The organism is Qipengyuania sp. (assembly GCF_043423005.1).
Taxonomy (GTDB): domain Bacteria; phylum Pseudomonadota; class Alphaproteobacteria; order Sphingomonadales; family Sphingomonadaceae; genus Qipengyuania.
Genome location: NZ_JBHWMI010000020.1, coordinates 1 through 43,445, shown reverse-complemented (window position 1 = coordinate 43,445; position 43,445 = coordinate 1). Strand labels below are relative to the sequence as shown.

At 65.5% G+C, this 43,445-nt stretch carries 38 protein-coding genes and 1 tRNA gene; 23 read left to right on the top strand and 16 right to left on the bottom strand.

All coding sequences use genetic code 11. The features are described from left to right. Positions 1-168 precede the first annotated feature (168 nt). Complete coding sequence (locus ACHFFA_RS03745; RefSeq protein ID WP_394269501.1) at positions 169-546, bottom strand: hypothetical protein; 378 nt, start codon at positions 544-546, stop codon at positions 169-171. A gap of 140 nt (positions 547-686) precedes the next feature. Next, positions 687-1,856, bottom strand: coding sequence for a tyrosine-type recombinase/integrase (locus tag ACHFFA_RS03740; protein WP_394269500.1), 1,170 nt, complete (start codon positions 1,854-1,856; stop codon positions 687-689). A 75-nt stretch (positions 1,857-1,931) separates the two neighbouring features. On the opposite strand from ACHFFA_RS03740, the gene ACHFFA_RS03735 reads away from it, so the two are divergent. From ACHFFA_RS03735 to ACHFFA_RS03725, 3 genes are all read left to right on the top strand, one after another. Next, positions 1,932-2,029, top strand: a tRNA-Val gene (locus tag ACHFFA_RS03735). A 197-nt stretch (positions 2,030-2,226) separates the two neighbouring features. Further along, positions 2,227-4,290: a putative bifunctional diguanylate cyclase/phosphodiesterase gene (locus ACHFFA_RS03730; protein WP_394269499.1), complete on the top strand. Its 2,064-nt coding sequence runs from the start codon at positions 2,227-2,229 to the stop codon at positions 4,288-4,290. A gap of 8 nt (positions 4,291-4,298) precedes the next feature. After that, a complete protein-coding gene (locus tag ACHFFA_RS03725; protein WP_394269498.1) occupies positions 4,299-4,775 on the top strand; it encodes a BLUF domain-containing protein in 477 nt (158 codons plus the stop codon). Between the two features lie 71 nt (positions 4,776-4,846). Here the strand turns inward: ACHFFA_RS03725 and ACHFFA_RS03720 are convergent, their stop codons facing one another. Both ACHFFA_RS03720 and ACHFFA_RS03715 read right to left on the bottom strand, forming a co-directional pair. Then, entirely contained in the window at positions 4,847-5,059 is a 213-nt protein-coding gene (locus ACHFFA_RS03720; protein WP_394269497.1) for a hypothetical protein, read from the bottom strand. 64 nt (positions 5,060-5,123) lie between these two features. Further along, positions 5,124-6,419 (bottom strand): sulfotransferase family protein, encoded by a 1,296-nt coding sequence (locus tag ACHFFA_RS03715; RefSeq protein ID WP_394269496.1) that lies wholly within the window; start codon positions 6,417-6,419, stop codon positions 5,124-5,126. Between the two features lie 129 nt (positions 6,420-6,548). Here ACHFFA_RS03715 and serS point away from each other — a divergent pair, with 129 nt between their 5' ends. From serS to eda, 10 genes are all read left to right on the top strand, one after another. Then, positions 6,549-7,961, top strand: coding sequence for a serine--tRNA ligase (gene serS, locus ACHFFA_RS03710; protein WP_394269495.1), 1,413 nt, complete (start codon positions 6,549-6,551; stop codon positions 7,959-7,961). Further along, the gene (surE, locus tag ACHFFA_RS03705) at positions 7,958-8,719 is read left to right on the top strand and encodes a 5'/3'-nucleotidase SurE (protein ID WP_394269494.1); all 762 of its coding nucleotides are present in this window, start codon (positions 7,958-7,960) and stop codon (positions 8,717-8,719) included. Before serS ends, surE begins: the two co-directional genes overlap by 4 nt. Before the next feature lie 72 nt (positions 8,720-8,791). Further along, entirely contained in the window at positions 8,792-9,829 is a 1,038-nt protein-coding gene (locus ACHFFA_RS03700; protein ID WP_394269502.1) for a potassium channel family protein, read from the top strand. A gap of 64 nt (positions 9,830-9,893) precedes the next feature. Beyond that, positions 9,894-11,309: a 30S ribosomal protein S12 methylthiotransferase RimO gene (rimO, locus tag ACHFFA_RS03695; RefSeq protein ID WP_394269493.1), complete on the top strand. Its 1,416-nt coding sequence runs from the start codon at positions 9,894-9,896 to the stop codon at positions 11,307-11,309. A 199-nt stretch (positions 11,310-11,508) separates the two neighbouring features. Further along, on the top strand, positions 11,509-13,788 hold the full coding sequence (locus tag ACHFFA_RS03690) for an EAL domain-containing protein (protein WP_394269492.1): 2,280 nt from the start codon (positions 11,509-11,511) through the stop codon (positions 13,786-13,788). A gap of 220 nt (positions 13,789-14,008) precedes the next feature. Beyond that, positions 14,009-14,842, top strand: a complete 834-nt coding sequence (locus ACHFFA_RS03685) for a transglutaminase family protein (protein WP_394269491.1) — start codon at positions 14,009-14,011, stop codon at positions 14,840-14,842. Positions 14,843-14,923: 81 nt separating this feature from the next. Further along, the gene (gene zwf, locus ACHFFA_RS03680; RefSeq protein ID WP_394269490.1) at positions 14,924-16,375 is read left to right on the top strand and encodes a glucose-6-phosphate dehydrogenase; all 1,452 of its coding nucleotides are present in this window, start codon (positions 14,924-14,926) and stop codon (positions 16,373-16,375) included. Then, positions 16,368-18,182, top strand: coding sequence for a phosphogluconate dehydratase (edd, locus tag ACHFFA_RS03675; protein ID WP_394269489.1), 1,815 nt, complete (start codon positions 16,368-16,370; stop codon positions 18,180-18,182). Before zwf ends, edd begins: the two co-directional genes overlap by 8 nt. Beyond that, positions 18,179-19,162, top strand: coding sequence for a glucokinase (locus ACHFFA_RS03670; protein WP_394269488.1), 984 nt, complete (start codon positions 18,179-18,181; stop codon positions 19,160-19,162). The genes edd and ACHFFA_RS03670 overlap by 4 nt, the downstream gene beginning before the upstream one ends. Further along, complete coding sequence (eda, locus tag ACHFFA_RS03665; RefSeq protein ID WP_394269487.1) at positions 19,159-19,770, top strand: bifunctional 4-hydroxy-2-oxoglutarate aldolase/2-dehydro-3-deoxy-phosphogluconate aldolase; 612 nt, start codon at positions 19,159-19,161, stop codon at positions 19,768-19,770. Before ACHFFA_RS03670 ends, eda begins: the two co-directional genes overlap by 4 nt. Position 19,771: 1 nt before the next feature. Here the strand turns inward: eda and tilS are convergent, their stop codons facing one another. The 5 genes from tilS to ACHFFA_RS03640 all read right to left on the bottom strand — a co-directional run bounded on the left by tilS (position 19,772) and on the right by ACHFFA_RS03640 (position 25,356). Beyond that, complete coding sequence (gene tilS / locus ACHFFA_RS03660) at positions 19,772-20,752, bottom strand: tRNA lysidine(34) synthetase TilS (protein ID WP_394269486.1); 981 nt, start codon at positions 20,750-20,752, stop codon at positions 19,772-19,774. Between the two features lies 1 nt (position 20,753). Further along, positions 20,754-21,719 carry a tol-pal system YbgF family protein gene (locus ACHFFA_RS03655; protein WP_394269485.1) on the bottom strand — a complete coding sequence of 322 codons (966 nt, stop codon included), beginning with the start codon at positions 21,717-21,719 and terminating at the stop codon, positions 20,754-20,756. Positions 21,720-21,815: 96 nt separating this feature from the next. After that, positions 21,816-22,700, bottom strand: a complete 885-nt coding sequence (locus tag ACHFFA_RS03650; protein WP_394269484.1) for a helix-turn-helix domain-containing protein — start codon at positions 22,698-22,700, stop codon at positions 21,816-21,818. 134 nt (positions 22,701-22,834) lie between these two features. Continuing rightward, positions 22,835-25,105: a phosphoenolpyruvate--protein phosphotransferase gene (ptsP, locus tag ACHFFA_RS03645; RefSeq protein WP_394269483.1), complete on the bottom strand. Its 2,271-nt coding sequence runs from the start codon at positions 25,103-25,105 to the stop codon at positions 22,835-22,837. A gap of 95 nt (positions 25,106-25,200) precedes the next feature. After that, positions 25,201-25,356 (bottom strand): YdcH family protein, encoded by a 156-nt coding sequence (locus tag ACHFFA_RS03640; RefSeq protein WP_394269482.1) that lies wholly within the window; start codon positions 25,354-25,356, stop codon positions 25,201-25,203. 153 nt (positions 25,357-25,509) lie between these two features. Between ACHFFA_RS03640 and ACHFFA_RS03635 the strand changes: the two genes are divergently transcribed. Continuing rightward, the gene (locus ACHFFA_RS03635) at positions 25,510-25,719 is read left to right on the top strand and encodes a YdcH family protein (protein ID WP_394269481.1); all 210 of its coding nucleotides are present in this window, start codon (positions 25,510-25,512) and stop codon (positions 25,717-25,719) included. 95 nt (positions 25,720-25,814) lie between these two features. Then, on the top strand, positions 25,815-26,288 hold the full coding sequence (locus ACHFFA_RS03630; protein ID WP_394269480.1) for a DUF1465 family protein: 474 nt from the start codon (positions 25,815-25,817) through the stop codon (positions 26,286-26,288). Here the strand turns inward: ACHFFA_RS03630 and ACHFFA_RS03625 are convergent. After that, positions 26,261-27,724, bottom strand: a complete 1,464-nt coding sequence (locus ACHFFA_RS03625; protein ID WP_394269479.1) for a glycerol kinase — start codon at positions 27,722-27,724, stop codon at positions 26,261-26,263. The two genes, ACHFFA_RS03630 and ACHFFA_RS03625, sit on opposite strands and share 28 nt — an antisense overlap. A gap of 77 nt (positions 27,725-27,801) precedes the next feature. Between ACHFFA_RS03625 and ACHFFA_RS03620 the strand changes: the two genes are divergently transcribed. Next, a complete protein-coding gene (locus ACHFFA_RS03620) occupies positions 27,802-28,674 on the top strand; it encodes an MBL fold metallo-hydrolase (RefSeq protein WP_394269478.1) in 873 nt (290 codons plus the stop codon). Then, on the top strand, positions 28,659-29,345 hold the full coding sequence (locus tag ACHFFA_RS03615) for a DUF4230 domain-containing protein (protein ID WP_394269477.1): 687 nt from the start codon (positions 28,659-28,661) through the stop codon (positions 29,343-29,345). The genes ACHFFA_RS03620 and ACHFFA_RS03615 overlap by 16 nt, the downstream gene beginning before the upstream one ends. Before the next feature lie 111 nt (positions 29,346-29,456). On the opposite strand, the gene ACHFFA_RS03610 is transcribed toward ACHFFA_RS03615, so the two are convergent. Beyond that, positions 29,457-31,028 carry a M10 family metallopeptidase gene (locus ACHFFA_RS03610; protein WP_394269476.1) on the bottom strand — a complete coding sequence of 524 codons (1,572 nt, stop codon included), beginning with the start codon at positions 31,026-31,028 and terminating at the stop codon, positions 29,457-29,459. A gap of 424 nt (positions 31,029-31,452) precedes the next feature. On the opposite strand from ACHFFA_RS03610, the gene nadA reads away from it, so the two are divergent. Both nadA and ACHFFA_RS03600 read left to right on the top strand, forming a co-directional pair. Then, complete coding sequence (gene nadA / locus ACHFFA_RS03605) at positions 31,453-32,439, top strand: quinolinate synthase NadA (RefSeq protein WP_394269475.1); 987 nt, start codon at positions 31,453-31,455, stop codon at positions 32,437-32,439. 20 nt (positions 32,440-32,459) lie between these two features. After that, the gene (locus ACHFFA_RS03600) at positions 32,460-34,607 is read left to right on the top strand and encodes a prolyl oligopeptidase family protein (RefSeq protein ID WP_394269474.1); all 2,148 of its coding nucleotides are present in this window, start codon (positions 32,460-32,462) and stop codon (positions 34,605-34,607) included. On the opposite strand, the gene ACHFFA_RS03595 is transcribed toward ACHFFA_RS03600, so the two are convergent. Continuing rightward, positions 34,601-35,506 (bottom strand): DMT family transporter, encoded by a 906-nt coding sequence (locus ACHFFA_RS03595; RefSeq protein WP_394269473.1) that lies wholly within the window; start codon positions 35,504-35,506, stop codon positions 34,601-34,603. The two genes, ACHFFA_RS03600 and ACHFFA_RS03595, sit on opposite strands and share 7 nt — an antisense overlap. A gap of 53 nt (positions 35,507-35,559) precedes the next feature. Between ACHFFA_RS03595 and ACHFFA_RS03590 the strand changes: the two genes are divergently transcribed. After that, positions 35,560-36,681, top strand: a complete 1,122-nt coding sequence (locus ACHFFA_RS03590; RefSeq protein ID WP_394269472.1) for an alkene reductase — start codon at positions 35,560-35,562, stop codon at positions 36,679-36,681. 35 nt (positions 36,682-36,716) lie between these two features. Here the strand turns inward: ACHFFA_RS03590 and ACHFFA_RS03585 are convergent, their stop codons facing one another. Both ACHFFA_RS03585 and lipB read right to left on the bottom strand, forming a co-directional pair. Further along, positions 36,717-37,076, bottom strand: a complete 360-nt coding sequence (locus ACHFFA_RS03585; RefSeq protein ID WP_394269471.1) for a hypothetical protein — start codon at positions 37,074-37,076, stop codon at positions 36,717-36,719. After that, entirely contained in the window at positions 37,073-37,747 is a 675-nt protein-coding gene (gene lipB / locus ACHFFA_RS03580; RefSeq protein ID WP_394269470.1) for a lipoyl(octanoyl) transferase LipB, read from the bottom strand. Before lipB ends, ACHFFA_RS03585 begins: the two co-directional genes overlap by 4 nt. A 44-nt stretch (positions 37,748-37,791) precedes the next feature. On the opposite strand from lipB, the gene ACHFFA_RS03575 reads away from it, so the two are divergent. Next, a complete protein-coding gene (locus tag ACHFFA_RS03575; protein WP_394269469.1) occupies positions 37,792-38,637 on the top strand; it encodes a hypothetical protein in 846 nt (281 codons plus the stop codon). A gap of 3 nt (positions 38,638-38,640) precedes the next feature. Here the strand turns inward: ACHFFA_RS03575 and ACHFFA_RS03570 are convergent, their stop codons facing one another. After that, positions 38,641-39,258 (bottom strand): class I SAM-dependent methyltransferase, encoded by a 618-nt coding sequence (locus ACHFFA_RS03570; RefSeq protein ID WP_394269468.1) that lies wholly within the window; start codon positions 39,256-39,258, stop codon positions 38,641-38,643. Between the two features lie 112 nt (positions 39,259-39,370). On the opposite strand from ACHFFA_RS03570, the gene ACHFFA_RS03565 reads away from it, so the two are divergent. Beyond that, positions 39,371-40,798, top strand: coding sequence for an MFS transporter (locus ACHFFA_RS03565; RefSeq protein WP_394269467.1), 1,428 nt, complete (start codon positions 39,371-39,373; stop codon positions 40,796-40,798). Here ACHFFA_RS03565 and ACHFFA_RS03560 read toward each other — a convergent pair. Further along, positions 40,795-41,139 carry an arsenate reductase family protein gene (locus tag ACHFFA_RS03560; protein ID WP_394269466.1) on the bottom strand — a complete coding sequence of 115 codons (345 nt, stop codon included), beginning with the start codon at positions 41,137-41,139 and terminating at the stop codon, positions 40,795-40,797. The two genes, ACHFFA_RS03565 and ACHFFA_RS03560, sit on opposite strands and share 4 nt — an antisense overlap. 141 nt (positions 41,140-41,280) lie before the next feature. Between ACHFFA_RS03560 and ACHFFA_RS03555 the strand changes: the two genes are divergently transcribed. Further along, on the top strand, positions 41,281-43,404 hold the full coding sequence (locus ACHFFA_RS03555) for a TonB-dependent receptor (RefSeq protein WP_394269465.1): 2,124 nt from the start codon (positions 41,281-41,283) through the stop codon (positions 43,402-43,404). The last annotated feature ends 41 nt before the right edge of the window (positions 43,405-43,445 follow it).

The window sequence follows — 43,445 nt, the reverse complement described above, 5'->3', positions numbered from 1 at the left end:
GGTGAAGCAGGCTGAGAGCCCGGTTGCCCTGATCCGCGTCCAGCATGAGCAACTCGATATCGAGTAGCTTGCAGATCGTGATCATGAGCTGGCTGGTCCACGTCTTGCCGTCCCCTCCGCCTTGCGCGAGGTTGGCGATGGCGATCCGCTTTTTGTGTTGCGCGGTGGTCATGCCCCTTCTCCCTTGAACCGGGTGGAGAAACGAGGATCAGCGAGGGGTGAGGTGAACTGTCTGGCTCTTACAGCGACCGCTGACGTGACCTCCGCATCATCGCCCGTTCCGTTCGCTGCGATGACAGTGGTGTCCATCGATTTCGATGGCGAAGGCACAGAGCTGGTTACTGATGGCGAATTCGCTTTGCTCTTGTTCAGGCGCAGGTCGCGCAAGACCTGGTTGAAGTGAGCCTGACTCGTTTCGCTGATCTGCTTCGCAGCCATCATCTCCTGTCGGATCGTGGCTTGCGATTTCCCGGCCTTGAGCTCGGCCTCGATGTATTTCGTCTGGCGCTGGATTGCAGCGGCCACGCTTCCCGTTCTGTATTTCATTGGTCGTAGTCCATTCGCGCTGAACCGGCGCGGCGGACCATCGCAAATGCGAAGGCATTGGAGCTTTTAGGATCGAGTGGTCGGAAACGACAAATGGGTGCTGAAACCGCACTGAGGCGGCCAAGGAGAGCAATGCATTTTCACAGTGCTAGACTAGCCAAAGCCTCATCGGCATCACCGCGCACCAAATGCCCATAGTGGCGCTCGATCATCCCGACGCTGGTTCCTGACAATTGCGCAACTGTTAAGATCGGCAACCGCGCCCTGATGAGGTCGGTAATCACACTGTGACGAATCGTATATGCTGAAGCAGCTGACGGCAGTCCACTTACGCGGACCGCGCTTTTGATTGGATGCTTCCAGGAATCCTTCGTCCAATGCAAACCACCAACGCGGGAGAAGATGGCTGCGGTAGGCAATTTGCCCTTCGTCTGCTCGGCAAGGAAGTCCGCTATCACTTCCGGAAGTGAAATCTGCCGCGGGTTGCCATTCTTGTCTCGACCGATGGTGAGTGTTCGGGTTCTTTTTTCGAAATCGCGAACGGTCAGACTGGCGAGCGCACCTGGGCGCAGTGGCAGGAGACAAAGGCCGTGCATAAAGGGCCGCGCTTCTTCATCACCTGCTTCGACCCACCTTTTCCGCTCAGCACGGTCGAGATAAAGCTCGCGCCTCCTATCCGCACCTTTGAATGGCTTCAAAGCCTCCTGCCACGCGGCATCGGTATTTGGCGCACCAAGTTTCAAAACCTGTCCCAACGCTGCCCTCAATGGCACCATATCCCGATTCACAGTGGACCGTTCTCGTTCCTTGGTTCGCACCTCCCCGATCTTGTTACGAGAAATTTTCGCCGGGGCTTGCTCTAGGCGCTTGCGCCAAGCGCGGAGGTGATGGCGCCGTAGGTTGTCCAGCTTGATGTTGGCCAGCGGATCTGAATATACGTGTCGCCGAAAAACGCCCTCGGCGATCGCTCCCGGTCGATCGATAAGATAAGACCGGCACGCATCCGCGACCGTCAATAATTCGACTGAGCGGATCCCCCCACTTTCCACCGCCTCGGCCCAACACTCTGCATCCCGTTTTGCATGAGTGAATACATCATGCCCCGACAAAGTGCCGTAATCACCCAGTCGCTTGCGGCGATACTTCCCAGACGCAGGATCGAACGCGCGGGCAAACCAAGTTCCCCGCTTGCCCTTTTTAGAAGGTCGGTATCCGACATAGCAGCCTTGGCGAAGTCGATGCCAATGAGGCTCGTCGCCAGGCTTACCCTTCAGCCTGTCCCTTTCGGCGATGCGACTCAAATCTGACACAGCCAGGTGTTAGCGAAATTTCCATGAAAAAAACATGAAAAACGTCGGCGACCACTAGCGAACGACCACGAAGTAAAAACAGTTGCTTAGGAGTCCATGACTGTTCGCATGAGTTCGTTTACCCTCCCTTCACACGGGTGGGGTCGCAAGTTCAATCCTTGCCGCGCCCACCATCTTTTCCGGCGGTCCCGATTGCGCATCGGCTGGCGTGCGCCGGGCCTCGCGACGACCGATCCGGGTGTCGGCCGGTCATTCAAAATTCGCTCCGTTTCGGGACTAGGTATCTTCCCCGTTTCGTTCGGAGAGGTTTGTTAACGCGCGTCTGCTTTGGGTCTTCGCCGGGTGCCATCCGCACCTGCACGGAGAAACGATGCGCGTACTGGCCTGCCTGACGAACGAGCATGACTGGCGCATCCTGCTGTTGGCTGTCGTCATGTGCGTCTTCGGTTCGCACGTGTCGGTCACCCTCTTCCGGCGCGCTCTCGACGAAGCGGGCACGACGCGGGCACACTGGACCTTCCTGTGCGCCGTTATCGCCGGGGCATCGACCTGGGCGACCCATTTCATCGCCATGCTCGGCTATCAGGCGCCGGTGAAGATCGGCTTCGATGCGACCCTGACCATCGCCTCTGTCATCGTGGCCGTGGTCCTGCTGATCCCCTCGCTGCTGATCGCCTGCCTGCCCGAGCGGCGAACCGCGATCGTTGCCGGCGGGGGGATGATCGGCCTTTCGGTTGCGGCGATGCATTATCTCGGGATGAGCGCCTATCAGGCCGAAGGCGTCATTCGCTGGCTGCCGGAGTACGTCGTTTCATCGGTAGTCGCCAGCTGCGCGATCGGCATGCTGTTCGTGGCGCGCATGCGCTCGGCCCCGCGCACCCGCTGGCGTGTCCCGCTGGCGACTGCGCTGCTCGTAACCACCATCGTCACGCTTCACTTCGTCGGCATGGCCGGCTTCGTCCTGACGCCGTTACCGGGGCTCGATCCGGCGGCCAATGCCGAGGTCTTCCAGGCGATGGCCAGCGCAATCCTGCTGGTCGGCATGCTGGTGGTGGGAGCGGGCGTTTCGACCCACATGATCGAGCGGCGGACCTATGCCAACTCGCGCGAGGAGCTGGAACGCATCGCCATGCACGATGCGCTGACCACGCTGGCCAACCGCCACAGCTTTACCGCCGCCCTCGAAGCGGAATGCGAAAGCCACCGGGCGGGCGGGCCGGCCTTTGCCGTGCTGATGATCGATCTCGATCGCTTCAAGCCGATCAACGATACCCTCGGTCATCCGACCGGCGACGTGGTGCTGCGCAAGATGTCTGCCCGGCTTTGCCATGCGGCCCGGGCGGACGATCTCGTCGCCCGCATCGGCGGTGACGAGTTCGCCATCATCGTGCGGCGGGTATCCTCCGCACTCGATGCTGTCGCGGTCGCACAGCGCGTCGTCGAGATCCTCGATCGGCCGGTCCTCGTTAACGGCAATGTGGTGGAAATCGGCGGCAGCGTCGGCGTCGCGCTGGCCCCCGATCACGGCAGCACCTCGCGCAAGCTGGTACAGCATGCCGATGTCGCGCTGTACACCGCCAAGGGGGAGGGGCGGAACCGTTACTGCCTGTTCGAGCCGCACATGCAGGAAGCGATGCAGGAGCGACGCCAGCTCGAACACGATTTGCGCCGGGCCTGCGTGCGCGAGGACTTCGAGGTCCATTACCAGCCGGTGTTCGATTCCGCATCGCGCGAAGTTACCGGCGCCGAAGCGCTGCTGCGCTGGACGTGCGAACGGCGCGGACCGGTTTCGCCAGCGGAGTTCATCCCGGTCGCCGAAGAGCTGGGCTTGATCAATCGGATCGGCGCGGCGGTCCTGAAGCAGGCCTGCCGCGATGCCGCCGCCTGGGATGGCAGCCTCGATATCTCGGTCAACATCTCGCCGGTCCAGCTGCTCGACCCGCGGCTGGTGCAGACGGTGATGCAGGCGCTGGCCGATTCCGGCCTTCCGGTCGAACGGCTGGAACTCGAGATCACCGAGACCGCCCTGATCAACAATGACGAGGTCGCGCTGCGCTCGCTTACCCGGCTGCGCAATCTCGGCGTGCGGATTTCGCTCGACGATTTCGGCACCGGCTATTCCTCGCTCAGCTATCTTCACCGGTTCCCGTTCTCGCGGCTCAAGATCGATCGCTCCTTCGTCGAACGTCTGCCGGACGATTCCGACAGCCAGTCGATCATCAAGGCGATCACCCAGCTCGGCGGCAGCATGGGGCTGACGATCACGGCAGAGGGGATCGAGAACGAGGAACAGATGGATTTCGTCGTCGGGCACGGGTGCGGAACCTTGCAAGGCTTCCTGCTCGGGCGACCGGTGCCGGGCGATCAGTTCCAGGACATTCTCGCCCGCGACGGGAAGGGCGCAGCCCCCCTCCCCGGCCAGGCAGCGGCATAGGCGCTCCGATGCATAGACTACTCTATACCAGCGAAGCCCGTCCGGTGGGCAGCGGCGATGCGGCGCAGGACGAGGTCCAGGCCCTGTGCCGGCGCTTTGCCGACGCCAACGCCGCGGTCGGTCTCAGCGGCGCGCTCATCTACATTGACCGCCAGTTCATCCAGGTGCTCGAGGGAACGCTCGACGTGCTCGAGGACCTGTTCGAGCGCATCTGCTGCGATTTTCGCCATGCCAATGTTCGCCTGATCGACCTCATGCCGATCGAAGAGCGCCTGTTCAAGGATTGGGGCATGGCGTGCCTTTCGGCCGGTGAAAGTTCACCGATCAACCTGCGCGACGAATTGAGCGAGGTGAATTTCCTCGTCGGCGTGAATGGGCGCGAGGCGGTCGACCAGATCCGCTCGCTCCTCAATCGTTATGGGGGCGGCGCCTCCTTCACCCAAGCCTCCGGGAGCGAACGCCTGGCCGAAGCCTTCGCCGCATAGAGGGCCCGTGATACAAAAAAGCCGCCCCGCAGGGCGGCTTCTTAATTGCGATTGCCCTTGCCGCCGAACGATCAGCGGCGTGTTGCCGGTGTCGAAGAACCCTTGTCGGTGAACTTCTTGGCAAGGTAACCGCCGGCACCCAGCGCAAGCATCGCCGGCAGGCTCATCCGGCGCAGCACGGTGGCCGCGATCACGCCCAGCGCTGCACCACTGGCCCCGCCGATGCCGCTGGTCTGCTTGGCGATCTTGTCGCCGACGAATGCACCGATAACCTTGCCGATCATGCTGTAAATCTCCTTTGATCCTGAAACGGGCCGGCGCCGCGGGGGTTCCGCATGCGCTCCATTCTCACGCCCTGGCGCGGAGCCCGCCCGGCGCGGGGGCTGCGATGTGCACGCCGAACGCGGAAATGTAGTCGGCGAAACGTTCGTGCACCTCCTCGCGGGGCAGACCGAAAGCCTCGAGACTGTATTCATGCGGTGTGTGCTTGAGCGCCGCCGAACGTTGCATGTATCGCGCCATCGCAGGCATGGCCGGTGCAGGGTCGAGCCCGAGGAACGCGTAAATCCTTCGCATCGTCGCCCCCCAGTCCCGCTCCACCTCTTCGTAATGCACGTCGATCATGCGGCTTTCCGGTATCGCCTGCCGCGCGGCGCGCATCCGGTCGATCATCAGCCCGCTCTTGCGCAGCCATTCGCGGCCGATTGCGTCCGGGTGAACATCGTCGCTGTAGATGCTGGTCTGGTTCCAGGCGAGCGAGGCCGCGCTGCCGACGATGCGTTCGGGATCGCGATGGGTGAAGATCAGCCGCGCGTCGGGGAACACCTCCAAGAGCGCCGGCAGGTCCAGCATGTGCTGCGGGGTCTTGAGTATCCACGGGCGCAGCGAGCTTTCCTGCTGCGACCAGCCGACGAGACGCAGCAGATTGGCCATGTGACGATAGGCCGGCACCGCCGACCGGTTTTCGCACCAGCGCGCATAGGTCGGCACTTGCCACTGGGTTTCGAACTTCATCCCGTAGAGGCTGGCGGCGATCAGTCCCAGTTCCTCCTCCGGTTCGTAGGGGCCGGTGGGATGGATCGACAGAGTGCGCGGGTTCGCCAGCCGCGCAACACGCATGATCCGCCGCGCCAGCACCGGGCGGAAATCCTGCGCACCGCCGGCCAGCACTTCGGTGAATTCGGGACGCGGGACGGGGCTGATGGTTTCGAAACTGCGCAGATGGGCAAACCTGCGGTCGCTGGCCAGAAGCCGGTGCAGCCGGGTCGTGCCCGAACGCATCGGCCCCACGATCACCACCGGGTTGCGTAGCGGACGGGCAAGGATTTCGGGATGCCTGGTGAACCACATCTGCGCCAGCAGCCGATCCCGCAGGAGGTGGTGCAGCGTGGCGGCCGCGGCAACCTCGCCCGCCGGATTGAGCCGCGCCTCCTCGCGCGCGCTGCGCAAAAGAACGGCCATCGGCTGCTCGAACCAGGTGTCGCCGAAATCCTCGAGCCCGGTTTCCCGGCGCGCATGGGCCAGCAACTCGTCCGCCTCGAGCGACACCGGCTCCAGCAAGCCGAGCCGGCGCGCGCCCGCCACCGCATGATTGAGAGCGCCGATGAAGCGGGTGCGGGGAAGCGGGCGTCCGGTTCGTGCCACTGTGTTATTCCTTCCCTGAACCTCTGGCGTGCTCGCTGCGCCTTATCGGGCATAACCGCGCCAGCGGATGAACGTGCCCGGCGGTTTCCCCACTGGCCAAGTGCGGGACGAGACGCCATAGCGCCGCCCATGCACGACATCGCCTTCATCCGCCGCAATCCGCAGGCGTTCGACGACGCCATGGCGCGCCGCGGCCTTGCCCCCGCGGCTGATCAAATCCTTGCTCTCGACACCGCCCGGCGCGAGGCGACGACGCGGGTGCAGGAGGCGCAATCGCGCCGCAACGAGGCGTCGAAGGCCATCGGCCAGGCGATGGCCAAGGGCGACAGCGAGGGCGCCGAGGCGCTGAAGGCGGAGGTAGCCCAGCTGAAGGCCGCGATGCCCGAATGGGAAACGGCCGAACGCGACAGCACCCGGCAACTCGAGACGCTGCTTGCCGGCCTGCCCAACATTCCCGCCGACGATGTGCCGCAAGGCGAGGACGAGAGTGGCAATGTCGAGGTCGCCAGCTGGGGCGCCCCCCGCGAGTTTGCCTTCACCCCCCGCGAACACGCCGATCTCGGCCCGCCGCTCGGCATGGAGTTCGAGACCGGCGCGGCAATGTCGGGCGCGCGCTTCACCTTCCTTCGCGGCGGCATGGCCCGCCTCCACCGAGCGCTCGCCCAGTTCATGCTGGATCAGCAGACCGGGGCACGGGGCTACACCGAGTGCAATCCGCCATTACTCGTACAGGACCACGCCGTTTATGGCACAGGGCAGCTTCCCAAATTTGCTGATGACCTCTTCAAAATTGGAAGAAGTAAAGGCCAAAAAGAAATCATCGAATTTCTGGAGGCAACGCTGAACGATTCCGAATTTATGGAGCTCGTTTTAATCAAATCACCTGATTTTGGAAAGAATGCGCAAGAACTTCTGACAATAGAGTCAACTGATCGCTGGCTCATCCCCACCGCCGAGGTCAGCCTGACCAATTCGGTGCGCGAGCAGATCCTCGACGCAGGCTCCCTGCCCCTGCGCCTCACCGCGCATACGCCCTGCTTTCGCTCCGAGGCAGGGGCGGCGGGGCGCGATACGCGCGGCCTTATCCGCCAGCACCAGTTCGAGAAGGTCGAACTGGTCAGCATCTGCGCGCCCGAGCAATGGCAGGCCGAGCACGATCACATGGTCGCCAGCGCGCAGGCCATCCTCGAGGCGCTGGAGCTGCCCTATCGCACGATGCTGCTCTGCGCCGGCGACATGGGGGCGACCGCGAAGAAGACCTTCGATCTGGAAGTCTGGCTGCCGGGTCAGGGCGCATACCGCGAAATCAGCTCGATCAGCTGGTGCGGCGATTATCAGGCGCGGCGCATGGATGCGCGCTATCGGCCCGAGGGCGAGAAGAAGACCCGATTCGTCCATACGCTCAACGGGTCGGGGCTGGCGGTCGGGCGGACGCTGGTGGCGGTGGTCGAGAACTACCAGAACGAGGACGGTAGCGTCACCGTGCCCGCGGTGCTCGCCCCATACATGGGCGGGGTAACGCGACTGGAGCCGGCGCAATGAAGATTCTCCTCACCAATGACGACGGCATTCGGGCGCCCGGCCTGGCCGTGCTCGAAGAGATCGCGCGGCAATTCTCCGATGACATCTGGATCTGCGCGCCCGACGAGGAGCAATCGGGCATGGGTCATGCGCTGACCCTGACCCGCCCGGTGCGGCTGAGGCGGCACGACGAGCGGCGTTTCTCGGTGACCGGAACGCCGACCGACGCGGTCACCATGGGGCTGCGCCGCGTGATCGACGGCCCGCCCGACCTTATCCTTTCGGGCGTCAACCGCGGGGCGAACCTTGCTGACGACATCACCTATTCGGGCACCGTATCCGCGGCGATCGAAGGTGCCCTCGCAGGGGTCCGCTCGATCGCGCTGAGCCAGGTCTATGCGCGGGAGGGTGCAGGCGATGCCTCGTCCTTCGCCGCGGCACGCGAATGGGGCGCCAGGGTGCTGCAACCGCTGCTCGATACGCCCTTGCCGAAACGCACGTTGATCAACGTGAACTTCCCTCCGCTTCCCGCCGATCGGGTTCGCGGCATTCGCGCGACCCGGCAGGGTTTCCACGACTATTCACGCGGTACCGTCGTCGAGGGGCGCGATCCGCGCGGCTTCACCTATTACTGGTTCGGGCTGGAACAGATCGAACATACGCTCGATCACGGCACCGATCTCGAGGCGGTCGACGAAGGCTTCATTTCCGTTACCCCGCTTCAGCTCGATCTGACGCATCATTCCTCGCTCGGGACGCTGGGCGAACGCTATAGCTGACGCGGCCGGGCTTGACTGCGGCCCGGCACTCGCACAGCACCGGCGGGCATGAGCGATCGGCACGCCCCGACCATGACGCAGCGGCAAGCCGCGCTGCGCCGTACCCGTGCGCTGCACCCGCTCAAACGCGCTGTCGCCATTCCCGTCTGGGGCGACATCGGCATCCGGCTGGGACTGGCGTTCTCGCTGATCTTTCTCGTGATCATGATCCACTGGTGGGATCGCGAAGGCCTGGTCGACAACCACGACGGCGTGGTGAGCTTCCTCGACGTCGTCTATTTCACGATGATCTCCATCACGACCACCGGCTTCGGCGACATTGCCCCGATATCCGACCGGTCACGACTGGTCGAAGCCGTCATCGTGACGCCGGTTCGCTTTGCGGTCCTCTTCATCTTCGTGGGCACCGCCTACAATTTCCTCATCAAGCGTTCGTGGGAGAAATGGCGCATGTCCCGTATCCAGCAGCAGCTTTCGGACCACATCGTCGTGCTCGGCTACGGAATTTCCGGGTCCGAAGCGGTGGCCGAACTGATCGAGCGGGGCGTCGATGCCAGCACCATCGTGGTGATCGATCCGAGCGAGGAGCGGTTGCTCGATGCAGAGGCGCTGGGCTGCAACATCATGGTTGCCGATGCCACCCGTGACGAAACGCTCGAAGCGGTGCGGATCGCTTCGGCGTCGAACATCCTGATATCGGCGGGACGCGACGATACCACCATCCTGATTACCCTCACCGCGCGTTCGCTGGCCCCCACTGTGCCGATCAGCGTGGTGGTCCGCGCCGAGGACAACGAATCCCTCGCCCGGCAGGCCGGGGCAAACAACGTGATCAATCCGGTGCGCTTTACCGGGCTGCTCCTCGCCGGGTCCGCCAAGGGCGAACACATCGCCGATTATCTCGCCGATCTCGCCTCGGTTTCGGGCCGGGTGCAGCTGATCGAGCGACCGGTGAAGCCGAGTGAGATCGGCAAATCCATCGATCAGCTGGACAGCGGCGGGCGGGGTCTGCGCGTCTATCGCGACGGCCGCGCCCTTGGTTTCTGGGACGAGGAATGCTGCACCTTGCAGGAAGGCGACACGGTGGTCGAGATCGTCCGCACCGAGTAACCGGGGCCGCTCCACCGGCAATGCTGGCAAATTGCCGCGTGAGGGTGTAAGGGCGCGCGCAATCATGTCCTACCCTGTTTCCGCGATCCCCGACCAGAAAAAGGTCGGCATGGTCTCCCTCGGCTGTCCCAAGGCGCTGGTCGATTCCGAACGCATCCTCACGCGGCTGCGGGCCGATGGCTATGCGATGAGCCCGGATTACGCCGGCGCCGACGTGGTGCTGGTCAACACCTGCGGTTTTCTCGATTCGGCGAAAGAGGAAAGCCTCGAGGCGATCGGCGAAGCGATGGCGGAAAACGGCCGCGTGATCGTCACCGGTTGCATGGGCGACGAGGCGGCGGCCATTCGCGCCCGCTTCCCGCAGGTGCTCGCGGTCACCGGGGCGCAGCAATACGAGGAGGTGGTGAGCGCGGTACACGAAGCCGCTCCGCCGTCGCAGGGGCCTTACGTCGATCTCGTGCCCGGCCCCGCGTCCGCGCGAAGGCGGGACGAAGAGGCCGACGATTACGTCAAGCTTACTCCGCGGCACTACAGCTACCTCAAGATTTCGGAAGGCTGCAACCACTCCTGCGCTTTCTGCATCATTCCGCAGCTGCGCGGCAAACTGGTCAGCCGCCGGATCGATGCGGTGCTGCGCGAGGCGGAGAAACTGGTTGCTGCCGGCACGCGCGAGCTGCTGGTCATCAGCCAGGATACCAGCGCCTACGGCGTCGACATCCGGCACGAGGAACGCCTGTGGAAGGGCGCGCCGGTGCGGGCGCACATGACCGACCTTGCCCGCGAACTCGGCCAGCTGCGCACTCCCGAGGGGCGGGCACCCTGGGTTCGCCTGCATTACGTCTACCCCTACCCCCATGTCGATGCGGTCATCCCCCTGATGGCCGAAGGGCTGCTGACCCCCTATCTCGACATTCCCTTCCAGCACGCCAGCCCGGCCGTGCTTCGTGCGATGCGCCGCCCGGCGAACGAGGCGCGCGTGCTCGAACGCCTGCGCAATTGGCGCGCGATCTGTCCCGACATCGCCATCCGCTCGAGCTTCGTCGTCGGCTTTCCCGGCGAGACCGAGGATGACTTCCGCTATCTGCTCGATTGGCTCGAGGAAGCGCAGCTCGACCGGGTGGGCGCGTTTCGCTTCGAGCCGGTCGAAGGCGCGCGGGCCAACAGCCTGCCCGATCCGGTGCCGGAAGCGGTCAAGGAAGAACGCTATGCCCGCCTGATGGAAGTGACCGAGCGGATCAGTGCCGCCCGGCTTGCCGCCAAGGTCGGTCGCACGCTCCCCGTGATCATCGACGAAGTCGGACTGCCGGACGAAGATGGCGATATCGGCGCGACGGGGCGCAGCCAAGCCGATGCGCCGGAGATCGACGGGCAGGTGTTCTTGCGTGATGCACCGCACGGGGTGATGCCGGGCGATATCGTCGACGCGGTCGTGGAGGAAGCCGACGCGCATGACCTGTACGCCCGTTTTGCGGCAGTTTGACCGGCGAGCCAGCTTCCACTCGGGTGGATCTCTTAACCATTACCTGACGCGCAAACCGGGCGCTTGCGCGGCTGGCGGAGACAGATTTCGCACGGTCTCAAGCTTTTCTTAATCTTGATCGCGGAAACCCGTGGTCGCAATGAAGAGACCCGCCCCTCCGGCGTCGCCATCCGCAGCCCCCGCCCCGTCGCGGTTCGGCATGCCGCGCGCCGCCTTCCAGCGGGTCAAGAACGCCCTGATCGCCACGGGCATCGCGATGCTGATGGCCTTGGTCGTGATGCTGGACCCGGTGGATCAGTACAGCTGGCTCGTGCAGACAGATCTGGTTTCCAGCGAACCATCCGGCGACATCGTCTTTGTCGGTGTCGAGGCGGCCGAGCATTTCCGTTCGGCGGAGGCGCAGCGTACGGAACTTGTCCGGACGTTCGACGCACTCAATGATGCCCAGGCAGCAAGGGTTTACGTCGATTTCGTTTTCGACGAACGCTCCAGCAGTGTGGCCGACGAAAAGCTTGCCACCTCTCTCGCTCGACTTGGTTCGCGTGCCGTGCTGGTAAACCAATTGAAGCGAGGTCCGGACGGAAACTTCCGTGTGTTGAGCACTCGCGAGGATATCGCCGGCAGAACGCGGTTTGTTTATCATCGGCAGGCTGTCAATTATCTTGGCCTGGCTTGGGATGACCTGACTGCGCATCGCGTCGACGGCAGGTTGGAACCCTCGTTCTCGGCAGACCTGGCCGGACGGGCGAGCCTTACGCAGCATCAATTTCCAATCCAGTACTCGACGCCCTTGCATCGTATCCCGACGATCTCCTCAAGATCTTTGGTCGAAGAACCGACGGATCGAATGAACGATACGATCCGCGGCAAATTTATCGTCGTAGGAACGATTCCCCGCTCGAAGTCAGCCTCGGTCCGCATTCCCGGACATTTGAGCGTATCGCCCAGCTATATTCCCCTCTTCGCGGCCGAAACTCTCAAATCCGGCCGCACGCTGCATATTCCTCCGCTAATCTCATTGATGACCTTCTCTCTTTTGTTGGTCGGCACGGCATACTTCCATCGCAAGAGAGGGCGACACCTTACTTATTCGATGCTGGTCACCGCGATACCCGGCCTCTTCCTTTTCGCGGCCTTGGCGGGAATACGTATCGAACTTTCGTACTGCGCCGCCCTGCTTGGTATTTACGGCGCGCTGTCCTGGTGGACCCGCTGGAAAAACCGGGTCGAGACGACCGATGCCGATACGGGGCTGCCGCGGTTCAAGGTCCTCGAGCAGGATCTGGCGGCAGAAAAGGGCTACATTGTCGTCGCCAAACTGCATGGTTACGAGCGGGTGCTGAAGACCCTGTCCCGCGAAGCACAGGCCAAATACGTCCTGAAACTGGTCGAGCGGTTGCGCGCGGCGGATGCCGAACTGGCGATCTATTTCGAATCGCACTTCCTTGCCTGGCATGCGCCGGAACAGGACGCCGAGGCAATCTGCGTGCACCTGTCGGGGTTGCGGGCGATTTTCGCCAACCCCGTCCGCATCGATGACGTCACGCTCGACGTAGGGATCACCTTCGGCCTGTGCCGCATCCATCAGCAGCCCCGCGAAGCGCTCGGTGCGGCGATCGCCGCCGCCGAGGAAACCTCAGAATCGCACGAACCGATCAAGCTGGCCGATCCGGGATCGCCGGTCGACGCCTTGTGGGACATGTCGCTGCGATCGCGGATCGACGACGCCATGGCCGCGGGCGAAATCTACTGCGTCTATCAGCCGAAATACGACTTGCGGTCGCGTGAACTCATCGGCGTCGAGGCACTGGTTCGCTGGGAAGACGCGGATCGCGGCTTCATCCCTCCCATGCATTTCATCGAGCAGTGCGAGAAAGCCGGACGGATGGAGATGCTGACCCGCTATGTCCTGCAGTCCGCCTGCAGCGCCGGCCGCCTGCTGCATCTGCGCGGCAAGAACGTCTCGGTCTCGGTTAACATCTCGGCCACCCTATTGTCCGACATGCGCATCGTCGGACTGGTCAACGATACGCTCGCCGCAAGCGGTTTTCCGAGCCGCCATCTCGTGCTTGAGATCACCGAGACAGCGAGGATCGCTGACATCCGCAAGGCGGCGATCATCCTCGATGCCTTGAAGATGCTGGGGCTGCGAATATCGATGGATGATTTCGGCGTCGGTGCCGCGAATTTCGAAACCTTTTTCGAACTGCCATTCGACGAACTCAAGATCGACCGCCTGTTCGTCTCCAACATCACGCGCAGCGCCAAGGCCCGCGCCATCGTTTCCAGCGTCGTTGCGATCGGCAACCATTCGGGCATCACCGTCGTCGCCGAAGGGGCGGAGGACGACGCGACCCTGCAGACCCTTGCTCATCTCGGCTGCACGCAGGTGCAAGGCTATGTCATGGCTGCCCCGCTGACCCTACCCGAACTCATCGACGACCTGTCTCGTTACGGACCGGTGCGAATGGCAACATAGTTAAGGCTTTACAAACACCGATGGTTAATGCAGCGTTCTCCTGGGCATTCAACAGGAGGACCCTATGTGGAACATGTGGGAATACTTTTTCGGCAAGCCGAGCTGAGGCTTTCCTGAAGAAGTGAACGAAGGGCTCCCTCGCGGGGGCCCTTTTCTTTTGCGCCGGAACCTCGCGGTCGCCTCTTCCCGGCATCGCTCCGCAGGTCTAGCGAGCGCCCGCATGCGTATCCTCATCGACTCGGCCTTTGCCTTCAACCTTCGCAGTCGCGGCGACGTGCTCTTGCAGTTCGAAGCCGCCGCCATCCCCGAACAACGCATCCTGTCATCCGAAACCCGGCTGACCCCGTCGCATCATCAGTCCCGTGTTCCGGCGCAGGACGATGTCGGCGAACGCATCTGGATCAGGGCCGAGGGCCAGTTCGAAGTTGGTTACCGCGCCGAGATCGAGATCGAGCGCAAGGTCGCCGAGGTGGCATCGCTCGATGCCCTGCCGCACCACATCCTCCCGGGCGAAACGGTGCAGTACCTGTTCGACAGCCGCTACTGCCCGGCCACGCGGTTCCAGTATTTCGTCGAGGCGCAATTCGGCCGGACGAGGGGCGGCGCGCGAATCGCAGCAATTCGCGACTGGATCGCCGACAATCTCGCCTATGAACGCGGTTCGTCAGGCTCGCAGACCGATGCGCTCGACAGTTTCGTCGAGAGGCGCGGAATCTGCCGGGACTTTGCCCACCTCCTGGTGACCATGGCCCGCGCGAGCGCGATCCCGGCGCGGTTCGTCGCCTGTTACGCCCCTGGTGTGACCCCCCAGGATTTTCATGCCCTCGCCGAGGTATTCCTGTGCGATCCCGATACCGACGGCGGCGGTACGTGGCAGATCGTCGATGCCACCGGCATGGCCGATCCTGCCGAGACTGTGAAGATCGGCATCGGCCGCGATGCGGCTGACGTGAGTTTCATGACCAGCTTCGCTGACAGTTCCTTTTCGTGGAGCGAGGTCGACGTCCGCCGCGCGGAGACCGTCGATGAACAGGACCAGGGCGGCAGCGGCTGAATAGGAATGCATACCGCTGGCCCGGCGCTCCGCTGACTGTTACCCCGCTCCCAGACTTGTGACGGAGCGATCGCCTTTCCGATGCCGGACAGCCCCTTTACCGCCGACCGATTGCTGCTCTTCGGGGCGACCGGGGATCTGTCCCAGCGGATGCTGCTTCCCTCGCTCTGCGCGCTCCATGATGACGGCCTGCTGGCACGCGATCTGAAAATCGTCGCCACCGCCCGTTCCGAAATGAGCAGCGAGGCGTTTCGCGATCTTGCCCGGGCCGCGCTCGAACAGCATCTTGCGGCGAACCGTCGCCAGGACATGGACGAATTCCTCCATCGCCTGGCCTATGTTCCGGTCGATGCGACGACGCCTGAGGGCTACGACGAACTCGCCCGGCAGATCGGCGACTATTCGGACGGGCTGGCGATCTTCCTGTCGACCGCGCCCAGCCTTTTCGAAGCGACGATCGCGGGGCTGGAGCGGGTCGGCCTGACGCGGGGAAAGGTCCGCATCGGGCTGGAAAAACCCCTTGGCAGCGACCTTGCTTCGAGCCGGGAAATCAACGACGCGGTCGCCCAAGCCTTCAGCGAGGACCGGATCTTTCGCATCGATCACTATCTGGGCAAGGAGACGGTGCAGAACCTGCTGGCGCTGCGCTTTGCCAATATCCTGTTCGAACCGGTCTGGAACTCGAACTATATCGAACATGTCCAGATCACTGTCGCGGAAACGGTCGGGCTCGAATCCCGGGTCGCCTATTATGACGACAGCGGGGCGCTGCGCGACATGGTGCAGAACCACATGCTGCAATTGCTGGCCCTGGTCGCCATGGAGCCGCCGACCCATTTCGAGGCGACGGCGGTCCGCGATGAAAAGGTCAAGGTCCTGCGCGCCCTGCGGCGCACAGCCGCCGGCGAGGTGGTGAGCGGCCAGTACGAAGGCGGCGCCCTCGACGGTGAACGGGTGCCGGGCTACGCCGAGGAGCTTGGCAAGGACAGCATCACCGAAACCTTTGTCGCGATCAAGGCGCACGTCGACAACTGGCGCTGGAAAGGGGTGCCGTTCTACCTGCGCACCGGCAAGCGCCTGCCCGAACGCGTGACCGAAATCGTCGTCCAGTTCCGGCAGGTGCCCCATTCGATCTTCGCCGGGCGGGGAGCGAAGGCGCTGCCGAACCGCCTCGTGATCGGCATCCAGCCGACCGAGAACATCCAGTTGACCATGATGGCCAAGGTGCCGGGGCTGGGACGCGAGGGCATTCGCCTGCGGCCCGTTCCGCTGGACATCGCGATGCCCGATGCCTTTTCCGACGTCGAGCGGCGGATCGCCTATGAAAGACTGTTGCTCGACCTGATCGAGGGGGACCAGACCCTGTTCGTCCGCCGCGACGAGGTGGAGGCCCAGTGGGAGTGGATCGACGCGATCCGCGCCGGGTGGCAGGATGACGGCATGACGCCGCGCCGCTATGCCGCCGGCACCTGGGGGCCGAGCGCCGCGATTGCCCTGACCGAACGCGACGGGGTAAGCTGGCATGATGAATAAGCCGCTCAACGATGCCATCCACCGGGTGACGAACCGGATCATCGAACGATCGCGCGATAGCCGCGCCGCATATCTCGAACTGATGGACCGCGAAAGCGAGCGGCAGGTATCGCGCACCAGCCTGTCATGCTCCAACTTGGCTCATGCCTTCGCCGCGGCACAGGAGGATCAGCAGGCGATCAAGCAGGCGCGTGGCCCCAATCTCGGCATCGTCACCGCCTACAACGACATGCTGTCGGCGCATCAGCCCTATTACCGTTATCCCGAACAGATGAAGGTGTGGGCGCGCGAGACGGGCGCGACGGTCCAGGTTGCCGGCGGCACCCCGGCCATGTGCGACGGGGTCACCCAAGGGCAGGATGGCATGGAGCTGTCGCTGTTCAGCCGCGACGCCATCGCCCTGTCGACCGTCATCGCGCTCAGCCATGCGATGTACGACGGGATCGCGCTGCTCGGCATTTGTGACAAGATCGTCCCCGGTCTGCTGATGGGCGCTTTGCGTTTCGGCCACTTGCCGGCGGTGTTCGTCCCGGCCGGGCCGATGCCCACGGGCATCTCCAACAAGGAAAAACAGCGCGTCCGCCAGCTCTATGCCGAGGGCAAGGTCGGGCGGGCGGAACTGCTCGACAGCGAGAGTGCGAGCTATCACTCGCCCGGCACTTGCACCTTCTACGGCACCGCCAATTCCAACCAGATGATGATGGAGATGATGGGCCTCCACGTGCCCGGCGCGTCGTTCGTCCAGCCAGGCACGAAGCTGCGTCAGGAATTGACCCGCGCAGCCACCCACCGGCTTGCCGAACTGGGTGGTAACGGCGCCGCGTCCCGGCCGCTCGCCCGGGTGGTGGACGAGAAGGCCGTCGTCAATGCGGCGATCGGGCTGCTGGCGACCGGCGGGTCGACCAATCACGCGATCCATATCCCCGCATTCGCGCGGGCTGCGGGAATCCTGTTCGACTGGAACGATCTGGCCGAGCTCAGCCATGCGGTGCCGCTGGTCGCGCGGGTTTATCCCAACGGGGCGGGCGACGTAAACCATTTCCATGCCGCGGGGGGCATGGCCTACGTCATCGGCACGCTGCTGGACGAAGGGCTTGCCCATCCTGATATCCTGACGATCTGGGACGATGGGTTTGCCAGCTACGCTACCGAACCCGGGCTTGAAGGCGAGGGGCTGGCGTGGCGCGCGCCGGGGCCATCGGGCGACGAGGAGATGCTGCGCCCCGCTTCGGCGCCGTTCCAGCCCGACGGAGGCTTGAGGCTTCTGGAAGGCAATCTGGGACGCGCCTGCTTCAAGTCTTCGGCGGTCGATCCCTCGCGCTGGACGGTGACTGCGCCCTGCCGGGTGTTCGAGGACCAGCATGCGGTCAATTTGGCGTTTGCCGCCGGCGAACTCGACCGTGACGTGGTCGTCGTCGTGCGCTTTCAGGGGCCGCGGGCCAACGGCATGCCCGAACTGCACAAGCTGACGCCGGCGCTTGGCGTTCTCCAGGATCGCGGATACCGGGTCGCATTGGTGACGGACGGACGCATGTCGGGAGCAAGCGGAAAGGTCCCGGCCGCGATCCACTGCACGCCCGAGGCCCTTGGCGGGGGGCCGCTGTCCCGCCTGCGCGATGGCGATATCGTGACCGTGTGCGCCGATAGCGGCGTGCTTTCGACCACGGCCGACCTCGCTGCGCGCGAAGCGGCCGACGCCCCGCCGCCGGCCAGCGGCATGGGACGCGAACTGTTCGCGATGTTCCGGGCGCAAGCCGATGGCGCCGAGCAGGGAGCGTCGGCCATGCTGGCGCTGGCGAGCCTGTGAGCGATCTGGTCGCGGTCGATATCGGGGGGACCCACGCACGGTTCGCCCACGCGCACGTCGATGATGACGGAGGCATCGCGCTGGGCGAGCCGGTCACGCTGCGCACCGCCGATCATGCCAGTTTCCAGACCGCGTGGGAGCATTATCACGACCTTGCGGGCGGAACGATCCCGCCGCGCGTCGCGCTGGCGATCGCCGGACCGGTCGGGGGCGAAGTCATTCGCTTCACCAACAATCCGTGGATCATCCGGCCGGCCCTGATGGAGGCCAAGCTCGGGGTCGAACGATGGACCATCGTCAACGATTTCGAGGCGGTCGCCCATGCCGTCGCCCGCGCGCCGGAGAGCCAGTTCGCCCATCTCGCCGGACCCGGCCAGCCGCTTGCCGCCGAAGGGACGATCAGCGTCATCGGCCCCGGCACCGGTCTCGGTGTCGCGCATCTGTGGCGCAGCGGGGCGGACTACCGGGTTCAGGCCACGGAGGGCGGCCATATCGACTTCGCCCCGCTCGACAGCATCGAGGATGCGATCCTGGCCCGCCTCAGGCGCCGCCATACCCGCGTGTCGATCGAGCGGGTCGTCTCCGGCCCGGCCATCAGCGACATTTACCAGACCCTCGCCGCGCTGGAGCATCGCGAGACGCGCGACGAGGATGACGTCGCCATCTGGACCCGCGCTCTCGACGGGTCGGATTCGCTGGCCGCCGCGGCGCTCGACCGGTTCTGTCTGTCGCTCGGCAGCGTGGCAGGGGACATCGCGCTGGCCCAGGGCGGTTTCGGCGGGGTCGTCATTGCCGGCGGGCTCGGTGCACGGCTGCGCCATCATCTGCCGCAATCGGGCTTTGCCGAACGGTTTCGCGCCAAAGGCCGCTTCGCCGGCCTGATGGCGGGCATTCCGGTCAAGCTGATCACCCATCCGCAGCCCGGCCTGTTCGGCGCGGCTGCGGCCTTTTACCGCCAGCATGGACAGGGCATCCGATGACCATCGAGGAAATCATGCGCACCGCCCCGGTGATCCCGGTGCTGGTGGTCGACGATGTCGAACACGCCGTCCCCCTTGCAAGCGCTCTGGTGGCCGGCGGCCTGCCGGTGCTCGAAGTGACCTTGCGCACCGCAGCCGCGCTCGACGCGATTGCCGCGATGAAGTCTGTTGACGGCGCGATCGTCGGCGCGGGCACGGTGCTCAATCCCGACGATCTTGCCGCGGCGATGGGCGCCGGGGCGGAATTCATCGTTTCCCCCGGGCTGACGGAACCGCTCGGCCATGCTGCGCTGCGCGAACGGGTGCCGTTCCTGCCGGGCATCGCCAACGCCGGCGACATCATGCGCGGGCTGGACATGGGCCTCAACCATTTCAAGTTCTTCCCGGCGATGGCGGCCGGCGGCCTGCCAGCGCTCAAGGCGCTCGCCGGGCCGTTCGGCGGGTGCCGCTTTTGCCCAACCGGCGGGATCGACGAGGGAAGCGCAGCCGAGTGGCTGGCCCATGAGGCGGTGCTATGCGTCGGCGGGAGCTGGGTCGCCCCGCGCGGTCCGGTTAACGAGGCATCGGTGACGCATACCGCCCGCCGCGCCGCAGCGCTGCCCCGCTAGATCAGCGGCCGCGCGGGTTCTCGCGACGGAAGATCCACACCTGGCGATCGCCTTCGCCTTCGGCCCGGTAGTGCAGGCCGCCGGCATTGCCTGCCTCCCCGGCAATCAGCCGCGCCACGATCCGCGCAGCGAGGCTGCGGGCGATCGGCTGGCCGAATGCGCGATAGATGCTGCAGATCGCCTCGCAGCGGATCAGGGCGGGCGCATCACTGGCCCGCGCGGCATACCGCGCCTCGCCGTCTGCGAAGGAAACCTGCGCGGCAATCTCTTTGCCCGCCGCCCAGGCAAGTGCGCCCTCGGCCTCCTCCAGCAAGGCCGCGCTGCGGGCGATGCCAACGGGATCGAGCCAGTCCGCCCCGGTCAGCGCCCGGCGCAGGCGTACGCGATCGAACCGGGGGTCGTCGTTCGACGGGTCCGCCACCGCGTGCCAGCCGGCTGCCGCGACGATCTGCGCAAGTTCGGTCCGCCGCCACCCGAGCAGCGGGCGAACCAGCGCCGCCCCCATATCCCCAAGGGCTTGCCGCGGCCTGATACCGGAGAGGCCCGACAGCCCGCTGCCCCGGTTGAGCCGCATCAACAGGGTTTCGGCCTGATCGTCGAGCTGGTGGGCAGTGGCGAGACCGGCGAGCCCGCGTTCCTCGCACCACCGCGCAAGTGCCTCGTAGCGTGCCTCGCGCGCGCGCTCCTGCAAGTTCCCCGGCGGCACGGTTACGCTCAGGATGCGGCAGGGGACGGCTAGGTCTTCGCAGCACTGCGCGACGAAGGCGGCCTCCTGCGCACTGCCGGCACGCAGGCCATGATCGACCGTTCCCACCTCGATGCGGCCCGGCAGCGCGGCGTGGGCGAGCAGCAGCAGCGCGAGGCTGTCCCCCCCGCCCGAAACCGCCAGCCCCAGCCGTGCATCGTCGCTGTCGATGGCCGCCCACAGCTGCGCGAGATCGGCCCGGAACCGTTCGACCAGTTCCGGGGCGATGGTGTTCATGTCAACTGCACGTCACCTTGGCGCGGTTGGCTTCGTACTGGGTGCGCAGCCGCCCGGTCGCGAGCGCGGGGTAGGTTTCGCCGAACTCGGCCAGCGCGATGCAGGCACGCGTCGTGTCCTTCAGCGCGATCATCGCCTCGGCCAGATACAGCAGGCTGTCCCCCGCCCGCGCGCCGGTCTTGTCGTCCTGGTAATTGCGCAGGAACCAGGGGGCAGCCTCTGCCGGCTTGCCATTGTCGAGATAGGCGCGGCCCAGCAGATTGCGGCCGAAACTGGCGCGCGAATGCGTGGGGTAGCGTTCCACGAACAGTGTCAGCTGCTGCTGGGCCTCTGGATAGAACCCGGCCTCCCACAGGCGGAAGCCGTAGCTGTATTCATCGTCGCCCGGATCGTTGGTCTGCGGCTTGGTGATCCGTTGCACCGCGGCAAGCCGTTGGGGCGAGGGACGCGCCGCAGCTGTCGTCGGCGCGGCGGTTGCGGTCGGCGTGGTCGCCGGACGGGCGGCGCCGGTGGCCGCCGCAGGTCCAGTGGCAGGGGCGATGCCGGTCGCCGGGGCGATCGCCGCCGATCCGGTCCCCGTCGCCGGAGCGAGCGCCGGGCCGCCGCGCGCCTCCAGGGTTTCGACCCGCGCCTGCAACAGCCGCATCGCGTTCCCGGATTCCTCGTATTGCGCGGTCAGACGCTGCAACTGGCCCTCCAGCGCGTCGAGCCGGGCGAGCACGTCGGTCAGCGCGCTGGTTGTCGGTGCAGGAGTGTTGGCGGCCTGTGCCGGGGCGGTGATCTCGGGCTCGAAATAGCGGCCGCTGCCGCCGGGAAAGACCTTGCGTTGCAGGGCGCTGACTTCGGCTTCCAGCTTCCTGATCCGTGCCGCCTGATCCGCATCCTGTGCGGCAGCGGGCGTGCCTGTGATGATCAGCGCGGCAGCCAGCGCGCCCGTTCCCATAACGCGGCGAGTGCGTACGAGCATATCTTCAAAACCTCCTCATCCGTCCAGCACGGTCTAGGCGCCTATCCGTGATGCAGACAAGCTGTCGCCAGCCTGAAATCCGCAGCGGCGTATGGCTCAGGGGGTCGCCTGCCCGGCGCCCGCAGGGGTGGTTGCCGCCGCCGGACCCTCTGTTGCATCCGGGGTGCCCGCCGCCGCCGGGCCTGCTGCACCGCTGCGGCGTGCCAGGAGAGCGGCGGCGCTGACCGGCACGTCGCGAATGATTTCGTCCTTGTCGGACAGGGCCGGAACCGGTTTGCCGCCGACGGTGATCGCCAGCGCATAGGGCCGCCCCGTCCACACCTGCGGCCCTTCGGCATCGGCGGGTAGCGTATAGCTGTCGCCCCGGTTCATCTGCGCTTCGTAAAGGCGCTCGCCGTCCGCCTCGTAGAATTTCACCCACGTCCCGTCCATCGTGCTGGTGAAGACGACCGGCCCGGCCCCGGCAGGCTGCGGAGCAACAGTGCGTGCGCGCTGGCCGGCCTGCCCGGCGGCTGCCGTGGTCGCGCTTGGCGCGGTCAGCGGGGCGGGCCCCATTCCAGGCGAAAGGTAGCTGCGATAGAAAGCGATGATCCCGCCGATCAGCAGCACCGTCGCCAGAACGGCGAACCAGGCAAGCCCGCGACCGGGAACCCGCGCCGGATCGCCCGGCTCGAACTTGGCGGGCTGCGCCGGCCGCTCGCTCTGCGAGGTTGCGAGCTCGGCGCGTACCTGATCGAGCACGGTGCGTTCGTCCAGCCCGAGCAATCGCGCATAGGTGCGGGTAAAGCCGATCGCATAAGTGCGTGACGGCAGCGCGGCAAAGTCGCCCCGCTCGATCGCCACCAGATGACGCTGGGGAATGCGGGTTTCGGCGGCAACCTGCTCGACCTCCATCCCGGCAGCCTCGCGTGCCGCGCGAAGCTGTGCGCCGACCCCCAAGGCCTGCGCCTGTTCCTCCCCGTCAACCGTCATTTCGTCCATATGCGTCCCGAAAAAGTGCGCCCCGACCAGGCTCCCCGCTCGCAGCCCTCATGCCGAGCGGGGCCTGCGGGTCAACCGGGCCTATACTATAACATTGGATGCAAAAAGCCGAAACGAGCCCGGCATGCGACCGATCAGTCGATATCGATGTCGCGCGCCGCGGCCCATTGTTCGAGCGCGGCGCGCATGTCCGGTGGTGGCGAGAACAGCCAGGCCTGCATTTGCGCGGTAATCTCGTCGAGATCGATCTTGCGGATCAGTTCCTTGATCTGCCCGACCGATGTCGGTGTGATCGACAGCCGGCGATAGCCAAGGCCGAGCAGCGCCAGCGCCTCAAGCCGCCGGCCCCCCATCTCGCCGCACACCCCCAGCCGCACATTGCTGCCGACCAGCGCACCGCTGACCCGCGCGAGGAAGCGCAGGATCGCCGGGCTCAGCCAGTCGTACCGCGCGGCAAGCTTGGGATTGGCCCGGTCGGCCGCGAACAGGAACTGGGTGAGATCGTTGGTCCCCACCGAGATGAACGAAACGCGCGGCAGCAACAGGTCCAGCGTCTCGGCCAGCGCCGGTACTTCGAGCATGCAGCCGTATTCGATGCTTTCCGGCGCCAGCTTGCCGCGCGTCTTGAGCATGGCGGCCTGTTCTTCGAAGATCGCGCGGGCCGCATCGAACTCCCACGGCTCCGACACCATCGGGAACATCACCGACAGGTCGCGCCCGGCCGCGGCTTCGAGCAGGGCGCGGGCCTGCACCTTGAGCAGCCCGTCCCGTTCGAGCGCAAGGCGCAGCGCGCGCCAGCCCATGGCCGGGTTCTCGTCGCGTTCGCCGATGTCGCTGTTGAGGTAGGGCACCGCCTTGTCACCGCCGATGTCGACGGTGCGGAAGATCACCTTCTTGCCGTCCGCTGCATCGAGGACATCGCGGTACAGGCGCATCTGCCGTTCGCGTTGCGGCAAGGTGGCGGAAACCAGGAACTGGAATTCGGTCCGGAACAACCCAACCCCGTCTGCACCGGTCACCTGCAACATGCTCATGTCGTCGCGCAGGCCGGCATTCATCATCACCGTGATCCGGGTGCCGTCGCGCGTGAAGGGCTCGACATCGCGCAGCTTGGCATAGGCCGCCTGCTTTTCGCGATTGCGCACGAACCGGCTCTCGAACGCATCGTGATGGGTCTGCGAGGGGCGCAGGGTCACGAAACCGCGATCGGCATCGACCAGGATTTCGTCCCCCTCGCTCACCCGTGCAAGGATGCCCGGCAACCGCCCGACGACCGGCACACCCATGGCCCGCGCGACGATCACGACATGCGCGGTCAGCGATCCTTCCTCCAGCACGACGCCTTTCAAACGCCGGCGATCGTATTCCAGCAGTTCCGCCGGGCCGAGATTGCGCGCGAAGAGGATGGTATCGCGGCGCAGGCCCTGGGTCGCCGCGGTGCTCATCTGGCCCGACACGATCCGCAGCAGGCGGTTGGCCAGATCCTCCAGATCGTGCATCCGGTCGGCCAGGAGCGGATCGTCGATCTCGCGCATCCGCATGCGCGTGCGCTGCTGCACCCGTTCGATCGCGGCCTCGGCGGTCAGGCCGCTGTCGATCGCTTCGTTGATGCGCCGGCTCCACCCTTCGTCATAGGCGAACATCTTATAGGTCTCGAGCACCTCGACATGCTCGCCGCCCTTCCCGAATTCCGGCTCGCGGCCCATGGCGTCGATCTGGTCGCGCATCTTGTCAAACGCCCGGTACACCCGTTGCCGTTCGACCTCGATGTCTTCGGCCACCACCTGGTCGATCTCGACCCGGGGCTGGTGAAAGACCGCCCGGCCCTTCGCGAGGCCTTTTACCAGCGTCAGGCCTTCCATCACCTCGGCCTCGGTCGGTGCCTTGTCGAAGGCCAGCGCCTCGGTATCGTCGACCAGTTCCTTGTGGGCGATCAGTTCCGACAGGATCATGGCGGTGGTCTGCAACGCCTCGATCTCGACCTCTTCGTAGCGGCGCGGCTCGGCATGCTGGACGCACAGCACCCCGACCGCCTTTTCGCGGTAGACGATCGGAACCCCGGCGAAGGAGTGGAATTTCTCTTCACCGGTTTCGGGCCGGTACTGGAAATCGGGATGCGCCGCCGCCTCGGCCAGGTTCAGCGTGGCGATGTTCTTCGCGATGGTCCCGGTCAGCCCCTCGCCCAGCGCCAGCCGGGTGACGTGTACCGCCTCGGGGTTCAGCCCGCGGGTCGCGTAGAGTTCCAGCGCGCCTTCACGCAGCAGATAGATCGAGCAGACCTCGCTCGAGAGGCTGTCGGCGATGATTTCGACCACCGCATCGAGCTTGGCCTGCGCATGGGCGCGGCTGGCCATCACTTCGTGCAGGCGCTTCAGGATCAGGCGAGCAGCGGAGGCAGCGGACATGCACGGTGCCTATCGCAAAATGCCGGCCCGCAAAAGGGAGCCGGCACGCGGTGGCGGGGCGGGGACGCCGATGGCGCCCGGCCCCGCGTGCGGGTTCAATGGGCTGCGATCACCTCCTTGATGCGAAGCTTTTCGCGCTTCAACCGCCGGATCGTCGTATCGTCGGGAGCCGGGCGGGACAGTTCATCGTGGAGGCGCGCTTCGATCCCGGCATGCTTGGCTTTGAGCGATTCGACATGGGTTGAGTGCATCGAAGTGTCTCCTTGTGATCAGCGACCCTGTGCCGGAGCCGACTCACGCCATCGCGCGAAGGGCCCGGACCGGGGATGAAATCACAAGGTAGAGAATTTACAAAGGCCCCTCGGCTAGCCATGCGACGAAGCGAGATTCGGAAAGGGTCGCGGGTGAACGAACAGGAGCTGCGCAAACGCCTCGAGGCGTTGAAAAGCGAGCATCGCGACCTTGACGTTGCGATCGCCGTGCTGCGCGAGGCGGGCGAAAGGGGCGGCTTCGTCGACCAGTTGCAGATTGCCCGCCTGAAGAAACGCAAGCTGCAATTGCGTGACCGGATCGCGGTGATCGAGGACAATCTCATCCCCGATATCATCGCCTGAACCTCCGACCGAATACCTAAGTGCCGGCGCGGGACAGGGCCGGCGGCGCGCTGGCGGAATAGGGGCTGCACCGCTAGCGGACGATGGCGATGGACATGACGCGCAGCATGAACGAACAGATCGTGGAAACCCTCTACGAAGAAGCGCTTGCGCTGGCTGACGATGTGCGCGCAGCCTTCGCCGCGCCGCCGCCCGATGATGCGGCAGCAAGCCTCGCCCTGTCCATAGAAGGCATGCGAACGACAACGCGCGTTCTCAACGTGCTGGCATGGCTGCTCAACCGGCGGGCCTATTTCCACGGCGAGATTTCCGCTCGGCAGCTGGAACGGGTGAACCGGCTGGGCGAAAATCGGCCAAGCGATCGCGACTGCCTGGCGCAGCTCGAACCTGCGACCCGCGCGCTGATTGCCGAAACCGAAAGCCTGCACCGCCGCGTGGCCCGGCTCGATGCGGACTGGCGGGATCAGTCGGATACCTCCGCCCCGCATGGGCCGGTGGGCAAGCTGCAGGGCCGGCTTTCCGATGTCTTCGGCGCCCGCGCTCAGGCCGCGCCCAGTGCTCTTGCATAACGGTTGAGCCGCGCGGCGCGGACATCATCCTCCATCTGCGGAATGAAGCGCGTGGCGCCGCCCCGCATCGCCGCCGCTGCTTCGGCAAGTCCGGAGTAAAGGCCGGCCCCCACTGCCGCCAGCATCGCCGCGCCAAGCGCGGTCGTCTCCACCAATGCGGGCCGCTCGACCTCGAGTTCGAGGACATCGGCCAGATCCTGCGCCATCCAGTCGTTCGCGCTCATTCCGCCGTCGATGCGCAGCGCGGTCCAAGGCGCGCCGTCGCGGGCGAAGGCCTGCGCCAGATCGTGCGTCTGATGCGCCATCGCCTCCAGTGCCGCCCGGGCGATTTCAGCCCTTCCGCTGGCAAAGGACAGACCGGAAATCACGCCGCGCGCCTCCGGTCGCCAGTGAGGCGCGCCCAGCCCGGCAAGCGCGGGCACGATCACCACCTCGCCGCTGTCGGTAATCGAGCGGGCGAGCGCTTCGGTTTCGGCGGCATTGCCGATCAAACCCAGCTGATCGCGAAGATACTGGATCAGACTTCCGGCAACGAAGGCCGAGCCTTCCAGCGCGTAGGTCCGCATCCCGCTTTCCTGGTACAGCACGGTGCCCAGCAGGCGATTGGCCGAACGCGGGATCGTCTGCCCCATATTAGTCAGAACGAAGGCGCCCGTTCCATAGGTTGCCTTGGTTTCGCCGGGGGCAAGGCAAGCCTGCCCGATCGTCGCGGATTGCTGGTCCCCCACCAAAGCGGCAAGGGGCACTGGGCGCCCGAGCCATTTCGCCGCGATCATGCCGAGAGCGCCATGGGTATCGATCACCTCCGGCAGCGCCGCGGCAGGCACGCCGAACAGGTCGCACAGGGCCGGATCGAAGCGCGCCCCGTCGAGCGGTAGCAGCAAGGTTCGGCTGGCATTGCTCGCATCGCTCAGATGGGCCCCGCCGGTCAGGTTCCAGACCAGCCAGCTTTCGACCGTCCCCAGCGCCAGGGTTCCGGCCTGCGCGGCCGCGGCAACCTGACGATCCTCGCGCAGCAGCCAGCGCATCTTGGTCGCTGAAAAGTAAGGGTCGAGCAGTAGCCCGGTGCTTTCCTGAACCGCGCCTTCGGCCCCCGCCGCCTTCAGTTCGGCGCAGAAAGCGGCTGTGCGGCGATCCTGCCAGACGATGGCGCGGGCCAGCGGCGCGCCGCTCGTTCGGTCCCAGGCGACGACGGTTTCACGCTGATTGGTGATGCCGACCGCGGCGATCGTGCCGGCCTTGCCCCTCGCGACCTCGCGCATGCACGACAGCGTGCGCTGCCAGATTTCGGCGGCGTCATGCTCCACCCAGCCCGGGCGGGGATAATGCTGGGTGAGATCGGCCTGCGCGACGGCCAGCATTCTGCCCGAAGGATCGAACAGCATCGCGCGCGTCGAAGTCGTCCCGGCGTCGAGGACGAGCATATTCTCTCCCATGAAGCCGCAATGTCGCGCCGCGGGGCGAATGTCGAGCGCTCGACTTCGCGCCCGGGCATCCCCATACAGGAAAGACGATGGCCTCCCTTCCCGAACAACCCTGGCCCACTGGCGAAGCGATGCGGCTCGAACCGCTGGTGCGCCGGGTGCTCGCGCCCAATCCCTCGCCTTACACCTATACCGGGACCCAGACCTATCTTGTTGGTGACGGCAATGGCTGCGCGGTGATCGATCCGGGTCCGGACGATCCGCTCCATCTGTCCGCCCTGCTGTCGTGCATTGGCGACGAGCCGGTCGTGGCCATCATGTGTACCCACACCCACCGGGATCATTCCCCCGCCTCGCGCGCCCTTGCCGAGGCGACCGGCGCCCCGATCATTGGTTGCGCGCCGCTTGCCCTCGATGACAGCGGGCCGCGGGCCGATGCCTCCTTCGACCGCGCCTATGCGCCCGATCGGGTGCTCGGCGATGGCGAGGCGATCGAAGGCCCGGGCTGGACGCTTCGGGCACTCGCCACGCCTGGTCATGTCTCCAATCACCTGTGCTTTGCGCTGGAGGAAAGCAGCGCCCTGTTCACCGGAGATCACATCATGGGCTGGTCGACCAGCGTGGTGGTGCCGCCCGATGGCGACATGGCGCACTACATGGCCAGCCTGGAACTGCTGGCAACAAGGGACGACCGCGTTTATTACCCTGCGCACGGCGAGGCGGTAGAAAAGCCGCAGCAGCTGGTTCGCGGAATGCTGGGCCACCGGCGCCAGCGCGAACGCCAGATCCTGCGCCATCTGGACGATGGCGCGCTCGAGGACGCAGGCTTCGTGCCGCTGATGTATCCCGGTCTCGACGAACGACTGCACGGCGCGGCGCGGATGTCGGTTCTGGCGCACCTCATCGACCTGGAACGGCGCGGCGTCGTCGTTCGTAAGGGAGAGGCATGGCACAAGACGTAAAATCGACGAACGCGGAGCCCGCCCCTGCAGCGCACCGCGAAGCCCCGCTCGCACGCATTCAGGCCGTTCCGTGGCTGATCGTGATTGCCCTGATCGCGGCGGTCGCGTGGTTATCATGGCGCGCGTTCTTCTACCGCGAGGAAGGCGATCCGGTCGGCAGCGCGATGCTCGCCTTCGAGAAGCAGAACACGCTCAACGTCTTCTCCTCGAGGTTCGAGGTCGTCGCCGAGAGCGAAGATCGGCGCGGGTTGCTCGGGGTCGATCTGCTCAAGAGCCGGCAGGCGGCGATCATTCCCGCCACGGTCGAGTACCGGGTGGACCTGTCCAACATGGGGCGGGATCGCTTTCGCTGGGACGCGGCGAGCGAGGAGCTGACCGTGATCCTCCCCCCCTTGCAGATCTCGCGGCCCAACCTCGACGAGGCGCAGCAGAAGACCTTTACCGAAGGCACCTATGTAAGCCGCGAGGCCAGTTCCGATCTGGCGCGCAACAATTCGCTTCAGGCCGAGCGCAAGGCTGCCGAGTTCGCCAAGAACCCTCAGGTGCTGGCACTGGCCCGCGATGCTGCCCGCCAGGCGGTGAGACAGAACCTGGCTATCCCGCTTCAGATCGCAGGTTATGGCAGGGCCGATGTCGTCGTCCGCTTCGACGGCGAACCTGCGCCCACCTGAAGCCAAGGCGGTCCGCGGCATCACGTGCCGTGAACGCGACTGCGAAAGACAGAGAAAAGCCCCGCCGCGGCACTGCCGGACGGGGCTTTTTCTATTGGATCGGAATGCGGGTCAGAGGATGAGATCGCCGCCGATGATCGGGTCGCCCTGCACCGTCAGGAACAGGTCGGCCACCCCATCGCCGTTGAGGTCGCCCTGCAGCTGGCCATCGGCAAAGCGCAATTCGCCGGCGGTATTGCTGAAGGCGTTCTCGCCCACGAAGGTGAAGTCGAAGGCCGACAGGTCGATCTGATCGACCCCGCTTTCAAAATCGGTGATGACGTCGGTGGAGAACGCATGGGTGGCAACGAACAGGTCCGCCCCGGCGCCGCCGGTCAGAGTATCCGCGCCCGCGCCGCCGATCAGTGTATCGTCACCGCCGCCGCCGCGCAGCACGTCGTTTCCGGCCAGACCGGTGAGCACGTTGTCGACCTCATTGCCGACCAGAAGGTCGCGCATGGCAGAGCCGATCGCGTTCTCGATCACCGTGCCATAGGCAATCGCGAGATTGTCGTGGCTGGTGGTGCGAATGCCGGTAACCCCGGTTTCGGCGGCGATGATGCTGGCATAGGTGTTGGGAACGACGCTGGCGTAATAGTCCATCGTTGCCTGGCTCACCGGACCCAGCGGCCCGGCGATCTCCGCCAGTTCCGCACGGTTGGCGTTGACCACTGCCGCCGTCGGGATCGCTTCCGCACCCGATGAGAATGCACCCTCGTTGAGGTTGATGTACACGCTGGCATTGGCGCCCGACATGTCGATGGTGTCGATCCCGCCGGCGTCATAGATGGCGAGATACGGGTATTCGTTCACGGTGAAGTCGTACACCTCGTTCCCGGCGGTCGAGTTGTAGCCATAGACCGTGTCGGTTGCGCGGGTGGTCGGATCGGCGCCGTACTGGGCCTGGATCGCCAAAATGTCATGCACCAGCGGGGTTTGCGGATTGTTGTAGAACAGGGTGTTGAAGTCGACCACGCCGCCGGCGAACACCTGGTTCGAAGTCTGCTCCATACCCCAGTACGACATGATCGTGTACTGTTCGGAATCCTGCGCGTATTCGGCGTAATTGGCGTAGCTCAGCGGCAGGTTCGGGTCGTAATTGTAGTTACCCGGGTGCGACAGGCCAAGCGCGTGGCCCAGTTCGTGCACGAGAGTGGTCGCGCCATAGCCGCCGAAACCCAGCCAGGCATTGGTCCAGTTGACCTGCGGATCGGCGATGAACACGTCCGACTGGAACTGCCACCCGCGTCCGTTGATCGGGTAATAGGCATAGGCCTGCGCCGGATCCTGCGAGTTCGAGAACTGGATGTCCGCCCCGCGGCCGTTCGTTTCGCGGAAGCTTTGGGGAATGAGATCATCCCATAGCTCGATCGAATCGCGGGCCTCGGCGCGCTGTTCCTGAGTGAAGGGTGCGAGGCCGAAACCGGCGGTGAAGCCGTAGTTCGGATTGTTGTAGAGGCCGGTCAAGCGCCCGTCAAGGAAGGTGTAGGTGATGACGCCGTTGGGGGCGTGGACCGTGCTTCCCGTGGCGATCTGGCCGATCACACCTTCAAGGTCGAGGATCGGCAGATTGCGGAAGGTTCCGCCGGCATAGGGGTCGAGGCTGAGATCCTGCGGTCCTTCGTGGCCCGGGCCGCTGATCAAATCCGCCGTAGCGACCTGGCGACCGCCGACGCGGTCAGGAAAATGACTGTCGCGTGCAAGACCCTGGGACCGTGCGCTGTTGGAATTTCTCGGCAATGTAAGTTCTCCCGAATGCATGGGGGTTATGCGACCGGCCAGCAGGCGCCATCGCGGATATCGAAAGCAGCAATCAGGACGGCGGGCCCCGAACAGCGGAAACCCATTTGGTGCGACCCCACCACCCAGTGGCCTCTCGATGTACAATTCGGATGCCAGAGTCAATTTCCGAGTAACCATATTTCCGCAAGCGGTGCCGATAGCGTATCAAATATGCGCTACCCGCTCCGTGGCCGGTCTGCCTTGGCTTGCCGGAACCTCGGGCGCAGCGTGTCCGTTGATTCATTGCGCGCTGGACATCTGCCGGTGCCTCTGGAACGGGATCATCATGACTGCATTCACCGCCCCGCCGACCGGCGCCGACCTGCTTGCCGAGATCGACCGCCTGCGCAAGGAACGCAACGCGATCGTCCTGGCGCATTATTACCAGAAGCCGGAAATTCAGGATCTGGCGGATTTCGTCGGCGACAGCCTGGAACTGTCACGCAAGGCCGCCGACACCAGCGCAGACGTGATCGCCTTCTGCGGGGTGAAGTTCATGGCCGATACGGCCAAGATCCTGTCGCCGGAAAAGATTGTCGTCCTGCCCGACCTGGACGCCGGTTGCAGCCTCGAAGACAGCTGCCCGCCGGAAAAGTTCAAGGCGTTCCGTGAAGCGCATCCCGATCACATCGCGCTGACCTACATCAACTGTTCGACCGAGGTGAAGGCGCTGTCCGACATCATCGTCACAAGCAGCAGCGCGGAGACGATCATCAGCCAGATTCCGCCCGAACAGAAGATCATCTTCGGCCCTGACCGGCACCTTGGCGGATACCTCAGCCGCAAGTTCAACCGCGAAATGTTGCTGTGGCCGGGCGTGTGCATCGTCCACGAAGCCTTCAGCGAAACGGAGCTTCTGAAACTGAAGGCGCAGCATCCGGGCGCCCCGGTCGCCGCGCATCCCGAATGCCCGCCGACGATCATCGATCATGCCGATTACGTCGGCTCGACCAGCGGCATCCTGCAGTTCGCCAAGACCTTCCCGGGCGATACGCTGATCGTGGCGACCGAACCGCACATCATGCACCAGATGGAACTGGCGATCCCGGAAAAGACCTTCATCGGGGCGCCCGGAGCCGACGGCAATTGCAACTGCAATATCTGCCCGTACATGGCGCTCAACACGCTGGAAAAGCTGTATGTCTGCCTGCGCGACCTCGAACCGCGGATCGAGATCGAGGAGGGCTTGCGCCTTCAGGCCAAGCGCAGCCTCGACCGTATGCTGGAAATGGCCAGCGGAACGATCGGCAAGGGCGATCTCGGCCGGGTGTGAAACCAGGGACACGACCAATCATGCTTATCACCCGTCTTGCCGCAGCGGCGGTCCTTGCGATGGCAGCGGCGAGCCCGCTCGCCGCGCAGGAAACCGATGCTGCCGATCCGTACCTGTGGCTGGAGGAAATCAAGGGCGAAAGGGCTCTCGAACAGGTCGAGGACTGGAACGCGGCGACCGAGGCCGCGCTTACCGGCGCACCGGAGTTTGCCCTGGCGCGGGCCTGGGCAAGGCAGATCCTCGACGATGACCGGCAGATCGCCATGCCGGATACCATTCACGGCGACCGGGTGGTCAGCCTGTGGCGCGATGCCGTCAACCCGCGGGGCGTGTGGCGCACCGCCAGTCTGGCAAGCTATCTCGCTGGCACGCCCGAATGGCGCACGCTGATCGATGTCGACGCGCTTGGCCGCGAAGAAGGGCAGAGCTGGGTCTGGCACGGCGCCGATTGCCTTGCCCCCGAATACACCCGCTGCCTCGTCGCGCTCAGCCCCGGGGGGACCGACGCCGACGTGCTGCGCGAATTCGATGTCCGCGAAGGGCGTTTCGTCGCCGGCGGCTTCACCCTTCCCGAAGCCAAGTCGAGCGTGGCCTGGTTCGACCGCGATACCCTGCTTGTCGGAACCGACGAGGGCGAGGGCAGCATGACCGCCTCGGGGTATCCGCGGCTGGTGCGCCTGTGGCAGCGCGGCACACCCTTTTCCGCAGCCCGGCTTATTGCGCAGGGCGAGCAGGCCGATGTTTCGATGCGTGGCTTCTCCGTCCTCGACGGCGAACGGCGCTGGCAGTTCGTCAATCGCAGCCCGAGCTTCTTCACCAACCGCCTGTCGCTGATCCGCGCCGACGGATCGCTGGTCGAACTGCCGGTCCCCGAAGACGCCAGTTTCGAAACCGTGCTGGGCGGAGAACTGATCGCGCGGCTGAACGCCCCACTCGCAAAGATACCGGCCGGCAGCCTCGTGTCCTGGTCGCTAGCCGGGATCGAGGCGGGGCGCGCGCCCGCACCGCAGGTGATCTTCAGCCCCAGCGCCAGCCAGGCGATCGAGGAGGTCGCCGCATCCGAGCAGAACCTGTGGGTCAAACTGCTCGACGATGTGTCCGGCAAACTGATCCGGTTGACCCGCGGCTCCGCCGGCTGGTCGGTCCACGATGTGGCGCTGCCCGGCAACAGCACGCTGTCGCTTGCCGCTACCTCGGGCACGGGCGACATTGCCTTCGTCACCGTCGAAGGCATGCTGACCCCGCCGACCCTTTATGCGGTGAACGGCACAGCCGCTCCGCAAGCGATCGCCAGTGAGCCGGCCCAATTCGATGCGACGCGGTTCGCGGTCGAGCAGCGGTTTGCGACCTCGAAGGACGGGACGAAGGTGCCCTATTACATCGTCCGCCCGAAGGACGCGAAGGGGCCGCTTGCCACCTTGATCCACGCCTATGGCGGCTTTCGTGCGGCGCAGACGCCCAAGTACCTGACCGCCGAACCCTATCGCAGCGGGCCGCTCGGCCTGTTCTGGGTCGAGAGCGGCAATGCCTATGTCCTGGCGAACATTCGCGGCGGCGGGGAATACGGTCCGCGCTGGCACGATGCCGCGCTGCGCGACAAGCGTCAGAACGCCTTCGACGATTTTCATGCGGTGACGGAAGACCTGATCGCCAGCGGGATCGCCAAAGCCGATGCGATCGGGATATCTGGTCGGTCCAACGGCGGGGCACTGGTCGGCGCGCTCGCAAATCAGCGCCCCGATCTCTACGCGGCGGTGATCTCGGGTAGCCCGCTCGACGATATGCGACGCTACACTAGGCTCCTCGCCGGCGCCTCGTGGGTGGGCGAATACGGCGACCCCGATGTGCCCGGTGACTGGGCATTCCTGCGCCAATGGTCGCCGTACCAGAACCTCAAGGCGGTCCCCGGGTATCCGGCAACCTTCTACTATCTGTCGACCCTCGACGACCGGGTCCATCCCGGCCATGCGCGCAAGATGGCAGCCCGGCACGAGGCGCTGGGGCAGACGGTCTATTACCGCGAATATCGCGAAGGCGGCCATTCGGTCGGCTCCGATCACGAGGAAGATGCGACCCGCGCCGCCCTGCTGCTGGCCTTCCTCAATCGCGAACTGAAAGGCGATGCCGGGTCCGAAGCACCGGCACCAGCACCGGCGCCCGCTCAATAGGCTTTGGGCGGGGGCGCGGTCCGCGCAAGGATCAGCGCCCCGCCGACCAGCGCCATTCCCGCCAGATCGAGCGGCGAGAGAATCTCGTCAAAGGCGAGCCAGCCCACGCTTGCCGCGATCGCCGGCTGGGTCAGCAAGGCAAGCCCGATGACCAGCGGCGAGAAATATCTCAGCGAATAGACCAGCAGCCCCTGCCCGATAAGCTGGCTCGACACGGCGAGGCCGACGACTGGGCCCCATCCGGCCGGACCGGGCTGCACCGGCTCGCCCAGCAGCAGCGCAGCTGCGAGAAGCACCGGCGAGGCTGCAAGGCAGACCAGCAGCAGCACGGTCCATTGCCCCAGCCTGGCGCGCGCTTTCTGCGCCGGGAGCAGGTAGAAGGCGTAGAACAGTCCTGCGACAAGGCAGAACAGATCGCCCGCCAGCGTCCGCGAGGAGATCGACAGGCTCTCGCCCATCAGGATCGCCCCGCCGGCCAGTGCCGCCACGATTGCCGCGGTTTCGCGCGGATAGGGCAGGCGGCGCATGGCGACGACGCCCCAGACCACCAGGATGACGCTGCCCGCATTGCCGAACAGGGTCGCATTGCCGAGCCGGGTGCGTTCGATCCCGATGTGCCAGCTGGCCAGATCGAGCGCGAAGAACACGCCGGCCGCAACGACCAGCCCGGCCAGCCGCCGATCGAGTGCGCCTGCCGCCCGTTCGCGCCAGGCGAGGAGCGCCAGCACGGGAAGCGGCAGGACCATTCGCCAGAACCCCGCGGCGACGGGTCCGGTGTCCGCCAGTCGCACCAGCCACGGACCCAGGGCCAGTGCAGCATTGCCGCCGAGCAGCGCCGCGAAGTGCCAGAGCGCCGGGCGATCGCGATCCTCGAGGACACCGGCGGTTGTTTCGGTCATGGTGCGGCACTAGCTCTTGCATCCAAATCCGCCATCAAAAAGGACGCTCACCTATGCACGAGACCCTCTTCCAACCCCTCAGGCTCGGCGAGATCGAGGCCGCCAATCGCATCTTCATGGCCCCGCTCACCCGGGGGCGGGCAACCCTGCCGGGTTCGATCCCGAACGAGATGATGGCGACCTACTATCGCCAGCGGGCAAGCGCCGGGCTGATCATCAGCGAGGCGACCGGGATCAGCCCGGAAGGTTCGGGCTGGCCGGCGGCGCCCGGCATCTGGAGCGAGGCGCAGGTCGAGGGGTGGAAGCTCGTTACCGATGCGGTCCACGCCGAAGGGGGCAAGATCGTGCTTCAGCTGTGGCACATGGGCCGTCTGGTCCACCCGGATTTCCTCGGCGGGCAGCCGCCGGTTTCGGCCAGCGCCACCTGCGCGCCGGGCCATGCGCACACGCTGGAAGGGCGCAAGGATTATGAGCCTGCCCGCGCGCTGGAAGCCGATGAAATCGCCCGCGTGGTGGGCGATTATCGCACGGCGGCCGAGAACGCCAAACGCGCCGGCTTCGACGGGGTCCAGCTGCACGGTGCGAACGGCTATCTTGTCGACCAGTTCTTACGCGATGCGACCAATTTGCGCGACGACGACTACGGCGGCTCGCCGGAAAACCGCACCCGGTTCATGCGCAAGGTGCTCGAGGCGCTGATCGACGTCTGGGGCGCGGGGCGCGTCGGGCTGCGACTGTCGCCCAATGGCGAGACCCAGGGCTGCGACGACAGCGATCCGGCGGCAACCTTCGGGGCGGCCGCCAAGGTAGTGGAGGAACTTGGCCTCGCGTTCCTCGAGTTGCGCGAACCCGGCCCGGAAGGAACCTTCGGCAATACCGAGGTGCCGAAGCAAAGCCCGCTGATCCGCCAGCTCTACACCGGCCCGCTGGTGCTCAACAGCGACTATTCGCCGGAACAGGCGGTCACCGAAATCGGCACCGGCCACTGCGACGCGGTCAGCTTCGGGCGGGACTTCATCTCCAATCCCGATCTGCCCGAGCGCATTCGCCGCGGCGCCGCCATTCAGCCCAACGTCAACGCGCCGCAAAGCTGGTATCTGCCGGGACCGGAAGGATACATCGACTATCCCTCGCTCGCCGAAGCCGAAGCGGAGCCGGTGCCGCTCGACGAATAGGCCCGGCGTTGTCCTTCTGGGGGCGGGGGCCGGGGCTAGTCGCCGGCTTCCGCCTCCAAGGCTGGTGCGGGGTCGGTGCTGTCCGGCGCTGGTTCGGGTTCCTCCGCCGGTGAAGGCGCTGTCGCAGGTTCTGCCTGTGTATCCGATGCGCCCGCGCCGGTGCCGGGCGCAGCGGGGACGCCGCCACCCCCCTCGCTTGCGCCGGGCTGCGGCACGGCGGTGACGAAATCCGGTTGCACGATCTGGTCGAGCGGCAGCATCGCATCGCTGATCGTGCCTTCGAGCACCTGCCCCCGCGCGCCGCCCGCAGCGCCCTCTTCCGGCGGGGGCGGGGCTTCGCTGCCGCATGCGGCAAGGATCAGCAGCACAAGGCCGGCGGCGGCGGGGCGGATCATGGCGTCGGGCAACTCTTTCTGGTGTCGAGCGCGGCAAGAAAGCCGGGCGCGTGCGCGGCCAATGCCGCATCGAGCGCCCCGGGTGCAAGCGCGATGCCGAGCTTTTCGAGACTGGTCACCCCGAACTCGGCAATCCCGCATGGTACGATTCCGCCGAAATGCGCGAGGTCCGGGGCGACGTTGATCGAGAACCCGTGCATGGTGACCCACCGCCGGACGCGCACGCCGATCGCTCCGATCTTGGCCTCCCGCCCGTCGACGTCGCGGGTCCAGATGCCGACGCGCCCATCGCTACGCCAGCATTCGACGCCGAACGTGCCCAGTGCGTCAAGGACCCAGCCTTCGAGTGCATGGACGAAGCAGCGCACATCGCGCCCGCGCCGCCCAAGATCCAGGAGGACATAGCCCACCCTCTGCCCCGGCCCGTGATAGGTATAGCGCCCGCCGCGCCCAGCTTCGACCACTTCGAAGCGCGGATCGAGCAGGTCCGCCCCGCTGGCCGAGGTGCCGGCGGTATAGACTGGCGGATGTTCGAGCAGCCAGATCAGTTCACGCGCTTCGCCCGCCGCAATCCGGCGGTTGCGGGCGTCCATTTCGGCCAGCGCCGCGCGATAGGGTATCTCGCCCGACTCCACCCGCCATTCGACCGATTCTTCAAGCATTGCCGACATCGGCCATTGCGTGGCCTCTGCGGTCGCGCTTATCAAGGTTCCCGATGACCTTCGACCTCGACACGGCATGGCGCGATGCGCGCCGCTATCTCACCGAAAATGCGGGCCTGCTGGCGATCATGGGGGGTATCTTCGTATTCCTCCCCTACGCCGCGGTGATGGTGCTGATGCCATTGGCGGCCGACATGCCGCAGATCCCCGAAGGCGCGAATTTCAATGTGACGATGGAGGCGCTCAACACCTTCTACGGGGAGGTCTGGTGGATGCTGCTGCTGGTATCGATCATCGTCACCGTGGGTCAGCTGGCAATGCTCGCCCTTCTCGGGCGCAAGCCTCATCCCACCGTGGGCGAGGCGATCGGTATCGGCGCCAAGGCGATCCTGCCGGCCTGGCTTGCCTTCCTCCTCCAAACGCTGGCGATCAATTTCATCGTGCTGGCGATCATCCTCGTCGCGACCGCGCTCGGTTCGCCGCCATTCCTGTTCGTCGCCACGGTTCTGGCGCTGGTGCTGGCGATCTATCTGTTCATCCGCCTCTCGCTGGTGCTGCCGATCGCCGCGGTCGAGGGTAATCTCAACCCGGTGCAGATGCTGACGAACTCGTGGAAGCGGACCAAGGGTCACGGGCTGCGGCTGATGTCGTTTTTCCTGCTGGTCGGCATTGCCGCGATCATCGTCGCGATGGTCTTCACCATGGTCGCGGGCCTGATCCTGTCACTGTTCGGCGCGAGCGTCGCCGAGGCAATCGGCGTGATCCTTTCGGCCGCGGTGGTGGCGGCGCTGATCGTGCTGTTCACAGCGGTGCTCGCCGCCGCCTATGCCCAGCTGCGCCGCCTGTCGCATTCCGGCGGGATCACCGGCCCGCACACGGCGCACGATCCCGCCGACTGATATTCAGGCAGCCGGTTCCTTCCAGCCCCAGAACAGCTGGCAGGGGGGGATGTTGAGCGCCTCGAACCCGTTGTCGATGCGTTCGAAGTGACGGGCCATGTAGCTGCGCGCCTTGGCGGAAAACTGATAGACGAGGAAAGCGCCGCCGGGGCGGATCACCCGGTAGGTCGCCGCCGCGATTTCCGGACCCACGCCTTCCGGAAGGGTCGAGAACGGCAGGCCCGAGAGCACGAAATCGGCATGATCGTGCCCATGGGCGCGCACGATCTCTTCCACGTCCGCCGCCGAGCCCAGCACCGCATGGAAGCGGCTGTCGCGGTAGTGCTTCTTGAGATAGTCGATATACAGCGGGTTGGTGTCGATCACGATGAGCGCGCCGTCGCGCGGCAGGCGGTCGAGCACCGGCTGACAGAAGGTGCCGACTCCCGGTCCGTATTCGACGAACAGCTTGCAATTGGCCCAGTCCACCGGGGCGAGCATCTTGTCGATGGTGAAGCGCGACGACGGGATGACCGAGCCGACCATCCGCGGATGTTCGACAAACCCCCGAAAGAAGACCCCCCATTGCCCGAGGAACCGTTCAGCCTTCTGCCTGAAATTCGGCCGGTCGATAGCCTGCACGCCGTGTTGTCCGGTCAAAACTCGCACCCTTGCACACATGTCGGGAAAGGTTCGATTTGGCAGGATGAACGGCCCATTGCAAGCGCGCGGCAGCAGGCGTAGCGCCCCGGCCATGGCCGATGCCGACCCGCACCCCACTTCCACCGCCCCTGCCCCCTCCACGGCCAATGGCACGCGTCGCGTATCCGGATCGCCGACCATTCCGCGCGGACGGATGGTGCTGCTGTTCGCGGTGATGCTGACGACCGCGGCGGGCAATACCGCGATGCAGTCGGTCATGCCCTCGATCGGCACCGCCATGCAGATCAGCGATGTCTGGATCAGCCTCGCCTACAGCTGGTCCGCCCTGTTATGGGTGGCCTGCGCGCCGTTCTGGGCGCGGCGATCGGACCGGCGCGGGCGCAAGGCGATGATGGCGCTGGGCCTGATCGGTTTCGCGATAAGTTTCACGCTGTGCGGGGTCGCCCTGTGGCTTGGTCTGAGCGGCGTCTTGCCGGCGGTCTGGGCGCTGGTCCTCTTCGCTGCCGCGCGCAGCCTCTACGGCGGTTTCGGCAGTGCCGCCCCGCCGGCGGTCCAGGCCTATGTCGCCAGCCGCACCCCGCGCGACGAACGAACCCAGGCGCTTTCGCTCATCGCGTCGAGCTTCGGCCTCGGCACCGTGATCGGGCCGGCGCTGGCCCCGTTGATGGTCCTGCCCTTTCTGGGGCTGACCGGCCCGTTCCTGATCTTCGCGCTGATGGGCGTCGCCACTCTTGTCGCCTTGCGGTGGCGTTTGCCGGACGACGAGCCGACCTTCCCGGCACGCGGTCGTCCCTACAGCTACGCCGGAGGCTCGACCTCGGACCACAGCCACCAGCGGCCGATTGCCGAAACGGGCATGGCAACCGAAGATGACGAGGAGGAGGAGGACGAGAACGAAATCATCCCCGGGGGCCCGCACAAGCTGCGCTGGTTCGAAGCACGCCTGCGGCCGTGGGTCGTCGTCGGGCTGATCGGTGGCCATGCGCAGGCGATGGTGCTGGGCATCGCCGGCTTCCTGGTGCTGGACCGGCTGGGCCTGCGCGACAGCCCGGCGGAGGGGACCGGCCCGGTGGGCCTGGTGCTGATGGCCGGCGCGATCGCGACTCTGCTGGCGCAGTGGGGGCTGATCCCGCGGTTCGAACTCGGTCCGCGCGCCGCCACGCTGTGGGGCATCGCGATAGCGGGCATCGGCGTCGCCCTGCTGGCGATTGCCGACGACATGCATTTCATCGCGCTGAGCTTTGCGATCGCATCGCTCGGCTTCGGCCTGTTCCGCCCGGGATCGACATCGGGCACTTCGCTTGCCGTGACGCGGGCCGAACAGGGGCAGGCCTCGGGCATCACCGCATCGGTTGCCGGCGCCAGTTACATCTATGCGCCGGCGCTTGGCGTCTGGCTCTACAACCATTCCGACTGGGTCGGCTTCGGATTGATCGTCAGCCTGTGCGCGATCGTGCTGGTCTACGGCTGGCTGACCCTGCAAAGCGACGCCCGGCTGACTGGGGAGCGCAGCGGCTAAAGTATCTCGTACACCCGGTCCTGCGGGCGGCAGAGGCGCACCCCCTTGTCGGTGCGAACGAGGGGGCGCTCGATCAAAGCAGGTTCGCCGGCCATCGCGGCAAGGACGGTCTCGTCGTCGGCCTGCGTCAGCCCCCGTCCCTCCGCATCGGTACCCCGCAAGCGCAGCGCTTCGGACGGGCGCAATCCCGCCTCGGCATAGAGCGCGCGCAAGGTTTCCACAGAAGGCGGCGTCTTCAGATATTCGACGATCTCGATGTCGATGTCGCCCCGTTCCCCGAGGATCGCGAGCGTTTTGCGCGAAGTTCCGCAATTCGGGTTGTGCCAGATGGTCGCCTTCATGCCTATCCCTTGTCCCAAACAGCTTGCACTCTGTGCCTAATCCCGCCTTCAACGCAAACTTCCCTTGCGCTTGCGAATAGTTCGCAATAGCGCAGCCGTCAGATGCGAATCATTCGCAGCTCAATATGAGGGATCGTTTTCATGTCGTCGTATCTCAAGGGCATCCTCCTTGCAGGAGGTTGCCTCATGGCTGCCCCCGTCCATGCAGAAGCGATCGCGGATGCCCAGCCGGAGCGGGATTACCTGCCCCCGGTCATCACCGTCACCGGCACCGCCGATGGCTATGCCCTCGACGATGGCTCAACCGCCACCAAGACCCCCACCCCCCTTGTCGACGTACCGCAGACGATCAACTTCATCACCGAAGATCAGCTCGAGGATCAATCGGTCCGCCAGCTAAACGATGCGCTGCGCTATATCCCCGGGGTCAGCCTCGAGACCGGGGAAGGCCACCGCGACGAGGTTTTCATCCGCGGCCAGGAAACCACCGCCGATTTCTACATCGACGGGCTGCGCGACGATGCCCAATATTATCGCTCGCTCTACAATATCGAACGGGTCGAGGTGCTGAAGGGGGCCAATGCGCTGATCTTCGGGCGCGGGGCCGGCGGCGGGGCCATCAACCGGGTCGCCAAACGCGCCGCGCCGGGGGTGACCTTCGCCAAGGGCGAAGCATCGGGCGATACCTTCGGAGCGTTTGCCCTGCTCGGCGATGCCAATCTGCCGATGGGCGAGAGCGTCGCACTGCGCCTCAATGCGACCTACGAGGAATTCGACAACGACCGCGACGTCTACGAAGGCCGCTTCGTCGGCATTTCGCCTACCCTCACGGCGATGGTCGGGCCGCAGACCACGCTCGTCGCCAGCTACAGCTATGACGACGATCGCCGGGTGACCGATCGCGGTATCCCGGCGCTCGGCACTGGACCATTGGCCGGCTACGACGAGACCTTTTTCGGCGACCCGGACTTCAACCGGTCGCAAGCCCGAACCCACATCGCCCGCCTGCGGCTGGAGCATGAGTTCGGCCCCGGGCTAACCGCGAACGCTACAGTGCAATACGGCGACTACGACAAGATCTACGCCAACATCGTCCCTTCGTCGACCGATGGGACCACGGTGCTCCTGGGCGGTTATCAGGATGCCCAACAGCGAAGCAACTGGATCGGTCAGGCGAACCTCGTGTGGGATACCGAGCTTGGCGGCGGCATTTCCTCGACCCTCCTGGTCGGCATCGAGGCAATGCGCCAGGAATCGGCCAATCAGCGCTCGGGCATCTCCTTCCTGCGCGCCTTCGACCCGGACGATCCCGGCCAGCCCCTGCGGCCCAACGAGACGCCGCTGACCGAGACGATCTTCGTGCCCCCCTTCGCCCTTGGCGCGCTGACCAGTTCGCGCGAGAGCGAGCTCACCACTCTGTCGGTCTATGCGCAGGAACAGCTTGCGCTTGGCGAGCATGTCGAACTGATCGCCGGTCTGCGCTGGGACCGTTTCGACCTCGAGACGACCGATCTGCTGCGCGCCATCCCCGGCAACCGCGTGGATGAAAAGCTGAGCCCCCGGCTCGGCGTGATCGTCAAGCCCGTGCCCGACCTTTCGCTCTACGCCTCCTATGCGACCAGCTTCCTGCCGCAAGCCGGCGATCAGTTCCTGATCCTCTCGCCTGGCGACAGCGGTCTGGAACCGGAGAAGTTCGCCAATTACGAACTGGGCGCGAAATGGGCAGCCAGCAACCGGCTGCTCCTGAGCGCGGCAGTCTTCCGGCTTGAACGCAGCAACACCAAGGCTCCCTCGCCCAGCGATCCGACTTTGACGGTCCTTGCCGGAAAGAGCCGCGTCGAGGGGTTCGAAATCAGCGCGGCGGGGGAAATCGCGCCGTTCTGGAAGGCCAACATCGGCTACACCTATCTCGATGGGGAACTCCTCAGCACCAGCGCCTTCGGCAACGCGGGACAGCGGCTGCAACAGCTCCCGCGGCATTCGATAAGCGGCTGGAATCGCTTCGACGTCAGCGAACAGCTGGGCTTCGGACTGGGCGTGATCCATCAGTCCGAACAGTTTGCCAGCTTCAGCAACACGGTTGTCCTGCCGGCCTATTGGCGGGTGGACGCGGCGGCCTATTATACTGTCAGCGAACGGCTCACGGTCCAGCTCAATATCGAAAACCTTCTGGACGAGGGCTATTACGCCTCTGCCCATGGCGACAACAACATCCAGCCGGGCAAGCCGCTCGGCGCACGGCTTGGGGTGCGCTTCGAACTCTAGTCGCCGCCCTCCCCGCCGCGCGGGCGGCGAGGATCTCGCCG

Coding starts and splice junctions, on each gene's coding strand:
- ACHFFA_RS03745 (WP_394269501.1), bottom strand. CDS start 546: ATGAAATACAGAACGGGAAGCGTGGCCGCTGCAATCCAGCGCCAGACG.
- ACHFFA_RS03730 (WP_394269499.1), top strand. CDS start 2,227: ATGCGCGTACTGGCCTGCCTGACGAACGAGCATGACTGGCGCATCCTG.
- ACHFFA_RS03725 (WP_394269498.1), top strand. CDS start 4,299: ATGCATAGACTACTCTATACCAGCGAAGCCCGTCCGGTGGGCAGCGGC.
- ACHFFA_RS03720 (WP_394269497.1), bottom strand. CDS start 5,059: ATGATCGGCAAGGTTATCGGTGCATTCGTCGGCGACAAGATCGCCAAG.
- serS (WP_394269495.1), top strand. CDS start 6,549: ATGCACGACATCGCCTTCATCCGCCGCAATCCGCAGGCGTTCGACGAC.
- surE (WP_394269494.1), top strand. CDS start 7,958: ATGAAGATTCTCCTCACCAATGACGACGGCATTCGGGCGCCCGGCCTG.
- ACHFFA_RS03700 (WP_394269502.1), top strand. CDS start 8,792: ATGACGCAGCGGCAAGCCGCGCTGCGCCGTACCCGTGCGCTGCACCCG.
- rimO (WP_394269493.1), top strand. CDS start 9,894: ATGTCCTACCCTGTTTCCGCGATCCCCGACCAGAAAAAGGTCGGCATG.
- ACHFFA_RS03690 (WP_394269492.1), top strand. CDS start 11,509: ATGCCGCGCGCCGCCTTCCAGCGGGTCAAGAACGCCCTGATCGCCACG.
- ACHFFA_RS03685 (WP_394269491.1), top strand. CDS start 14,009: ATGCGTATCCTCATCGACTCGGCCTTTGCCTTCAACCTTCGCAGTCGC.
- zwf (WP_394269490.1), top strand. CDS start 14,924: ATGCCGGACAGCCCCTTTACCGCCGACCGATTGCTGCTCTTCGGGGCG.
- edd (WP_394269489.1), top strand. CDS start 16,368: ATGAATAAGCCGCTCAACGATGCCATCCACCGGGTGACGAACCGGATC.
- eda (WP_394269487.1), top strand. CDS start 19,159: ATGACCATCGAGGAAATCATGCGCACCGCCCCGGTGATCCCGGTGCTG.
- tilS (WP_394269486.1), bottom strand. CDS start 20,752: ATGAACACCATCGCCCCGGAACTGGTCGAACGGTTCCGGGCCGATCTC.
- ACHFFA_RS03655 (WP_394269485.1), bottom strand. CDS start 21,719: ATGCTCGTACGCACTCGCCGCGTTATGGGAACGGGCGCGCTGGCTGCC.
- ACHFFA_RS03650 (WP_394269484.1), bottom strand. CDS start 22,700: ATGGACGAAATGACGGTTGACGGGGAGGAACAGGCGCAGGCCTTGGGG.
- ptsP (WP_394269483.1), bottom strand. CDS start 25,105: ATGTCCGCTGCCTCCGCTGCTCGCCTGATCCTGAAGCGCCTGCACGAA.
- ACHFFA_RS03640 (WP_394269482.1), bottom strand. CDS start 25,356: ATGCACTCAACCCATGTCGAATCGCTCAAAGCCAAGCATGCCGGGATC.
- ACHFFA_RS03630 (WP_394269480.1), top strand. CDS start 25,815: ATGACGCGCAGCATGAACGAACAGATCGTGGAAACCCTCTACGAAGAA.
- ACHFFA_RS03625 (WP_394269479.1), bottom strand. CDS start 27,724: ATGGGAGAGAATATGCTCGTCCTCGACGCCGGGACGACTTCGACGCGC.
- ACHFFA_RS03620 (WP_394269478.1), top strand. CDS start 27,802: ATGGCCTCCCTTCCCGAACAACCCTGGCCCACTGGCGAAGCGATGCGG.
- ACHFFA_RS03615 (WP_394269477.1), top strand. CDS start 28,659: ATGGCACAAGACGTAAAATCGACGAACGCGGAGCCCGCCCCTGCAGCG.
- nadA (WP_394269475.1), top strand. CDS start 31,453: ATGACTGCATTCACCGCCCCGCCGACCGGCGCCGACCTGCTTGCCGAG.
- ACHFFA_RS03600 (WP_394269474.1), top strand. CDS start 32,460: ATGCTTATCACCCGTCTTGCCGCAGCGGCGGTCCTTGCGATGGCAGCG.
- ACHFFA_RS03595 (WP_394269473.1), bottom strand. CDS start 35,506: ATGACCGAAACAACCGCCGGTGTCCTCGAGGATCGCGATCGCCCGGCG.
- ACHFFA_RS03590 (WP_394269472.1), top strand. CDS start 35,560: ATGCACGAGACCCTCTTCCAACCCCTCAGGCTCGGCGAGATCGAGGCC.
- ACHFFA_RS03585 (WP_394269471.1), bottom strand. CDS start 37,076: ATGATCCGCCCCGCCGCCGCCGGCCTTGTGCTGCTGATCCTTGCCGCA.
- lipB (WP_394269470.1), bottom strand. CDS start 37,747: ATGTCGGCAATGCTTGAAGAATCGGTCGAATGGCGGGTGGAGTCGGGC.
- ACHFFA_RS03575 (WP_394269469.1), top strand. CDS start 37,792: ATGACCTTCGACCTCGACACGGCATGGCGCGATGCGCGCCGCTATCTC.
- ACHFFA_RS03565 (WP_394269467.1), top strand. CDS start 39,371: ATGGCCGATGCCGACCCGCACCCCACTTCCACCGCCCCTGCCCCCTCC.
- ACHFFA_RS03560 (WP_394269466.1), bottom strand. CDS start 41,139: ATGAAGGCGACCATCTGGCACAACCCGAATTGCGGAACTTCGCGCAAA.
- ACHFFA_RS03555 (WP_394269465.1), top strand. CDS start 41,281: ATGTCGTCGTATCTCAAGGGCATCCTCCTTGCAGGAGGTTGCCTCATG.